Source organism: Micromonospora andamanensis, assembly GCF_016863495.1.
Lineage (GTDB): Bacteria > Actinomycetota > Actinomycetes > Mycobacteriales > Micromonosporaceae > Micromonospora > Micromonospora andamanensis.
This window is the reverse complement of the sequence record NZ_BOOZ01000004.1, coordinates 288049-344180: the sequence shown is the minus strand read 5'-3', so window position 1 is coordinate 344180 and position 56132 is coordinate 288049. Positions and strand designations below refer to the sequence as shown.

Here is a 56132-nt window from a genome sequence, read left to right as displayed (position 1 = left end):
TTGCGGTCGCGTGGGGTGGAGGATCTGGCCGGCATCACGTTGATCTCCGATGGGACGACTGTGTACGAGTGTCGTTCGCCGGAGGAGGTGGTCGACCTGTTGCAGGGCGGCCAGGGGGTGTTCGGCATCGCGATCGGTGGGGCGTTCAAGGAGATCCAGGGTTCGTTGTCGCATCTTCCGGCGGAGCCTGCGGCGGTGTCGGTGGAGCAGGGGGCGCCGGAGGTTGCCGAGGGGGGCGCGGTGGGCGACGAGTTGGCTGCGCGTCGGGCGCGCCGGCGGGCGGGTTGAGTCGTTCCACTGTGGTTTCCGGGTGAGGTCGTGTCTGCGGTGATCTGATCTGCTGTCCGCGGTGGTGTTTGCCGGTGGTGCTGGGTCGGTGACGTTCGGTGCGGTGGTGGTCGCCTCGGGGTGATCCTCCGGAGTGAGATTTGTGACTCTTCGTGTCTGGTTGTTGTCGGGAATCCGATGGGCCGGCGGTGACGGGGCGGGCGCGGCACGCTATCGTCCGACACGGTCTGCCGGGTGCTGTCGCCGTGGGGTGGTTCCGGCGTCGGCGGGTCGTCGTTGCGCGCGTTGACACCGCGCGTCCCCTCACGACGGAAGGAAACAACCGTGACGGTTACCGAAGAGACCGCTCCGGTCTCGCATTACGAGCGCATCGGCGGGGCGGCTTCGGTGAAGGCCGCTGTCGAGCTGTTCTACGACCGGGTGCTCGCTGACGCGGAGCTTGCCGGTTACTTCGCCGAGGTGGACATGGCGGGGCAGCGTCGGCACATGGCGCTGATGATGACTGTGGTGCTCGGTGGTCCGAACGAGTACACCGGTCGGGACCTGGCGTCGGCGCACCAGCCGTTGAACATCCCGGTGGCGCACTACGTCAAGGTGGGTGAGCATCTGACGGCGACGTTGACGCAGCTGGGTGTGCCGGGTGACATCATCGCTGACGTGCAGGCGGTGCTGGCGCAGGTGCAGGGCCAGGTGGTGGCCGGCGGGGACCAGGCGGGCGCCTGAGCGTGGACGTGCCCCGGCTCAAGCAGAGCTGGTCGCTGGTGGCCGCGCACGGCGACCAGGTGCCGCTCTACTTTTATTCGACGCTGTTCCTGGCGTATCCGGAGACCCGGCAAATGTTCCCGACCAACATGGCGGGTCAGCGGGATCGGCTGGTGAATGCGCTCGGTCACATCGTGTCCCAGGTGGACCAGGTGGACCGGTTGGTGGGTTTCCTGCAGGATCTTGGCGTCGACCACCGTAAGTTCGCGGTGCGTGCGGAGCATTATCCGGCGGTGGGGGAGGCGTTGCTGGCGACGCTGCGGCATTTTCTCGCCGATCAGTGGACCGACGAGTTGGCGCAGGACTGGGCGGCGGCGTACGGGCTGGTGGCGAAGGTGATGAGCGAGGCGGCGCAGGCCGCTGAGGCGACAAGTCCACCGTGGTGGGCGGCGGAGGTGGTGGGGCACGAGCGGCGGGCGTTCGACGTGGCGGTGTTGACGTTGCGTCCGCAGTATCTGTTGCCGTTCACCGCGGGCCAGTCGATCGGGGTGTCGCATCCGGCGGTGCGGTCGTGGCGGTACTACTCGCCGGCGAACGCGCCCCGCACGGACGGCACTGTGGAGCTGCATGTGCGTGCCGCGCCGGGTGGTGCGGTGTCGTCGCGGCTGGTGTACGGGTGCGCGGTGGGTGACCAGTTGCATCTGGCCGCTCCGGTGGGTGACGGTTTGACGTTGCGTCCGGCTGGTACGGCGGATCTGCTGCTGCTGGCCGGTGGTACCGGTTGGGCGCCGTTGAAGGCGTTGGTGGAGCAGGTGGCCGCGGAGGGTTCCCGGCGTCGGGTCGACGTGTATGTGGGTGCACGTTCGCGCAGCGAGTTCTACGACGCTGACGCGTTGGAGAAGTTGACCGCCTCGTACCCGTGGTTGTCGGTGACGCAGGTGGTGGGGTTGGACGTGAACCGGCCGGGGGAGTTCGTGTATCCGGTGGACCGGGCGCTGGCCGACGGTGACTGGCGGTCCCGGCATGTGTACGTGTGTGGTTCCGATGACATGGTGTCGCACACGGTGGCGATTCTGACCCGGTCCGGCTTCCATGCCGGGCAGGTGCATCACGAGGGTCTGGGTCGGCACTGGTACGGCCCCTCGTGGCGGACGGCGGCGGCAGATTCCGCTGTCTCTGACGATTCCGGAGGTGCCCGGTGAGTGAGCCTCGTGGCCGCGAGTGGCGGGCCGGTACGGTGAGCGCCGCCCCGGTCGGTAGGTACGACGGTGGGCAGGTCGCCGGTGGTGTGCAGGTGCGGATGACCGCCGACCGGGTGCGTCGGTGGGAGTTCGGGTCGTCGTCGTTCGGGCGGCGTGGTTACGACCAGAACGACGTGGATCGGTTCCGCGTGCAGGTGGCCGATGAGTTGGATCTGCTGTCGACGCAGGTGGCGAATCTGCGGGCGGAGAACGAGCGGCTCAACGACCATGTCGAGTTGCACCGGCACGGGGTGATTCCGAGTTCGGAGCCGGCGGCGAAGGTGCCGGCGGCCAAGGAGGTGAATCTGCTCTCGGCGGCGCAGCGGGAGGCCGAGCAGATCATCGCCCAGGCGCACGACTACGCGCGGCGGGTCGCCGAGTACGCCCGTACCCAGTACGAGAGTTACGTGCGGGCGGCGGTGGAGGAGGCCCGTCAGGAGGCGGAGCGGGCGGTGCAGGACTACCACGTGGCGGCGGGGCCGACGTTCGACGACGGGGTGGCCGCGCGGGAGGCGCTGCGGATCTACGGCGAGATGATGATCTCGCATATGCAGGCGGCGGCGCGGCATCTCGACGACGGCAGTGAGCAGTTGGCCCGGACGATGGATCGGATCGGTGCGCAGCCGGCGGCGGCCGGGTCGGCGTCGACCCGGTCGTTGCCTCGGCACCAGCAACGCTGACGCGGCGGCTGCCGGCGGGTTCGTCCCGGTCGAGGTGGCTGCCGCGTGGACCGCTGACACCACCGGCGGCGGCTGGGGCCGCCGCCGGTGGTGTTCGTCGTGGGCGGTGTCGCTGGGGCACGATGGGTGGGTGCAGGAGCTGATCGAGCCGCTGGCGGGCCTGGTGGCCACCGGTGGGGTGGTGGTGCTCAGCGGTGCCGGGTTGTCCACCGAGTCGGGCATTCCCGACTATCGGGGGCCGAGTGGTGTCGCACGTCGGCATACCCCGATGACGTATCAGACGTTTCTGGCGGATCCGGTGGCGCGTCGGCGGTACTGGGCGCGTAGCCACCTGGGGTGGCGGTTGATCGCCGGGGCGACGCCCAACGACGGGCATCGGGCGGTGGCCCGCCTGCAGCAGGGTGGGCTGGTCGGTGGGATCATCACGCAGAACGTCGACGGGTTGCACTCGGCGGCCGGTAGCCGGGACGTGACGGAGCTGCACGGCCGGCTCGACGTGGTGGTCTGCCTGGGGTGCCGGCGCCGTACGTCCCGGGCCGAGTTGGACGGGCGGCTGCGGGCGGCCAATCCGGGGTTCGGTGGTCAGGCCGTCGCGGTGAACCCGGACGGTGACGTGGATCTCGATGACGCTCAGGTGGCGGCGTTCCGCACCGTCGGCTGTGTGAGCTGCGGGGGGTTGCTCAAGCCCGATGTGGTGTTCTTCGGGGAGACGGTGCCGGCCGCGCGGGTGCAGTCGTGTTTCGCGATGGTGGAGCGGGCCCGGTTGCTGCTGGTGCTGGGGTCGTCGTTGACGGTGATGTCGGGGCGCCGGTTCGTGGTGCGGGCGGCGAAGCGGGGCGTGCCGGTGGTGATCGTCAACCAGGGGCCGACCCGCGGTGACGAGTACGCGTGTCTGCGGGTGGAGGCGCCGTTGGGGCGGCTGGTGCCGGCGCTCGCCGATCGGCTGCTGGGTGCCGGCTCGCCGGTGGGTCCGGTGGTGGTGCCGAGTCCTGTCGGGGGGTGACCGGCGGCAGGTCAGGGGCTTGGGTGCGGGGGGTCGGGCACGCTGGTAGCGTTGATCGCGCCGGTAGCACCGACGTGGGAGAGACCGCCTGACGACAGTCGGGCGGCGCCGAAGGGGCAAATCCTCCCCGGAACCTCTCAGGCAGAAGGACCGCGTCGGGTCAGGCACTGTGGAGCGCCCGCGGGGTGTGACAGAGGGGGAGGGCCGACCTGTCGACCCCCCGCCCGCGCAGGAGCGCCCATGACCGCAGAGCTGTTCGCCGACCGTCACATCGGTCCCGGCCCCGACGACGAACGCCGGATGTTGGACACCGTCGGGTACGCCTCGATCGACGAGCTGATGGACGCGGCGATTCCCGAGGTGATCCGCTGGCACGGCCGGTTGGACCTGCCGCCGCCGGCCAGCGAGCCTGAGGCGCTGGCAGAGCTGCGGGCGTTGGCGGCGCGTAACACGGTGGCCGTTTCCATGATCGGCCTGGGCTATCACGGCACTCACACGCCGGCGGTGATCCGCCGCAACGTGTTGGAGAGTCCGGCGTGGTACACGGCGTACACGCCGTATCAGCCGGAGATCAGCCAGGGGCGGCTGGAGGCGCTGCTGAACTTCCAGACCATGGTGTCGGATCTGACCGGTCTGGCGACCGCGAACGCGTCGATGCTCGACGAGGGGACCGCCGCGGCGGAGGCGATGACCCTGGCGCGGCGGGCGTCGAAGAGCCCCAGCCGGGTGTACGTGGTCGACGCGGACGCGCTGCCGCAGACCATCGCGGTGATCGCCGGGCGGGCTGAGCCGCTCGGTATCGAGGTGCGGGTGCTGGATCTGGACGTCGAGCCGTTGCCGGCGGAGTTCTTCGGTGTGCACCTGCAGTATCCGGGGGCGTCCGGGGCGGTGCGTGACCACGCCCCGCTGGTCGAGGCCGCGCACGGGGTTGGGGCGCTGGTGACGGTGGCGGCGGACCTGCTGGCGTTGACGTTGCTGCGGCCACCGGGGGAGATCGGTGCGGACATCGCCGCCGGCACCACCCAGCGGTTCGGGGTGCCGATGGGCTTCGGCGGGCCGCACGCCGGCTACCTGGCGGTGCGGGATGGGTTGGCGCGGATGCTGCCGGGCCGGCTGGTCGGGGTGTCCCGGGACGCGGCCGGCGCGCCCGCGTACCGGTTGGCGTTGCAGACCCGTGAGCAGCACATCCGTCGGGAGAAGGCGACGAGCAACATCTGCACCGCGCAGGTGCTGTTGGCGGTGATGGCCGGCATGTACGCCGTCTACCACGGCCCGGACGGGTTGCGGGAGATCGCGGCGCGTACCCACCGGATGGCGGCCCGGCTGGCGGTCGGGCTGCGGGCCGGTGGGGTCGATGTCGCCGATGTCGGCTTCTTCGACACGGTGACGGCGCGGGTGCCGGGTCGGGCCGCGCAGGTGGTCGACGAGGCGCGGCGGCGTGGGGTGAACCTGCGGCTGGTCGACGCGGACCGGGTGGGTGTCGCCTGCGACGAGACCACCACGGACGCGCACCTGGCCATGGTGTGGGCGGCGTTCGGTGTCGACGGCGTCGACGGTGAGGTGCCGGCGGCGATGCCGGCCGGGTTGGCGCGGACGAGCGACTTCCTCACCCATCCGGTGTTCCGGACGCACCGGTCGGAGACGGCGATGCTGCGGTACCTGCGTCGCCTGGCGGACTTCGACTACGCCTTGGACCGGGGCATGATCCCGTTGGGGTCGTGCACGATGAAGCTCAACGCCACCACGGAGATGGAGCCGGTGAGCTGGGCCGAGTTCGCCGACATCCACCCGTTGGCCCCGCGGGAGCAGACCGCCGGTTACCGGGAGTTGATCGGCCAGTTGGAGCGGTGGCTGGCGGAGGTCACCGGCTACGACGCGGTGAGTGTGCAGCCCAACGCCGGGTCGCAGGGTGAGTTGGCGGGCCTGCTGGCGATCCGTGCGTGGCAGCACAGTCGGGGTGAGCGGCACCGTGACGTGTGTCTGATCCCGTCGTCGGCGCACGGCACCAACGCGGCCAGCGCGGTGATGGCCGGGATGCGGGTGGTGGTGGTCGGTTGCGACGACGACGGCAACGTCGACCTGGTCGACCTGGACGCGAAGATCGACGCGCATCGGGACACCCTCGCGGCGATCATGGTGACGTATCCGTCGACGCACGGGGTGTACGAGACGGGTATCGCGTCGCTGTGCGCGAAGGTGCACGACGCGGGTGGTCAGGTGTACGTCGACGGGGCGAACCTCAACGCGCTTGTCGGGTTCGCCCGGCCGGGCCGGTTCGGGGCGGACGTGTCGCACCTGAACCTGCACAAGACGTTCTGCATCCCGCATGGTGGGGGTGGGCCGGGGGTGGGGCCGGTGGCGGTGCGGGCGCATCTGGCGCCGTTCCTGCCGGGTGATCCGGCCGGTGCGCCTGTCGACGGGCGGCCGGCGATCGCGGCGGCCCGGTACGGGTCGGCGGGGATCCTGCCGATCCCGTGGGCGTACCTGCGGATGATGGGTGCCGACGGTCTGGCGCGGGCGACCGGGGTGGCGGTGCTGGCGGCCAACTACGTGGCGGCACGGCTGCGGGACCACTTCCCGGTGCTGTACGCGGGCAACAAGGGTCTCGTCGCGCACGAGTGCATCCTGGATCTGCGGCCGGTGACGAAGGCGACCGGGGTGAGTGTCGACGATGTGGCCAAGCGGCTCATCGACTACGGGTTCCACGCGCCGACGATGTCGTTCCCGGTGGCGGGGACGTTGATGGTGGAGCCCACCGAGAGCGAGGACCTGGCCGAGTTGGACCGGTTCTGCGATGCGATGATCGCTATCCGGGCGGAGATCGACAAGGTGGGTTCGGGTGAGTGGCCGGCCGGGGACAATCCCCTCGCCAACGCGCCGCACACGGCGGTGATGGTCGGCGGTGACGACTGGCCGCACCCGTACCCGAGGTCGGTGGGTGCCTGGCCGGGCGGGGTGGACCGGGCGGGGAAGTACTGGCCGCCGGTGCGTCGGGTCGACGGCGGGTACGGCGACCGGAACCTGGTCTGCTCGTGCCCGTCACCGCAGGCGTACGAGAGCTGACCGGGTCCGGTACCGCGCCGACCTGGTCGTGGCGGTCCCTGACCGGGGGACTAGCCTGGGTCGGCGCGGGAAAGACGTCGTGACGGATCGTTATGTCAGGTCAGGCGGCGAGTGCGTGTCGGGCGGGGCCGCGGTGCGGTGCGATGCTGCTGCCGTCGGGTAGCAGCTCGCCGGTGTCCTCGAAGACGATGACTCCGTTGCAGAGCAGGCTCCAGCCCTGTTCACGGAAGCAGGCGATGACCCTGGCGGCTTCCCGGTCGGTGGCTTCGGCGGAGGGACAGGTGGGTTGGTGCTGGCACATCGGGTTCTCCGGACTGTGGGGGCACTGTGTCATGGTTCACATGACCAGTGACGCACAGTACCAAGCGAAAGCATGCCGCATCGAGCAGATGTGCGCGTGGTGTGCGGGAAATCCGCTGAACGGATGAGCATGAACCGCCCGGACGTCGTGGAAGCGCTCCCACGGATGGTTGTCGATCCACCCGCGGTGCCCGCGTCGTGCCGGGGCCGGCTCGTCGAACGGGCCCGCTGGCAGTGGCGGCCCGCCGACGGCGGCGACCCGGCCGCGTACGCCGAACAGTTCCTCGCCGAGCACGGCCTGCACCTGCGGGATCTGCGCCGCCCGGCCCGCCGCCACCACCCGCACGGGATCTGCGGCGCCGCCCTCTACGTCTCCGCCGCCGCCGGAGCGCTGCTCGCCGGCGGCGCACCCGGCGCAGCCAACCCCGCCGACGTGCCCGAGGTGGCCGTCGTCGTCTACGGCCACACCGAGGCGACCCACCCGCGCCCCGGCCCACCACCGCCCTGGTGGCGCGGCCCCTGGACCGAAAGCTGGAGCCCCCGTCAGCACGCCGCCGCGGTCACCGCGATCCGGGAGGCCATCGGGCGCGGCGAGGTCTACCAGGTCAACCTCGTCGGCCATGCCCGCGCCACCTACACCGGCGACCCGCTGCCCGCCCTGGCCCGCCTCGGCCGGCTGCCCGGCGCCCGCTACGGCGGCGTGCTCACCGGCCCCGGCTGGGCCATCGGCTGCGCCAGCCCGGAAACCCTGATCGAGGTCCGTGGCGGCACCCTCACCACCCGACCCATCAAGGGCACCCGCCCGGCCACCGCCGCCGGCCGCGTCGACCTGCTCGCCTCGGCCAAGGAACGCGCCGAACACATCATGATCGTCGACCTGGAACGCAACGACCTGGCCCGCGTCGCCCGCACCGGCAGCGTCCGCGTCGACGACCTGTTCGCCGTACGTCGCTGGTGCGACCTGTGGCAGGCCGAGTCCACCATCCGCGCCGACGTCGCCGACGGGCTCGGCCTGGCCGACCTGCTGCGCGCCGTCTGCCCCGGCGGCTCGGTCACCGGCGCGCCGAAGCTCGCCGCCCTGGACCACCTCGCCGCCCTGGAACCCGTCGGCCGTGGCGCCGGCATGGGCGCCCTGGGCTGGGTCGGCCCCGACCACCTCGACCTCGGCCTGACCATCCGCACCGCCGCAGTCGACGGCGACGCCGTGCACGTATGGGCCGGTGGCGGCATCACCTGGGACAGCGACCCCGCCGCCGAGGTCGCCGAAGCGGCGGCCAAAACCACGCCGGTCCGGACCGCCCTCACCTGACCGCCAGCCGGCTCAACGCCCGCCACCCACCCGAGGCCACCGACCGATAACCTTGCCGACATGACGATGCGGGACATCCGAATCATCGGCGACCCGGTGCTACGCACCCCCAGCGAACCGGTCACCAGCTTCGACGCCGAACTGCGTGCCCTGGTCACCGACCTGATGGACACGCTGCTCGGCGCACCCGGCCGCGCCGGCGTCGCCGCACCCCAGATCGGTGTCAACGCGCAGGTCTTCGTCTACAACGCCGACGGACACCGCGGCCACATGGTCAACCCGACGGTGGAACTGTCCACCGAGATGCAGGACGACGACGAGGGCTGCCTGTCCATCCCCGGGCTGTACTTCCCGACCCCCCGCGCCCTGCACGCCACCGCCCACGGCTTCGACCAGCACGGCGAACCGCTCACCATCGCCGGCAGCGGCTTCCTCGCCCGCGCCCTGCAACACGAGGCCGACCACCTCGCCGGCCGTCTCTACGTCGACACCCTGCGCGGCGAGACCCGCCGCCGCGCCCTACGAGAGATCCGCGCCGGCCGTTTCGACTCCTCCCGCCGCGGCTGAGCCAGCCACCCACTGGTCGTATCCCAGCTTCGCCACCAACGCCAGCACCACCACCAGCAGCACCACCCGCACGAACCCGGAACCGCGCCGCAACGCCATCCGCGCACCCAACGCCGCCCCGGCGATGTTGCACACCGCCATCGCCGCACCCAGCAGCCACCACACGTGCCCGGTCGCGGCGAACACCGCCAGCGCACCGGCGTTCGTGCCCGCGTTCACCACCTTCGCCATCGCCGAACCGTGCAGGAAGTCCGCACCCACGAGCGCGGTGAACGCCAGCACCAGGAACGTGCCCGTACCCGGGCCGATCAGCCCGTCATAGGCGGCGATGCCCACCCCGGCCACCAGCACCGCCACCACCACCCGCGGCCGGGTCCGCCGCTGCGGCACCGCCAGCACCCCCAACGCGGGACGCAGCACCACGAACAGCGCGACCGACACCAGCACCACAAGCACCACCGGCCGGTACGCCGACGCCGGCACCGCCCCGGCCAGCGCCGCGCCCAGACCGGCGCACACCACCGCCAGCGCCGCCGCCGGCCCCGCCACCACCCAGTCGATCTTCGTACGGCGGGCGAACGTCACCGCCGCCGTCGACGTGCCGGCGATCGCCGCCAACTTGTTCGTCCCCAACGCCGTCGCCGGAGGGATCCCCGGGGCCGCCACCAGCAACGCCGGCAACAGCAGCAACCCACCCCCACCCACCACGGCGTCCACCCACCCCGCCAGGGCGGCGGCGGTCAGCAGGGTCACCACGGTCGTCGGGTCCAACTCCACGACCAGGGATTCTTCCCACCGCCGCCCCGTCCACGCCGCCGGCTGTGGCCAGCCTCACCGGCCCCGGCGACGCCGCAGCCAGACACCCGCCCCGCCGACCGCCACGAACACCAGCACCGAACAGAACAACACCCGCACCATCGGGCAACTGTCCCACGGCGTCGCTAAGGTGACAGCGTGCGCCTGGCCACGTTCAACCTGCTGCACGGCCGGTCCCTCACCGACGGCCTGGTCGACCCGGCCCGGCTGACCGCCGCCGTGGCCACCCTCGACGCCGACGTCCTGGCCCTGCAGGAGGTCGACCGCGACCAGTCCCGTAGCGGCAACCTCGACCTCACCGCCATCGCCGCCCAGGCCCTCGGCGCACCCGCGCACCGCTTCGCCGCCGCCGTCGTCGGCACCCCCGGCGAGGCGTTCCGCCCCCTCACCCACGACGACGACGGCCACGGCGAACCCTGCTACGGCGTCGGCCTGATCTCCCGCCACCCGGTCACCAGCTGGCGCGTCACCCGGCTGCACCCCGCACCGGTACGCTCCCCGGTCTACGTGCCCGGCCCCGGCGGCGGCCTCATCCTGCTGCGCGACGAACCCCGCGTCGTCCTCGCCGCGGTGCTGGACACCCCGCACGGCCGGCTCACCGTCGCCGCCACCCACCTGTCCTTCGTCGCCGGCTGGAACGTCCGCCAGCTCCGCCAGGTCATCCGCGCCCTGCGCGCGCTGCCCGCCCCCCGCATCCTGCTCGGCGACCTGAACCTGCCCGCCTGGGCCACCCGCGCCGTCTCCGGCTGGCACCTGCTGGCCCGCCGACCCACCTACCCCGCCGCGCAACCCCGCATCCAGCTCGACCACATCCTCGCCGACCGGCACGGCTTCGACCAGCTACCCCCGGTCACCGCCGTACGCACCCCACTGTCGACCATCTCCGACCACCGACCCCTGGTCGTCGACCTCGGCCGGGGTGTCTCCTGACGGCTCGGCCGAGCGGGGGTCGACTAGAAGACCTGAAGACCGCCGGTGCGCTGGACCCGCGCCTCACCCAGGCGCAGCAACGCCGAGGCACCGCCGAACAGCCCGACGGTCAACAGCGCCAACCACCCCAACGGGACCACCAGATCACCGAGGTCCGCCCGATCCAGCAGCGCCCCACGCAGCACCACCAGGCTGCTGGTCAACGGGAAAGCCAAGCCGACCACCTTGATCCACACCGGCAGGGCGAACAGCGGCAGCCGCACCCCCGCGACGAACCACAGCGGATCGTCAAGCAACGTGTACAGGAACGCCGAATCCCGAGAAAAGATCAACAGACTGTTGAGGAACGCGCCCCAGGCCACCGCCGGCACCAACAGCGCCACCGCCGCCACCACGTACATGCCGGGGTGGGCGACGTCCAGCACGTCGGCGGCGGTCGCCGCGGCCACCGCGAAGCAGCCGAACAACCAGGCATTCTGCGTCAGCGCCGCCGCACCGTTGCCGATCACCAGCGCCATCCGGCTGGCGGGGGAGAGGAACAACGCCTCCAAGGTGCCACTGACCCGCTCGAACGAGAAGTGCCAGGCCGACTGAACAAGCGAGAAGAAGAACGTGTAGGCCAGCGCCCCGGCGGCGAGAAACGCCAGCAGCCGCCGCGGATCGGCGGCCACCGGCCACCGCTGCGGCGCCGCCGCGGACTCCATCACCGGCAGCACCGTGTAGTACGTGGCGGCTAGGGTCAGCAGCGGCCACAGCAGCATGGAGAACAGCACCAACGGCTGCCCGAACAACCGCCGGTGCTGCTTGAGCGCCTCGGCCGCGACAACCCGCAGAGCGTGGCTCACCGTGCCACCGCCGCCGGGTCGGCCAGGGCGAGGATCGCGTCCTCCAGGGTCGGCGGAGTCACCGTCAGCCCGGCGACCGCCCCGCCCTGCTGGACCACCGCCGTGACCACCGCACCCACCAGGTCCTCCGGGTGGCGCAGCGCGAACCGTGGCCGACCCTCGTCGTCCACGTCGACGGTCAGCTCCGCGTCGTGCCGCACGGCCAGCGCACGCAGCGCGGCGGTGACCGACGGGTCGGCTTCGGCGAGCACGAGCCGCACGGTGTGCCGGCGAACAGTCTGACCCGCCAACTGCGCCGGACTGCCCTGGGCCACCAACGATCCCCGGGCGATGAGGTACACGTGCCGGCACAGCTGCTCCACCTCCGCCAGGTAGTGGGAGGTCAACAGCACCCCGACCCCGTCCGCGGCCAACTGGGCGATCAGCGCCCGCAACTGGTGGGCGATCGGCGCGTCCAGACCCAGCGTCGGCTCGTCCAGCAGCAGGTACGCCGGATCGTTGATCAGGCCACGGGCGATGACCAACCTCTGACGCATGCCCCGTGAGTACCGCTCCACCGGCAGCCGCGCCGCCTCGGTCAGCCCCACCAGGTCGAGCAGCTCACCGATCCGGACCCGCAACCGGGCCCGCGGCACGTCGTACAACTGGCCGAAGTACCACAGGTTCTCCCGGGCGGTCAGCCGGTCGTACACCATCCGCTCGCCACCGGAGATCACATTGATCCGTCGGCGTACCTCACGGGCGTGCTCGACCACGTCCAACCCGTCCACGCTCACCGTGCCGCCGCTGGGCCGCAGCAGGGTGGACAGGATCCGGATGGTGGTGGTCTTGCCGGCACCGTTGAGACCCAGCAAACCGGTGACCTGACCGGGCGGAATCCGCAACGACAGCCCGTCCACGGCCGGTACCGGCGCGGCGGCCGGCCGACGGCGCCAGCCCTGCCAGCGCCGAACCGGAAACGTCTTGCGCAGGTCGGTGGTGACGATGCCAGTGCTCATGCGCGCGCACTCCGATGCAGCGCCCGCCGCTCGGCGGGCTTGAGGATGGACAGCCCGACCAGCAGATACGCCCCGCCCAGCAGGAGACAGACGGCGAAGGCGGGCCAGGGATCGACGTCGGCGCCGGGCAGGGTGGCCGCCCGCAGCACCCGCAGCGCCCAGGTGACCGGCAGCGCCTCCCCGAGCCAGCGCGCCGCCTGCGGCAGATAGCTTGTGGGGAACGTGAACCCGCACAGCAACGCCATCGCGGTGAACAGGGTGTTCTGGGTGATGTGAGCCTCACCCGCGGCAAGCATGAGCGCGCTCAACGGCACCGACATGCCGACCACCGCCACGGTCGCCGCCACCGTCGCGGCCAGCAACGTCAGCGGCTCGGGCACGCTCAGCCGCACCCCCAGGACACCGGCCACGGCGACCAGCACGGTGATCTCCACAGCTGTGGTGCTCAACGCCTGCGCGGTCACCCCCAACAGGTACGGCAGGCGCCGCGCCGGGGTGAGCAACTGGCTCTCCAGGGTCCCCTCGCGGTACTCGGTGATCTGCGCCTTGGCCACCCACAGCACCATCCGGGTGGTGAAGGTCAGCGCGGCGGCGCCGATGGTGACGTAGCCGAGATAGTCGGCGCTGCCGGTGGCCGCGGTGAAGCTCGCCCCGACGCGACCGCCCCCGATGGCCCGGTACGCCAACATCGACACCCCGATGGTCAGCACACCGGTGGCCAGGGTGCCGACGAAGTACGTCCACGGGTAGGCGCGCACCGTGATCCGCCAGTTGCGCACGAAGGTGGCCCCCATGACCGACACCGCCACACCTCCCGGTGAGTTCCCAAAGGGAACTTACTATGGGGGCGTGGGCACGTACACCCCCCACCCACCACTGAGGCAGGATCCGACCATGACCAACCGCCGCCGCGCCGACGACACCTGCGGCATCGCCCAGGCAGCCGCCGTGCTCGGCGACTGGTGGAACCTGCTCGTGCTACGCGAGATCGCCCGCGGCCACCACCGCTTCGACACCCTCGTCACCGAACTCGGCGTCTCCCGCAAAGTCCTCACCCAACGCCTGCACGACCTGGTCGACCACGACGTCCTCACCCGCCGCCCCTACCAGCAACACCCACCCCGCCACGAATACGTACTCACCGACCGCGGTCGCGCCCTGCTACCCACCCTCGTCACCATGCAGGACTGGGCCGACCGGTGGGTGCTCGGCGACGGCAACCTCACCGCCACCACCGAACCCGACGGCGCCGAAGCAACCCGCGTCCAAACCCTCGTCGGCACCCGGATACCCGCCGACGTCACCCTCACCGCCACCGACCGCACACCCACCGACCCGGTCGCCACCACCCCCACCACCGTGCTGTTCACCTATCCCGGCACCGGCCTGCCCACCCCCACACCCCCACACTGGACAGACATCCCCGGCGCCGCCGGCTGCACCCTGGAAAACCGCCTCTTCCGCCAACAGTGGAACGACTTCACCGCAGCCGGCGCCACCGTCCACGGCATCAGCACCCAACGCCCCGACGAACAGGCCGCCTTCGCCGCCGCCGAAGCCATCCCGTTCACCCTGCTCTCCGACACCGACCTGCGACTGACCGCCGCGCTGCGCCTACCCACCTTCCGCGCCGGCCAGCAGACCCGCCTCAAACGCCTCGTCCTCGTCGCCGACCACACCCGGACGATCACCGCCGCGATCTACCCGGTCACCGACATCCCCACCGCCGTCACCGACGCCCTACGACTGGTCCGCCAGACCAGCCGCTGACCGCGCCGCCCGCAACGCGTTGCGGAACAGCATCGCCACCGTCACCGGACCCACCCCACCGACCCTCGGCGTGATCGCCCCCGCCACCGCCGCACACGACTCATCCACATCCGGCAGCAACCGACGCCCCGCGTACCGCACCCCACCACCGACCACCACCGCACCCGGACGCACATGCTCCGGCCGCACGATGCCCGGCACCCCGACCGCCGCCACCAGAATGTCCGCCCGACGCGCGTACCTCGGCCAGTCCACCACCCCGGTGTGCACCACAGTCACCGCCGCGTTCGCCGTCGACCGCTTCTGCGCCAGCAGCATCGCCAACGGCCGCCCCAACGTCGCCCCACGACCCAGGATCACCACCTCACGGCCGGCCACCGGCACCCCGTGATGGGCCAACAACGCCTCGACCGCCGCCGGCGTACACGGCAGCGGCCCCGGCAACCCCAACGCCAGCCGCCCCATGTTCACCGGATGCATGCCGTCCACGTCCAGATCCGGGTCGAGAACCTGCAACGCCCGGTCGTAGTCCAGACCACCGGGGACCGGATACTGCACCAACACCCCGTGCACAGCAGGATCGGAGTTGAACCCGGCCAGCACCGCGTGCAGATCTGCCTGCGACGCCGACGCCGCCAACCGCACGTGCGGCGCGGCGAAACCCAGCTCCGCCGCCTGCCGAGACTTGATCCGGATGTAACCGGCACTGGCCTCGTCGTCACCCACCAGCACCGTCGCCAACGTCGGCGTCACCCCCGCCGCCCGCAACTCCGCCACACCCTCGGCCACCTGGGCCAGAACCGCCTGCGCCACCGGCGCGCCGGGCAACAACCGCGCGCTCGTCCTCGTCGTCGACATGGCTCACCCCGCCCGTGGCGGGCCCAGGCGGACGACCCCCACGACGAGCTTCCCGATGGTCGATCCCATCCCCGATGCCGCCAGTCGCGTCGCCGCCAGCCTGCCACACCACCGGCCGCCCCATGACCCCACACAGCACCGCGCCGCCTCAGTCAGGAGCCGAGAACAACCCCGCCAACGCCCGGTTCGTACGGTTGGCCCGCACCGCCTCCCGCTGCTGCCCCGAGGTCACCTCGATGTACGTCTGCGACGACGCCAACGACGCGTGCCCCAACAGCCGCATGATCTCCGCAGCCCCGGCACCGTCCTCGGCCAACCGCGTGGCGAACGTGTGCCGCAACGCGTGCAACCGCGCCCCACGCGGCACCCGGTCACCGATCCCGGCTCGCCGGTAGCAGGACTCCACCAGGTACTGCAGACCGCCCCGGCGCAGCGGCTCACCCCGGCGATCCACAAGCAGCGGCGACAACTGCCGCACCGTACGCGCGCCGAAGCGGCGGGCACGACTGTCCAGATAGCTCGCCAGCACCGCGTCCAGATCCGGCTCGATCGGCAGCACCCGGGGACGCCCGCCCTTGCCGGCCACCTCCAGCCGCCGCTCACCGGGGCGGCCACCGAGCGAACCGACCCGCAACGCCAGCAGCTCCGACAGTCGCAGCCCCGCGCACAGGGCCAACGCCAGCACCGCCACGTCCCGCTCCGGCCAGGGGTCCCGTTGCCGGCCCTCGGCCCGCGCGACCGAGGTGAGCAGGTGTTCCGGTGTGTCCTCGCCGCGCAGCGGCTTGGGCGTCGGCAGGGGAGTGCGGGGACGTCCCACGGCCGGCATCGGATTACCGGACACCACCTGCTCGGCGACCAGGAAGGAGAAGAAGCCGTTCCAGGTCGACCAGGCCCGACCGACGGAGTTGGCCGCCCGGCCGGCGGCGAATCGGGCGAACGCGGCCCGCATCATCCTGGGGGAGAGCGCGTCGACCGGCAGGTCGGCCAGGGGGAGGGGAGGGGTGGACAGTTCGGCGGCGAGCGCGGCGACAGCTGTCAGATCCCGCCGGTAGGCGACCTGTGTGTGGGGGGAGGGCTTCCGGGTCGCCCGGGCGGTCAGGAACTCCTCGATCAGTACGGCTACCGATTCGTCCTGTTTGTCATGCATAAGGGATATTATGCATGATTCTCGCGTTCCGTGCCCGAGGGGAGGGGAGCGTTTCTGTCAGGGGTCGTGACTACGGTGGAACACCGAATTCACCGTCACCGGAGGTGTGCCATGACGACCCTGCCCGAGCGACCCAACACGGCCCTGCTCGTCATCGACGTGCAGAACGGGGTGGTGACGGGCGCCCACAACCGCGACGGCGTCATCGCCAACATCAACACTCTGCTGGGTAAGGCCCGCGCCGAGGGCACGCCGGTCGTCTGGGTGCAGCACTCCGACGACGGCCTCCCGCAGGGCAGCGACGCCTGGCAGTACGTGCCCGAGCTGGTCCGCGAGGAGGGCGAGGCGCTTGTGCACAAGCGCTACGGCGATTCGTTCGAGGACACCGACCTGGAGGCGGTCCTGGCCGAGCGCGGCGTGGGCCGGCTGATCGTCACGGGCGCGCAGACCGACGCGTGCATCCGGTCGACCCTGCACGGCGCGTTCGTACGGGGCTACGACGCGACGCTCGTCGGCGACGCGCACACCACGGAGGACCTGACCGCCTACGGCGCGCCGCCGCCGGAGCAGGTCATCGCCCACACCAACCTGTACTGGAGCTTCCACCGGGCGCCCGGTCGTCAGGCCGGGACCGTCGAGACCAGCGAGGTCAGCTTCGGTCCGACCGACTGACCGTCGTCGACCCTCGTGGGGCCCCGACGCGGTCAGGGGCAGGGGCTCGCTTAACTTTACATAATGTACATTATCGAATCGGCGCGGATGGTCGTCGTTGAGTAGAGGAAGGGCCGCCGGCGTGCGGCTTCCCACCTCTGGCGTTCACGACGTCGACGATGCGGCGAGATGAGTACGGCGACTCATGCGTCGTCTGACTGCGGCCAGCATCCTCGCCATCATGACTCTTCGTCACCTGGTCACATCGGCGGCAGCCGCAGCTCTGGTGCTCACGCTGGCGGCCTGCGGGTCGGACGCACCCACGCGCGAGGAAGCCACCCGGGAGGCGCAATCGGCAGCGGTCCGGCAGGCAGGTGCGTCGAGCGCCGAGCAGCTCAGCATCCTGCTCTCCGACGTGGCCCGGGCGTCGCCGCTCAGGCCGGTGGCCGTGGCGACGCGGGACATCTGCCATGCCGGCGACACGAACGGTCTGTGGGCCCACGACGAGTACCGCATCAGTTGCGGTCTCACCGAGACCAGGTATCTCGGGGCCGACGGTGACTTGCTGGAGGTGCTGCGGGAGGTCGACAGGCACGCCCGAGCTGCCGGGCTGGTGCCCTCCACCGAGTCGGCCATCGAGGAGGTCGAGAGCTACTACGCGGCGAACGGTAGGACCGATGACGGATTGCTGCTGCCCCTGCCCGGGTTGGGCTACCTCGTCCCCGGGCAGGACTGGACTGTTCAGGTCGGCTGGTCGCAGGACTGGGCTGGGCAGGCCGAGTCGTCACGGCTCGGCGACCCGCTGAACAGCCAGCCCGTACCGGATCTCACCTGGCCCACGGTCTTCGTCGAGGCGCGACCGGTCGACCTCGACGCGCTACGGGACGGCCCGTTGCGGCGGCACCAGCATGTTGTCACCATCTCCTCGGGGATCACCTACCACGAGGTGCCGTGGCCGGCCTGACGGTGGACTCGCACCGACCGTCGATCGCTCAGCGGTGCTGTTCGTGGCCGGCGCGCTCGTCCACCATGTGTCGGGCGTACCAGTCCGGCCAGTCGGGGTCGGGGTGGCCGAGTTCCTTCTCGTGGCGGTCGTGGGCGGACGCCGCCCGGCGCAGCGCCGCGGCCAGGTCGTCCACCGAGTCGTAGGTGGTCTGCATGTCTGCTCCCCTCCTGCGTCGGGTGGCCGCCGGGCAGCCGGAGCGCGGTGGCGGCTTTCGTGGGGCTACCCGGGTGCCCGGCGCGCATTCCCCGCTCGGCCTGGTTCGTTGGCGTCGTGCCCGCGCACCGTCCGGAGCTGGCCGGTCGGCGGTCAGAGGCCGCCGCCGACGCGGAGGATGGCGCCTGTGGTGTAGGAGGCGTCAGGACTTAGCAGCCAGGTGACGGCGGCGGCGACCTCGTCGGGTTCGCCGGGGCGGCCGAGTGGGATGCGGCTGGCGGCGCGGTCGGGTCGGTCGGGTTGGCCGGAGAGGGCGTGGATGTCGGTGCGGATGATGCCGGGTGCGACGGCGTTGACGCGGATGCCACGGGGCGCGAGTTCCTTGGCCAGGCCGATGGTGAGTGCGTCGGTGGCGGCTTTGACGGCGGCGTAGTGGACGTACTCCCCTGGGCTGCCGAGGGTGGCGGCGACTGAGGAGAGGTTGACGATGGCGGCGCCGTCGGTCATCCGGCGGGCGGCCTGTTGGGCGCAGAGGACGTAGCCGAGGAGGTTGACGTCGATGACGCGGCGCAGGTCGTCGGGGTCGAGGTCGGTGAAGGGGCCGATCGGGCTGGTGATGCCGGCGTTGTTGACCAGGCCGGTGAGGGTGCCGAGTTCGGCGGCGGCGTCGAACAGGGCGGTGACCTGGTCGGGGTCGCGGGTGTCGGCGGGGACGGCGATGGCGCGTACGCCTGTGGCGCGCAGGTCGGCCACGACGGTGTCGGCGGCGGTGTGGTCGCGGCGGTAGCCGATTGCGATGTGCTGGCCGGTGTGGGCGAGGCGGCGGGCGGTGGCGGCGCCGATGCCGCGGCTACCGCCGGTGATGACTGTGACGTTCGTCAATTGGCCTCTCCCCTGCCCTGAGCCGGTGTCGGGGACGTTACCGGGGTGGTCGCGGTGGTGGGTAGCGCGGTGTGGTCGGGCGCACTGCCGGTGGTGGTCGATGGCATACGCTCGCGGCCTCAGTGTCGGTGGGGAGGTTCGCGTGGCTGGTGTCGGTGTCGGGGATCTGGTCGAGGATTTCGAGTTGCCGGACGAGACGGGTCGGCCGCGGCGGTTGACGGAGTTGCTGGCGTCGGGGCCTGTGGTGTTGTTCTTCTATCCGGCGGCGATGACGCGGGGCTGCACGGCGGAGAGTTGCCACTTCCGGGACCTGGCTGCGGAGTTCGCGGCGGTGGGTGCGCAGCGGGTGGGTATCAGCCGGGATTCGGTGCAGCGGCAGGCGGAGTTCTCGCGGCTGCACGGGTTCGACTATCCGTTGCTGTCGGATCCGGATGGTGTGGTGGCGGACCGGTTCGGGGTGCGGCGGAGGTTGCCGTTGGGTCCGTTGAGTACGCGTCGGATGACGTTCGTGATCGGGGTGGATCGGCGGGTGATCGAGGTGGTGCACAGTGAGTTGGGCATGAATGATCACGCCGATCGGGCGTTGCGGGCGTTGGGGGGCTGATCTTCGGGTTGTCGCTGGTGGCTGGTATCAAGGCAGGCGTCTGAACAGGTGTACGAGGAATGAGGTTGGGCGATGGGTGCCGCTGGTCAGGGACTGTCCGAGGACGAGGTGCGCGGCATCCGGGAGGCGTTGGCCGCGGGGCGTAAGCCGAAGGTGGTGTTCACGGCGGCGGCTGGTCAGATCGCCGGTCAGCTGGGTCAGGTGGTGGGGTTGACCGATCCGGCGGAGTCCGACGAGTTCGTGGTGGTGCGGTTCGGGCGTGACGAGTTGCCCTTCTCCCCCACCGATGTGGCGGTGGCGCCTCGGGGTGCGGGTCGGCGACCGGTGGAGTCGAAGCCGGAGCCGGAGCCGGTCGAGCCGGCGGTGGTGGAGCCGGAGTTCGTGTTGGACCGGGTGCCGCAGCAGCGCGGTGACGAGGTGCCGCGCCGGGAGGAGCAGTCGCGTGGAGAGGAGCCGAGGGTGGAGGCCGTGGAGTCGAAGGTGGAGGCGAAGCCGGCCCGGCGGGCGGTGAAGGCGGCGAAGCCCAAGGGACCGGCGGGGTTGACTGTCACGTTGGCCTATGCCGAGGGTGAGTGGACGGTGGCGGCTCAGCAGGGTGGCAAGGTGTTGGCCAAGCCGTACGTGCTCAAGCCGGCGGAGGCGCTGCGGATGGTGGCGTTGGTGGATGTGCCGGGGGTGCATGAGGCGGTGGAGCAGATCCTGGCCGCGGAGCGGTCCGAGGCGGAGCGGCAGGCGGAGAAGTTGCGGGCGGAGTTGGCGGAGATCGAGGCCCGGTTGGCGGAGTTGCGCGAGGCGGGTTGAGCGACGCCGTTGGTCTTAACCGACCTGTGGCCCGGCCGCGCACACCCCACGTGCCCGGCCGGGCCGCCGCCGTTTGTCAGAAGTAGTCGATGAGGTGGGCGGTCGGTCCGGCGGCGAGCAGGTCCAGGGGGCTCGGGTCGGGTGTGCTGTGGTGCAGCAGTCCGGTTTCGGTGAGGGTGCGGGCGGTGGCGGTGCCGGTGTAGAGGCGGGCGAAGCCGCGTACGGTCAGGTGCAGGTCGGCGTCGGTGCTGCTGCGGCGTAGCTCGGCGTGGCCGTCGGCGACGGTGAGGTGCCAGGTGCCGGTGTTCCAGTCGGCGAGGTCGTCGGTGAGGGTGAAGGTGACCTGGCCGCGGGTGTGGGTGGGCCAGCCGCGGGCGGCGACGGCGCGGGCGATGTCGACGGGTCGGTGCATCCAGGCATGGCGTTCGTGTTCGCGGGCCTGTTCCAGGGGCAGGTGGGTGCTGATGGTGTCGCCGGGCAGTGGGGTCAGGCGCAGGGTCGGGGTGACGCTGTACCAGCTGGCGAGGACGCCGACGAGGGTGCGGGCGGCCTCTGCGGTGGTGGCGAGGATGTCTTCGACGGTGAGGACGGCGTCGGGACCGTAGCCGCGACCTCGGTCCCAGCCGGCGTAGCCGACGAGGTGTCCGTCGTGTTCGACGACTGTGAGTCCGTCGTAGGGCAGGGTGTCGGTGGCGGTGAATCGGCGGTGGGTGCGGGTGAGCAGGCCGTTGCGGTGGTGTGCGACGCGTCGGTAGAGCTCGGTGGTGGCGGGCAGGTCGGCGGTGGTGCCGGTGCGGACGGTCAGCCGTGGGTCGGTGCGGTGTCGGGGCAGGGTCGCGGTGGGCAGGTCGAGGGTGCGTAGCTGTCCGGTGATTTCCCAGCCGCAGGCTCGGTAGGGGGCGGCGGTGGTGGGGAACAGCGTGCTGATGGCGGCGCCGCGGTCGCGGGCGTTGCGGAGCAGGGTGGTCAGTAGGGCTCGGGCGACTCCGGTGCCGCGGGCCTCGGCTGCGACGGCGACGCCTGCGATGTCTGCGGCGGGTACGCAGTGTCCGGTCCACCACTGTTCGTCGTGCAGGTCGACGGCCTTGCCGATGAGGTGTCCGGTGGGGTCGAAGGCGCCGTAGGCGGTGCGGCCGGTGGCGGCTGGTGGTGGGGGTGGTTGCGGGTCGGAGCCGAAGGCGAGCCGGCCGAGTTGCCAGGCGTCGTTCAGGTCGTCGGGGGTGAGTTCACGCACGTCGGGCACGGGCCGACGATAGCGGTAGTGGTGGTGGGGTCGATCGATTTTGTGGGTCGGGTGGTCAGCTGGTGGTGACGGGGTGGTGGCGGACCGGGAAGTTGACCGAGTTGGCGATGAAGCAGGTGTGGTGGGCGTCGTCGTGCAGTGCGGTGGCGAGGTCGGCGGTGGTGGGGTCGGCGAGGGTGACGTGGGGGCGCAGGAGCACCTCGGTGAAGTGGCCGTTTCCGGTGTTGTCGGTGGTCATGGTGCCGGTGGCGTGGTCGACGTAGTCGGTGACGATGATGCCTTTGTCGGCGCACAGGTGCAGGTAGGCGAGCATGTGGCACTGGGACAGGGCGGCGAGCAGGAGTTGTTCGGGGTTCCAGCGGGTGCGGTCGCCGTGGAAGGTGGGGTCGGAGCTGCCGGGGATGGGTGGGCGGCCGTCGGTAGTGATGTCGTGCTCGCGTCGGTAGTCGCGGTAGCCGCTGGTGCCGGTGCCGAGGTTGCCGGTCCAGGTGACGGTGGTGGCGTAGTGGTGGGTGCGGGCCATGGTCAGCCTTCCGGTTGGGTGTGGTGGGTGAGCAGGAGGTCGAGCAGGCGGACGAGTTCGCGGCGGTCGGCGGGGTTCAGGGGGGCGAGGAGGGTGTCCTGGGCGGTGTCGAGGGCGTGTTGGAGGTTACTGAGTTCGCGTCGGCCGGTGGGTGTGATGTGGACGATGTTGCGGCGCCGGTCGGTGGGGTCGGGTTGGCGGCGTACGAGGTGGCGGTCGGCGAGGTCGTTGAGGGTGGCGACGATGTCGCTGCGGTCGATGCCGCTGTGTCGGCCGAGGTCGGCCTGGCTGGCGGGGCCGGTTTCGGCGAGGGTGGCCAGTAGCCGGTAGTGGTAGCCGCGGGCGTGGTGGGGGCTGAGTGCGGCGGTGACGAGGCGTCCGGCGTGGGCGGCGGTCTGGGTGAGCAGCCAGCTGGGGGTGGTACGCAGGCGGCCGGGCGTGGGGGTGCTGGGGTGCTCCATGTGGTGACTGTACGCGTTTTGTTGGCGGCACCCACGACCCGTGTTATGTTGGTTGTGCCAACGTTGGTTGTGCCAACGTTGGTTGTGCCAATGTAAAGGGGTTGCCATGTCCACCACCCTCAACGGGCAGATCCTCGGCCGGACCCACTACGCCACCCGGGCGGTGCTGGAGCGGGAGCTGAGCCGGCTCGGGTTGAGTTTCGCGCAGGCGCTGCTGCTCAACGCGCTGGCCGCCGCCGACGCTCCGCTCCCCCGGGCCGAGGCCGCCCGCCGGCTGGTCGAGGCGGTGAAGGTGCCGACCGCGACGGCGCACGGCACGCTTGCCGAGCTGATCGCGGCGACAATTGTGGCGCCGCTGCCCACCGACGCCTCCCGGGTCGCGCTGACCCCGACCGGACGGCACACGCAGCAGCTGGTCGCGGCGGCTTCCGCCGAGATCGGCGCCCGGCTGTGGGCCGATCTTTCCGCCGACGACCTGGTGGCGGCGGCGCGGGTGCTGGAGGTGGTGCGCCGCCGCGCCGAGCAGGCCCTGGCGGCGGCCTGACCGGGCCTACGGACCCGGTCCGGGCCGACGCTCAGTGCTGCGGGATGTGGGCCACGCCGATCCGCTTGCGGAACACCCAGTACGTCCAGCCCTGGTAGGCCAGCACGATCGGGGTGAAGAACACCGCCACCCAGGTCATGATCGTGAGGGTGTAGGGGGTGGAGGCGGCGTTGGTGGCGGTGAGCGTGCCGGCGGGGTCCAGCGTGGAGGGCAGCACGTTCGGGAACAGCGCGGCGAACAGGGTCGCCACGGCCAGACCGATGGCGGCGGCGGTGCCGGTGAACGCCCAGCCCTCGCGGCGTACCGTGGCGGCCGCGAGACCGCCGAGCAGGGCGAGCGCGGCGCCGACGGCGAGCACGACGGCGGCGGTGCTGGAGCGGATGGTCAGGGTCCAGCTCAGGAAGGCCACCGCGAGGACGGCCGCGGCCACGCCCAGGCGCACGGCGAGCGCGGCGGCCCGGGCGCGGATGTCGCCGACGGTCTTGAGGGCGACGAAGACGGCGCCGTGGGTGGCGAACAGCGCCGCCGTGGTGGCGCCACCGAGCAGGGCGTACGGGTTGAGCAGGTTGAGCAGTCCGCCGACGTACTCGTGTTCCGCGTCCAGCGGTACGCCGCGCAGGATGTTGGCGAACGCGACGCCCCACAGGATCGCCGGGACGAGGGAGCCGACGAAGATGGCGTTGTCCCAGCGCCGTTTCCAGGTCGCCTCGGGTCGCTTGTGGCGGTACTCGAAGGCGACGCCCCGGGCGATCAGGGCCAGCAGGATGAGCAGCAGGGGCAGGTAGAAGCCGGAGAAGAGGGTGGCGTACCACTCGGGGAAGGCGGCGAACATGGCGCCGCCGGCGGTGATCAGCCAGACCTCGTTGCCGTCCCAGACCGGCCCGATGGTGTTGATCATCACGCGGCGTTCCTTGTCGTCGCGGCCGAGGACGGGCAGCAGCATGCCGACACCGAAGTCGAAGCCTTCGAGGATGAAGTAGCCGGTGAACAGCACGGCGACGAGGAGAAACCAGATGGTGGTCAGTTCCACTGTGGGGCTCCGGGTCAGTAGGCGAAGGCGAGCGGGCGCTCGGCGTCGTCGGTGTCGTCGGGTTCGGGGGTCGGGGTGACGTCGGGTACGCCGGCCTTGGCGTAGCGGATCAGCAGTTTCACCTCGATGACGGCGAGGACGGCGTAGATGAGGGTGAAGGCGGTGAAGGAGGTGAGGACCTCGGTCAGGGAGACGCTGCGGGACACGCCGTCGCGGGTGAGCATCTCGCCGAAGACGATCCAGGGCTGGCGGCCCATCTCGGTGAAGATCCAGCCGAAGGAGTTGGCCAGCAGCGGCAGGATCGGCATGACCAGGCCGGCGCGCAGCAGCCACCTGCTGGTGGGGGTGCGGCCCTTACGTTGGCTCCAGAGCACCAGCAGGGCGATGGCGGCGGCGGCGAGCCCGAATCCGATCATGAGCCGGAAGCTCCAGTAGGTGACCGGGATGATCGGGGTGTAGCTGCCGGCGCCGTACTGGGCGCTGTAGAGGGCCTGGAGGTCGTTGATGCCCTGCACCGTGCCGTTGGGGTCGCCGGTGCCGAGGTAGGACAGCAGGTACGGGATCTTGATGGCGAACAGTTCCCGGCTGCCGTCGAGGCTGCCGATGGTCAGGACGGAGAACGACGCGGGGCTCTCGGTGGAGTAGAGCCCTTCGGCGGCGGCCATCTTCATCGGCTGCACCTGCGTCATGATCTTGCCTTGGATGTCGCCGGTGATGACGACGACTGTGGCGGCGACCAGGGTGACCCAGGATCCGAAGCGGGCGGCGAAGCGGTAGGCCGGGGTGTCGGCGCTGTCGCGGTTGCGGATGAGGTGCCACAGGGCGACGGCCACCAGCAGTGACCCGGCGACCAGGAAGGCGCCGGCGATGGTGTGCGGGAAGGTGATCAGGGCGACCTTGTTCGTCAGCACGGCGACGAAGTCGGTCAGTTCGGCCCGGCCGGTGTCCGGGTTGTAGCGGTAGCCGACCGGATTCTGCATGAACGAGTTGGCGGCGAGGATGAAGTACGCCGACAGGTTGGTGCCGATGGCGGCGGCCCAGATGCTGGCCAGGTGCAGGCGGGCGGGCAACCGGTCCCAGCCGAAGATCCACAGGCCGATGAATGTGGATTCGAGGAAGAAGGCGACGAGGGCCTCGATGGCCAGAGGGGCGCCGAAGATGTCGCCGACGAAGCGGGAGTAGTCGCTCCAGTTCATGCCGAACTGGAATTCCTGCACGATGCCGGTGACCACGCCCATCGCGAAGTTGATCAGGAAGAGCTTGCCGTAGAACTTGGTGAGTTTGAGGTACTTCTCGTCTCCGGTGCGGTGCCAGAGGGTCTGCAGGATGGCGACCAGCACGGACAGGCCGATGGTCAGCGGCACGAAGAGAAAGTGGTAGACGGTGGTGACACCGAACTGCCAGCGGGCGACGTCCAACGCGTCCACCTGCTACCCCCCAGGCTATTCATACTACAAGACGTAGTAAATACTACAGCGCGTCGTACGTGGGTGGGCAGAGGCGGGCGGCCCGAACTGGACCGGGACCAATGACCCTGCTCACCTCTGCCGTACGGCCCGCCCTGGCCGCCACGGTCGGCGCCCGCCGTGCGACCATGTCCCGCTGATGGAAGCAGCCCACTCCCCCTGGCGTCCGCCGCTGATCTGGCGCGTCGCACTGCTGCTGGCCCGCGTCGTCGTCGGGATGCTGGCCCGGCTGGAGGTCACCGGCGACATCCCGGCCCGGCTGCGCGACGGGCCGCTCATCCTGGCCGCCAACCACATCAGCCCGTTCGACCCGATCGTGCTCGCCGCGGCCTGCCGGGCCCGCCGGGTGGCACCCAGGATCATGGCCACCGGCGGACTGTTCCGCGCCCCGCTGATCGGCACCGCGATGCGCAGCGCCGGGCACATCCGCGTCGACCGGGGCACCAGCGGCGTACACCGGGCCCTGGACGACGCCGCCGCCGCGGTCGGTGCCGGCGCGCCGATCCTGGTGTACCCGGAGGGGCGTATCGGCCTCGATCCGGGCATGTGGCCCGAACGCGGCAAGACCGGTGCCGCCCGGCTCGCCCTGGCCTGCGGCGCGCCGGTCATCCCGGTCGCCCAGTGGGGCTCACACGAGGTGCTGCCCTACAGCGCGCCCAGGGGGATGCTGCGTGGCATCGCCCGGGCGCTGCGCCACCGCCCCACCGTACGGGTGCACTTCGGTGACCCGGTCGACCTGGCCGAGGTGCCCCGCGCCGTGCCCGGTGCGGCTCGGCTGGCCACCGACCGGATCATCGACGCGCTCACCGACACCCTCGCGCCGCTGCGACCGGACGAACCCGACCGGCCCCGCCACGTCGACCCGAGCCGGCCTGTCGACACCACCCGCGCGCATCGACGCCGTCCCGCCGCCGGCTGAGCTCAGGTCGCCTGCTGCACCGCCCGCAGCACCTCGGTCACCGCCGAGGCGACAGGTGCCACCGGGGCGGCCAGCGCCGCCAGACGCTGCAGCAGGGCTGTCACCCGGGCCGGTTCCGGATCCGGGCGGGCCAGCTGGACCCGCAGTTCGGCGGCCACCGCTCGGGCCGACTCCGGCAACTCGTCACGGTGCTTGTCGAGCGTCTGCACCAGTTGGGCGACCAGAGCCGGCACGTCCACTCCCGGTGCCGTGGCCCACAGCGTCCCGCCGACCGCGTGTGCTCCCGGACCCACCGCCTGGTTGCCGACCTGACTCACCCCGCCCGACTGCTGGATGCCGAAGTTGATCGAGTTGTCGGACGTGGTCATGACGGCCTCCCGGTGCCGGCTCGGCGGGCCGTGCCCTGCGGCGACGGCTGCTCTGTGGTGGTCTGCTGCTCCGCCCGGGCCCCGGCACCCACCGCCTGGTTGCCGACGACGCTGAGGCCACCGGTCTGGATCACGCCCTGGTTCAGGATCATCGTCTGCCGGGTACGGAACTCGGCGGTGTCCACGCCCCGGTCCTCCAGGAAGTCGACGATGGCCGCCAGCACGTGCCGCTCGACCACCTTGAGATGCTTCGCGGCGTCGAGCACCTGGAAGTAGTTGTGGTAGGTGGTCCCGGTGGCCATCTCCCGCACCCCGGCGCGGGCACCGTAGTCGTAGCCGAGATCCTCACGGGCCATCCGACGGAACCGCGACTGCCGGATCTGGTGACGCAACACCTGGACGCCGTCGCGTACCAGGCGCAGCGGCGCGCCGAAGGCGGTGGGTACCAACTGCTCGGCGGCGCCGGTGAACAACTGGACGAACTGGCGCACCGGGATCCACTCGGTCAACCGGTCCACGTCGTGGTACTCGAAGCGGGGCGGTTCCAGCAAGGTCCGGGCGCACTCCAGGTAGAGCACCCGACCGTCGGTGGAGAAGTGCAGGAACGTGCAGGCCACCACCTCACCGCCCCAGGACGGCACCAGGGCGCACAGGAAATGCCGGGCGGCGCCCTGCGGCCGGCTGGCCACCGCCCGCAGCCGCTCGTCGGTCCAGCGTTGTCGGGGCATCTGGCTGCGCTCGGGCAGCAGCTGCGCATCGTCGGTCAGCAGACCGCCGTGGACGAAGACCCGGTCCTCCAGCACCAGCCCCGCGAGCCGTTCCGGATTCAGCTCCGGATCGCCGGCCGGGTCGAGCCGGATCGCCGCCAACCGGTGCCGTACATGGTCGATCAGGTCCACCACGGCGAACCGTACGTCGGCGTCGGCGCTCGGCGATCCGGACAGCTGCGGCTCGGCCCGGTGGATCGGCAGGGCGAACGACCAGCCGGCCACCGGGGCGCCATGCCCGACGAACGGGGTGTACCCGCTGTAGATCGTCACGTTGCCGTGCTGCGCGGTGTCGACAGCCGCCAGGCGTGCGGCGTGGCGCTGCGGCGCCGGGGTGGTGCCGGACGCCGGGGGCTGGAAGTGGCCACGGCGCAGCCGCTCCACGAGCAGCTGCCGGGTGCCCAACAGGTGCATCACGAGGATGAGGTACGCGACCAGGCCGGCCACCAGCGCCAGCCACGGCAGGCCGACCGTCCAGCTGAGCGTGCCGTCGTCGGAGTCGATCCCGGCGAACTGGATCAGCAGCCACAGCGACACCACGGTGGCCGCCACGAGGGCAAGCACCGAGGCGAGCGGACCGAGCGGGCCCTGCCGGTTCGTCCGGGACAGCGACATGCTGATCGCCAGCACCGCCGCGGCCAACAGCGTCCACAGCGGCGCCAGCATCAGGGCCATGCCTCCGGCGATCAGCAGGCCGGCGTCGCGGCGGATGCGTCGCTGGCGTGCCTCGAAGCAGTGCCGCAGCACGGTGGTCAGGTCGAACCCGACCGAGGGCGCCACCGCACGCAGCTCGTCGTCGAAGACCTCGGCCAGGACCGAGTCGGCGAACGTGTCGTCGGTGTGTGCCGCCACGCACAGGTAACGGGTCGCCTCGCTTGTGACGTCCGCCGGGTTCGCCGTCGCCACCTCGGGAGTGACCTGTCGGATCACCATGTCAGTTGCCTCCCAGGCCGGGGACGGTCGGTCGGGACCGGGGCCGTCGGGTCGACACCGCCGCCAGCAGCAGACCGACGACGAGGCCGCACAGCAGCGCCCGGATCAGTTCGTTGAACAGTTCCCCGCGCATGGCCGACCCGACGTAGATGCCGGTGTCGACGGCCAGGTGCACCAGGACGCCACCGACCGTGGCGAGCAGCGCCGCCACCACAGTGGCGCCGAGCGTGCCGAAGAACCGGTACGCCCGTGACGGCGGGGCCCCGGCGGTCAGCCTGCGCAGCACCACCAACACGATCAGGAGGAACAGCGCCACCTGGGCGTTCTGCGCGAGTTGATAGCCGGACAGCGTCTCCGGACCGTCGGCGCTGCCCCACCGCAGCCACGACAGACCCAGCAACATCGCGTCGAGCATGGTCGTGACGATCCCGGCCGGGCCGTCGGCCCGGGGCAGACGGATGCTCAGCTCCCGGATCGCCTCGTATCCCCAGGGGCTGCCGACGACAAGCGTCGTCGCCAGCAACGCCCCGAAGCCGGACGGGATCTGCCTGGTCCTCGTGCGGCGCGGCGACGGAACCCGCCCGGGCAGCGCGTGCACGGGACGGATGGTCAACGCCGCCGGCGCCGGGGACGTGTCGTCACGTCGCTGTGCGGGATCCGTCCACGCCATCACCGGGGCATTCTCGCCAGCGTCGGCCGAGCGGGGAAGATTACTGTCCGGCATCTGGCAGTCACCAGCGGGTACGAGTGGGTGCGTGGACGACCTGACGAATCCGGCTCGCCGCCAGGCCGCCACCGGACGGTCACCGGGGCCAGGCATACTGCGCCGCGTGCCCACGACCGCGCACCCCTACCTCGACGCGCCCGCCCCGCTGGCCTTCGCGCACCGCGGCGGCGCCGCCGACGGCGACGAGAACACCGCAGCCGCCTTCGCCCGGGCGGTGGAGCTGGGCTACCGGTACGTCGAGACCGACGTGCACGGCACCGTCGACGGGGTGGCCGTGGTGTTCCACGACGACACCCTGGAGCGGGTCACCGGGCAACGTGGCCGGGTGGGTGCGATGCGCTGGGCCGACCTGGCCACGGTGCGCGTCGGCGGCTCCGCCGTGGTGCCGCGCCTGGACGAGGTGCTCGACGCGTGGCCCCAGGTGCGCTTCAACATCGACGTCAAGTCCGATGCCGGCGTGACGCCCACGGTGACCACCGTCCACCGGGCCGGTGCCGGCGACCGGGTGCTGCTGGCCTCGTTCAGCGACGCCCGGCTGACCCGGTTGCGGGCGTTGACCGGCGGTCGGGTCGCCACCAGTCTCGGGGTACGCGGGGTGGCCCGGCTGCGGTGGGCCTCGTGGACCGGGCGGCCACTGCGGTTACCGCCGTCGGTGGTGGCCGCGCAGGTGCCGGTGCGTTACGGCCGGGTGCCGGTGGTCGACGGTCGCTTCCTGCGGACGGCCCACCGGCTCGGCCTGCAGGTGCACGTCTGGACGATCGACGAACCTGCCGAGATGCACGAGTTACTTGATCTTGGTGTTGATGGCATCATGACCGACCACGTCGACGTGCTGCGCGACGTCTACCGCAGCCGCGGCCACTGGGCCGCCTGAACACCTGGGCGGAGGACCCCCATGGCCGAGACGGTCACCCCGGCGGCGCAGGACATCCCGCCACCGCGCAGCACCAGGCGCGAGCGCACCGGCTGGTACTTCTACGACTGGGCGAACTCGGCCTTCCAGACCACGGTCATCACGGTCTTCCTCGGGCCGTTCCTGACAAGCGTGGCCGAGGTGGCCGCCGGGTGTGAACTCGGCGCGGACGAGTGCGCCGGGTACGTGTACCCGCTCGGCGTCAAGGTGGCCGCCGGGTCGTACTACCCGTACCTGATCTCCCTGTCGGTGCTGCTGACGGTCTTCGTGCTGCCGGTGATCGGCGCGATCGCCGACCGGTCGCTGCACAAGAAGCGGCTGCTGGCCGCCACGGCGTACACCGGTGCCGCCGCGACAGTCGGGATGCTCTTCGTCACCGGCGACCGGTACCTGCTCGGTGGCGGGCTGTTCGTGGTCGCCAACATCAGCTTCGGCGCGGCGATCGTGGTGTACAACTCGTTCCTGCCGCAACTGGGCGGGCCGGACGAGCGCGACGCGATCTCCAGCCGGGGCTGGGCGCTCGGCTACCTGGGCGGCGGTCTGCTGCTGGCGTTGAACCTCGTCGCGGTGCAGTCGTTCGACAACGGCACCGCCGAGCGCACCCTGGATCTGGCCCGCTGGTCGATCGTCTCGGCCGGGCTGTGGTGGGCGGCGTTCACCCTGGTGCCGCTGCGCTGGCTGCGGGAGCACCCCACCGCCGCCGCGCTGGCCGCCGGTGGCCGCAGCAACGTGCTCACCGACGGGTTCCGGCAGCTCGGCCGCACTCTGCGGGAGATCAAGGCGTACCCGCTGACGCTGTTCTTCCTGCTGGCGTTCCTGGTCTACAACGACGGCATCCAGACGGTGATCACCCTGGCCAGCCAGTACGGCACCGAGGAGCTGCGGCTGGGGCAGAGCACTCTGATCGTGACGATCCTGCTTGTGCAGTTCCTGGCCTTCGGCGGTGCGCTGGGGCTGGGTGCCCTGGCGGGGCGGATCGGGGCCTGGAAGACGGTGCTGCTCAGCCTGGTGCTGTGGACGGCGGTGATCATCGCGGCGTTCCGGTTGCCGGCCGAGGCGCCGCTGCCGTTCATGGTGCTCGGCGCGGCCATCGGCCTGGTCCTGGGCGGCAGTCAGGCACTGAGCCGGTCCCTGTTCAGTCAGCTGATCCCGGCCGGCAAGGAGGGCGAGTACTACGGCTTCTACGAGATCAGCGACAAGGGCACCAGTTGGCTCGGCCCACTCGCGTTCGGCCTGGTGTTCCAGCTCACCAACTCCTACCGGGTCGGTCTGGTCTCGCTGCTGATCTTCTTCGTGGTGGGCTTCCTGCTGCTGCTGGCGGTGCCGATCCGGCGGGCCATCGTCGCCGCCGGCAACACCCCGCCCCGGGTGCTCTGACCCGGCGGGCGTCGCTGCGATGATCGACACCGTCGGCCGACCACCCGCGCGTGTCGGGTGCCTGCCGCACTAGGCTGCCGGTCCGTGACGACCGACGATGCCGTACCGACCTGCCTGGCCCGCCCACCGCTGCCCGGTGAGGACGACAACCCGGCCGGGTGTGTCGCCGCCCGCGGTGTCGACGGGCGGCCGGCGCACGCCGCCGCGCTGCGGTTCTACTGGGGGCCGATGGACTGCGGCAAGTCCACGATGGCGCTGCAGATGAACTACAACCATGCCCGGCAGGGACGCCGGGGACTTGTCACCACCCGCATCGACCGTTCGCTCGGGCCGCAGGTGACCACCCGCATCGGACTGGCCCACGAGGCCATCGAGGTGACCGACGCGCTCGACCTGCGCACCCTGGTGCGCGACGCCTGGGCCGACGGCGTACGGGTGGACTACCTGATCTGTGACGAGGCCAGCTTCTACTCGGTCGAGCACGTGGAGCAGATGGCCGACCTGGTCGACAGCTACGACGTCGACGTGTACGCCTTCGGTCTGGCCACCGACTTCCGCTCCAGCCTGTTCCCGGCGGCGCAGCGGTTGTTCGAACTGGCCGACTCGGTCGCCCGGATCCAGGTCGAGGTGCTCTGCTGGTGCGGTCGCGAGGGCCTGCTCAACGCCCGCGTCGCCGACGGGCAGGTGGCCCGCGAGGGCGCCCAGGTCGTGATCGGCGACACGGTCGACACCGCCGACGTGCGCTACCAGGTGCTCTGTCGGCGGCACCACCGCGCCGGTGACCTGGGCCCCGGCAGCGGAGCGCCCGGCACCTGAGGCCGCGTCCTGCATAACGAAATGATCACCGCTGCGAACCTTTCCCGGGACTCGGCCCCTTCTGGTACACGACGGCAGTAACCAGGGGCCACCTCGGCCCGCGAACTGACGGGGGTACAGGAACATGAGGTTCGCGTTGCGGCGTGCCCGGGCCACGAGGGGCCTGCTGCTGGCAGCCGCCGGGGCGGCGTTGGTGGCCACCGTCGCGCTCACCGGTCTGGCGGCGTACAACCGGGACGTCGTCGACTCCGGCACCCGCAACGTGCTGACCGCGGCCACCGCCGAGGAACGCTCGATCCTGGTACGCGCCTCCGCCGGCCGCACCGGGGAGGCGCTGCGGGACCGTGACGACGCGTTGCGGAAGCAGGTCGCCGCCGACCTGGCCGGGCTGCCTGCCCGGGTCAGCACCGCCGGGTACGCGGCCGGTCGACAGCTGCGCGGCGACACCGGCGACGCCGTCGCCGACCGCAGCGGGGCCACCTACGCGTCGGTGATGTTCCTCGACGATCTGCCCGCGCACGCCCGGTTGAGCGCCGGGTCGTGGCCGCAGACCGGGGCCGACCCGGTGCAGACCGCGATCGCCGAGGTGGCGGCGACGACGCTGCGGGTGGGCGTCGGCGACCGCATCCCGATCACCGACGGGCTCAGCGGACAGGTCACCGAGGTAGTCGTGACGGGTGTGTTCACCCCGGTCGACCCGGACGCCGCGTACTGGCGGTTGGCGCCGGAGACGACGACCGGTTCGCTGCCGCAGGCGGCCACCTACGGCCCGATGACGGTGTCCCGGGACGACTTTGTCACCAATTTTCTGGCCAACGCCTCCGCCGGCTGGCTGGTCGAGCCCGATCTGGCCGGGGTCGGCCCGACCGCCCTGGACCGGCTCGCCGACGCCGCCGGCAGGATCACCACGAGCAGCCCGGCCGAGGCCGGTCTCGGTGAATCGGCGGTGGTCAGCGGTGACCTGGTGGACCTGGTGCAGCGGCTGCGCCAGACCACCCTCGTCGGCCGGTCCGCCCTGGTCACCCCGATGCTGCTGGTGGTGGTGCTCGGCGGCTACGCGCTCCTGCTCGTGGCGATCCTGCTCACCGAGCACCGGCGGGGTGAGACGGCACTGCTGCGCGCCCGAGGTGCCGCCCGCTGGCAGGTGGCCGGGCTGACCGCCCGGGAGGCCGCCCTGGTCGTCCTGCCGGCCGTGGTCCTCGCCCCGCCTCTGGTGATGGAGCTGCTGGGGCTGGCCGACCGGCTGCCCGGGCTCGCCGCCGTCTCGCTACGGCCGGACTGGGCCGACCCGACGGTGTGGCTGGTGGCCGGGCTCGCGGCCGCCGGCTGCGCGGCCGCGATGATCGGTCCGAGTCTGCGTCGGGGCGACAGTTACGTCGCGGACCTGGCCAGCCGCTCCCGCCCGAGCCGGCGGGGCATGGTGCAGCGAGCTGGGCTGGACGTCCTGCTCGTCGGCCTGGCCCTGCTCAGCTGGTACCAACTGAGCAGGTACTCGTCCCCAGTGTCCCGGTCCCGCGGCGGTGAACTGGGCGTCGATCCACTGCTGGCGGCCGCGCCGACGCTCGGTGTGCTGGCCGGGGCGGTGCTCGCGTTGCGGCTGCTGCCGCCGCTGGTGCGGCTTACGGAACGCTGGGTGGACCGCCGGCCGTGGACCGCCGTGATGCTCGGTACCTGGCAGACCGGCCGGCGTCCGCACGCCGGCCCGGTGCTGCTGCTCGCCCTCGCCGTGGCGGTCGGCACCCTGGCCTGGTCCCTCGCCGGGACCTCGCAACGTTCCCTCGACGACCAGGCCGCCCACCGGGTCGGTGCCGACCTGCGCCTGACCGAGGCCAAGGGTGCCGCCTCCGACGGCCGCGCGGACCAGCTCGCCGCCCTCCCGGGGGCCCGGGCGGTCCTGCCCGCCTGGCGGGAGCCGGCACGTCTCGGGTCCGGCACCGAACCGGCCACCATGGTGGCGGTGGACGCCGATGCCGCCGACGGGGTGCTGCGGCTACGTTCGGACCTGGCCGGTGGGTCCACCGAACGGCTGCTCGGCGGCCTCGCCGACGCGCGGGTGCAGGCGCCGCAGACGGTGTTGCCGGTGGGTACCCGGCGGCTGACCGGCCAACTACGTACTCGCGGTGACGTCGACAGTGGCGTGCCCATCCGCCACGAGATGGTGCTCAGCGACGCCCGCGGCGAGCACCGTCGGGTGACCCTGGGCTCCACCGGCTGGGGTGGTGAGCCGCTGCGGTTCTCCGCCGAGTTGCCGGCCAGCGACGAACCGTGGCGGTTGGCCGGCTTCACCGCCGATACCCTCGGTGCCCCGCGGCTGAGCCTCGACTGGCGGTTGTCGGACCTACGGGCCAGCCCGGACTCCACCGCTGGCACGCCTGTGGACCTGGCCACGGACGGGGCGTGGCACCTTGTCGACCGCGCGGGCGCGACGACTGCGGGGACGGTTTCCGGCACCACGCTGGCCGGCCGCTACGAACGGGACATACCGGCGGGCTGGTTCGCCCGGAACACCCCTGTGCAGATGGCCGTCACCCGGACCGCCGGGCCGGGCCGGGTGCCGCTGGTCGCCACCGGTGCGGCGCTGGACATGCTGCACGTCGACGTCGGGGCACAGACCCGGCTGTTCCTGGGTGGCGCCGAGGTCGACGTCGTGGTGGTGGACCGGGTCGCGGCGCTGCCCGGCGACGTGCGGGACGCCGCGTTGCTTGTCGACCTGCCGTCGTTGCGGACCCGGCTGTTTCACGAGCGCGGCATCGTCCGCGCGCCCCAGGAGTGGTGGGTCGCCGTCCGGCCGGGTGCGGCGGCACAGGTCGCCGGGGCGGCCGCCGCGCTCGACGACCTGACCGTGCTGGATCGTCAGGACGTCGCCGACGAGCTGGCTCGCGACCCGTTCGGCGTGGGTGCCCGTGGCGCGCTCTTCGTCGCCGCCCTGGCCGCGGTGCTGCTGGCCACGGTGGGCGTGGCCGTGGACGTCAGCGCCACGGCACGGCGCCGGGCCAGGGAACTGGCGGTGCTGCACACCCTCGGCGCGGGTCACCGCCTGGTGGCCCGGTCGTTGCTGGCCGAGCAGGCGTTCCTCGCCGGCATGGGTGTGCTGGTGGGGTTGGCCGTGGGCGTCGGGGTGGCGGCGACGATGGCCCCGCTGGTGATCCTGACCCCGTCGGCGGACCGCCCCGATCCTCCGCCATTACTCACTGTCGACTGGCCGCCGGTGCTGGGTACCGGCGTCGGACTGCTGGCGCTGGCCCTGGCATTCAGCGCCGCAGTGTCGGTCAGTGTGCGGCGACGGCTCACCGCCGCGCACCTACGCGCCGGGGAGGACCAGTGAGTGCGAGGAGTGAGCTGGCGAGCCCCGCAGTCGCAAACGAAAGGCTGGCCCAGTGAGCGCGAGGAGTGAGCTGGCGAGCCCCGCAGTCGCGAGTCGAAAGGTCGGCCCCGTGAGCGTGAGGCGGATCAGAGCGTACGGCGGGCAGGTGGGCCTGCTGGCGGTGCTCGGGTTGGTCGCGGCGCTGCTGCTGACCGCCGCACCCCGGTTGACAGGCGAGTACGCCGATCGGGGGTTGCGCGCGGACGTGGCCCGGCTGCCGCACCTGGTTCGGGACGTCTCGCTCGCCGTGGAGCGGCCCGCGCCGGCCGCGGCCGGGCAGGCCGACCTGGAGCGCTACGCCGCCGCGCTGCCGTCACCGCTGCCCAACCTGGTGAACAGCCGGTGGTACGCGGCGTCGTTGGACGAGGAGCAACTGCTCGCCTCCGGCGACGCCCCGCCGATGGACGGCGGCGCCCGGAAGATGTTCGGCCTGCGCGCGCAGACGGGTGTCCCGGAGGCGGCCGAGCTGACCGCCGGGCGGTGGCCGCGTACCCGCCCGGGTGGTCCAGCGGAGGTGGTCGTGTCCGGGGCGGTGGCCGAGACGCTGTCGTTGCGTGCCGGCCAGCAGTTGCGGTTCGCCGGTCGGGACGGTCAGGCATCCGCGCGGATCGTCGGGGTGTTCGAGCCGCGCGACGCCGGTGACCCGGTCTGGGACGACCTGGGGAACGCGCTGGAGCCGGTGATCCCGGTGCTCGACGGTGAGCCGTACATTGTGGCCGGGGTGACCGACTGGGTAGGTGTGGACGTCGTCTCCGCCGGCAGTGGCGTACCCGCGGTCAGTGGGTGGCGCTACCGCCTCGACGAGCGGCGGTTGAACGCGGCGACGCTGGAGTCGGTGACCGCGGCGGTGGCCGAGGCCCGCCGCATGTCGTGGACCTCGGGTGCGACCGTGCAGACGTCAATGGACAGCGCGCTGTCACGGTTCGCCGGGCAGTTGCACGCCGTGCAGGCGTTGCTCGCCGTCGTGCAGGCGGGTCTGGTCGCCAGCCTGCTCGGGCTGATCCTGCTGGCCGCCCGGTTGGCGGTGCTGCGGCGACGCGACGAGTTCGCGTTGCTGCGGGCCCGGGGCGCGGCGCTTTCCGCCATCGGGCTGCGTACCCTGGCCGAGTCCGCGCCCGTGCAGCCGCTCGCCGTGTTTGTCGGTTGGCTTGTCGGCACCCGGGTGCCGGGGCGTGACGGGGCGTTTCCGTGGCTGGTGGTGGCGCTGGCGGTGCTCACCACAGCGGTTGTTCCGGCGCTGGCGATGCACTCGCAGCGGCGGGTTGCGGTGGTCACCGGACGCGCCGATGTCGCCTGGCGGCGTCCGTCGGCGCGGCGGCTGACCGTCGAGGCGGGCGTGCTGGTGCTGGCCGGGCTCGGTGTGGTGCTGCTGCGCCGACGTGGTCTCGACCCGGGTGCCGGTGTCGACGCGTACCTCAGTTCGGTGCCGGTGCTCGTCGCGGTCGCCGCCGCGCTGGTGGCGGTGCGGCTGTTGCCATGGCCGCTGCGGGCGGCCGGTCGCCTGGCCGCGAGGGCCCGGGGTGCAGTGCTGTTCCTCGGTGTCGCCCGCGCCGGACGGGGTGCGCCGGTGGCGTTGGGTCCGCTGGCGGTGCTGATCGTCGCGGTCAGCACCGGGGTCTTCGGCGGCGTGGTCACCACCACCGTCGCGGCGGCCCGGGACCGGGCGGCCACGTTGACGGTGCCGGCGGACGCCTGGCTGACCGGTTACACCTTCTCCCCCGACGCTCAGGACGCGTTGTCCGGGGTGTCCGGGGTGACGGCGGTCGCCCGGGCGTGGGTGGACTCGAATCGTCGGCTGGTGCCGGACGCCGACACCCCGTCGCGGCAGCTCGGCACGGCCCGGGTGCTGGTGGTGGACGGACCGGCGTTCGCGGAGGTGGTGGCGCGCAGCGGCGTCGACGTGGATGTGCCGGCCGCGCTGCGGGCTGCCGCCCGGGGCGACGGACCGGTGCCGGCGGTGGTGTCGCCGCCGGTGGCCGGCGATGTCGGTGACCGGGCTGCCGTCGACGTACAGGGCAGGTTGTACGACTTCCGGGTCGCCGGGGTGGCCGACGTGTTCCCGGGCGTGGGGTTGGGCACCGAGCGGTTCGTGGTGCTGCCATGGCAGGCGTTGCCCGAGTACGAGTACACGCCGATCATTCCGAACCGGTACCTGGTCGCCGGTGACGACATCGATCAGGCGCAGCTGTTGGGAGTGGCCGACGACGCGCAACGGCGACGGCAGTCGGCGGTGCTCGGGGTGGAGGTGACGCGGACGCAGGTGCCGGCGGCCCTGGAGACCTGGCGGGCGTACCGCGAGGACCTGGACCGGACCGGGGCCAACGACGTCCTGACCTTGGCGTTCACCGCCGGCGCGGCCGGGGGTACCGCGCTGGCGGTGTTCGCCGTCGGGTTCGCGGTGGTCGCCGACGCGGCCGGGCGGGGGCGGATGGTGTCCCGGCTGCGCACGCTGGGCCTGTCCGCCGGCCGTGGCCGGCGGCTGCTGGTGTACGAGCTGGTGCCGTTGGTCCTGGTCGCGGCGTTGACCGGGGCGGCGGTGGGTGCGGCCCTGCCCCGGATCCTGGGACCGACGCTCGGCCTGTCGGAGTTCGTGCCCGGCGTGCCGGTCCGCGATCACCTGGATTCGTTGGTGCTGGCCTCGGTGTTGGGGCTGGTGGTCCTGGGCCTGGTGACCGGGCTGGCGGTGGAGAACCTGATGAGCCGACGGATGCGCCTCGGTGAGGCGCTGCGTCTGGGAGAGGAGAAATGATGACTGTGGTGTCGGATGTGCCGGACCTGGCGACGTTGCAACGGCGGGCTGCGGAACGAGCCGCCGCCCGGGCCGGTGGCGCCGACCGACTGCGCGGTCACATCGTCTGCGACGGGCTGGTACGCATCTTCACCAGCGAGGGGGTGGAGGTCGTCGCGTTGCAGGGCCTCGACCTGGTGGTGGACCGTGGTGAGCTGCTGGCCATCGTGGGCGCGTCAGGTTCCGGGAAGTCGACGGTGCTGAACATCCTGTCCGGGCTGGACACCCCGACCGCGGGCATCGCCCGGGTGGCCGGCTACGACCTGCTGACCATGTCGGCCGCGAAGCGGTTGGCGTACCGGCGGCACACTGTCGGGTTCGTGTGGCAGCAGACCGGGCGCAACCTGTTGCCGTACCTGACGGCCCGGGAGAACGTGGAGCTGCCGATGCGGCTGTCGCGCCGGGGTGGTCGGGCCGCTCGGCGGCGGGCGGCGGAGTTGCTGGAGATGGTCGGTGTCGGCTACTGCGCGGACCGTCGGCCGGGGCAGATGAGCGGCGGCGAGCAGCAGCGCTGCGCCGTCGCCGTGGCGGTGGCCAACGACCCGGAGGTGCTCTTCGCCGACGAGCCGACAGGTGAGCTGGACGAGGTGACGGCCGGGGACGTCTTCGCCGCGCTGCGCACCATCAACGCCGAGCTGGGGGTGACCGTGGTGGTGGTGACCCATGACCTGCAGGTCGCCTCGCAGGTGCGCCGTACCGTGTCTATCCGCGACGGCCGCACGGCCTCGGAGGTGCACCGCATCGCGCGGCTCGGCGCCGACGGCGTCGAGGAGTTGGTCACCGAGGAGTACGCGGTGCTGGACCGGGCCGGGCGGATGCAGTTTCCGGCGGGCTTCGTCGACGCGTTGGCGCTGCGGGACCGGGTGAGGCTGACCCTGGAGACGGACCACGTCCAGGTCCGCTCCGGCGACGAGAGGAGTGCGCGGTGAGCGAGCAGGATCTGATCCGGGTCGACGGGCTCAGCCGCGACTACGGCGGCGGCGACCGGGTGGTCCACGCGGTGCGGGACGTCTCATTGCGTGCTGGTCGCGGTGAGCTGGTCGCGGTGCGGGGCCGTTCCGGGGCGGGCAAGACCACCCTGCTGAACCTCATAGGTGGCCTGGACCGGCCCACCTCGGGGCGGGTGTGGGTGGCCGGTCAGGAGGTCACCGCGGCCGGCGAGAAGGATCTGCTGCGGCTGCGCCGGGACACCATCGGGTTCGTGTTCCAGTCCTTCGGGCTGATTCCGATCCTGTCGGCGGCGGAGAACGTGGGGGTGCCGATGCGGCTTGCGAAGGTGCCGGCCGCGGACCGTGAGCAGCGGGTGTCGGTGCTGCTGGAGATGGTCGGGTTGGGTGGGCACGCCGCGCAGCGGCCGTACGAGATGTCCGGTGGGCAGCAGCAGCGGGTGGCGATTGCCCGGGCGTTGGCGAACGACCCCGCGTTGCTGATCGCCGACGAGCCGACCGGCCAGTTGGACTCGGAGACCGGTCGGGCGGTGATGGACCTGCTGCGGGCCCTGGTGCATGCCCGGGGGATGACGGCGCTTGTCGCCACGCACGACCCGACGTTGGTGGAGCTGGCCGACCGGGTGCTGGTGCTGCGGGACGGTCGGCTGGTCGAGGCGGCGGAGCCGGTCGGGGTGTGACAGGTCAGTACGGGTCGCCGCAGACCCGCCAGCCGCCGTCCTCCCGTACCACCGCCAGGTCCCGCTGTTCGGTGCCGCCGGTGTCGCGGGTCAGCAGCACGGTGACCTTGCCGTGCGGCCGGCCACCGCGGGTGGCCACGGACACGTCCACGATCTCGTAGTCGCGCACCACCGGCGGGGTGCGTACCCAGCTGGTGAAGCCGAGTTCGCTCCATCGGGTCCGCGCGTCGGCGCAGAGCCGCTCGTACGCGCTGCCGGTGTCACCCGCGGTGACCTCGCGCAGGAACCCCTCGGCGGTTTCCCGGACCGGGGTGGCGGCCTGGGTGACAAGTTGCAGGTTCCAGGCGCCCAGCCCGGCGACCCCGACGCAGCACAGCGCGATCCCCGCTGCGGCGACGGCGAGGCCGGTCCGCATCGGATGGCGTCGTCGGGCCGGTCTGCTCCACGGCTGCGCAGCCCCCACAACCCTCGACGGTAGAGAATCGGCAGCCGTGGCGGGCGGAAAGTGGGTGTGGCCGGGCGGGACCGCACCGCGTCCCGTCCGGCCACACCGGTGGTCAGGCCTTGATCTCCTTGCGGCCGTTGCCTGTCGCGCTGATGGTGACCCGGCGGGGCTTGGCCCGCTCGGCCACCGGGATCCGCAGCGTCAACACACCGTTGTCGTAGCCGGCCTCAAGCTTGTCGGTGTCGAGGGTGTCGCCGAGGAAGAGCTGGCGGCTGAAGACGCCCATCGGGCGCTCGGCGGCGACCAGTTCGACGTTGTCGCCGGCGGGGCGGCGACGTTCGGCGCGCACGGTCAGCACGTTGCGCTGCACCGTGCAGTCGATGCTCTCCGGGTCGACGCCGGGCAGGTCGAAGGCGGCGTAGAAGTGGTCACCATCGCGGTAGGCGTCCATGTGCATGACGGCGGGACGGCTGGTGCTGCCGAAGAACTGCTCGGCGAGCCTGTCGATCTCACGGAACGGGTCGGTGCGCATCAACATCGGGGTACCTCCTCGGTTCTCCTGGCCGAAGGTCCTTAGTTGAGTCCGTACGACTCAACTTCCGCTTCCTTATTTAGCGCGCCAGCAGGCGCGTCGTCAAGTCGGCCGGCGACACCCAGATGAGCACTAGCGCCAATTGGTTTGTTATGGAAACCTATTGGCATGACCACTGCTTCGGTGTCCGCCGACGGGGATCCCCGCCGGCTGCTGTCCGACGTACGCGCCCTCACCCGGCAGGTACGTCTCGACCAGCGGGTGACCTGGCTCGCCCTGCTGGTGCTGGCCACTGTGACGCTCGTCGGGATCCCGTTCGACTGGTACGGCATGTCGGTGCGCTGCCTGCCCGACGGCAGCTGTGAGTTCTCCCGCCGAGGCGTGCTGTACTACTGGCCCGCCGCGCTGCTGTTGGCGTACACGACGATCGCCGTCTGCTACGTGCGAGCCGCCCGGGCCCGAGGGCTGGGGTCCAGGGTGCTGCCGTACGCGATCACCGGTGCCGTGACGACAGTCGTGTTCACCGCCGCGTGGGTGGCCGCGGCCCTCTACTTCCCGAGCCATCCGCTGCCGCAGCAGCCATTGCCGTACTGGTGGCTGCTGCTGGACCGGCTGCTCACCCCGTGGAGCATGATCGGCATTGCGCTGCTGGTGCTGGCGCGGTTGGAGCGCAACCTCGCGCTCGGGCTGTTCACCGTCGGCTACCTGGCGACGGTGCTGCTCGTCCTGCCGATGAACGACGGCTGGGGACCACCCCACTGGGGCATCCGGGCAGGACTGGCGGTGCCGCAACTCGTCACCGGCGTCGTGCTGCTGCTGGGCGCGGTCGGCTTCGCGGCAGCGCGCCGCCGGCACCGGTGACGGCCATGACCGGCGCTCCGGACCCGAGTGACACGCACCCGGCCACCGGGCTGGACGACGTGGTGCACCAGCGAGTCCGGCTCGGCATCCTCGCCATCACCCACGAGGCGCGGCGGGTCGAGTTCGGCTACCTCCGTACCCAGCTCGACCTGACCGCCGGCAATCTCTCCAAGCACCTGAGCGTGCTCGCAGAGGCAGGCCTGATCGACATGGAGAAGGGCTACGAGGGCCGGCGCGGACGTACCTGGATCACCCTGACCGCCGCCGGTGACACCGCCCTCACCGAGGAGGTGCAACGACTCAAACTGCTCATCGCGCGAGTCGAGACCACCGGCACCCCGCAGCATCGGTGACCTCGACGGGGCTACCGGTCACACGGGGTGAACGGCAGCCCCGCGGACCGCCACGGCGCGCACGCCGGGCGAGTTAAGGTGCTGCGATGGGTACCCATTCCGCCGCGGTCGAGGCGCTCAAGACCGACCCGCGCACCGCCTCGCTGCGCCGCTCGCTTGAGGTCTACTACGGCAACCCCGACCGGGACGCGGCGATGGACGCCTTCTACGCCCGCTTCGTCCGCCCCGGCGACCTGGTCTTCGACATCGGGTCACACGTGGGCGACCACATCGGCAGCTTCCGCCGGCTCGGCGCCCGGGTCATCGCCGTCGAACCGCAACCCCTGTGCCTGCGGGCGTTGCGGACCATCTACGCCGACGACGACCAGGTCACGCTGATCGAGGCCGCCTGCGGTGCCCAACCCGGCCGGATCGGCTTCCTGGTCAACTCGGCCAACCCCACAGTCTCCACCGCCTCCACCGACTTCGTCGCTGCCGCCGCCGGCGCGGGCGGCTGGGAGGACCAGGTCTGGGACGGTCAGATCGAGGTACCGGTGACCACCGTCGACACGCTCATCGCCGAGCACGGCACGCCGGCCTTCGTCAAGATCGACGTGGAGGGCTTCGAGGACGCAGTGCTCGCCGGACTGAGCCACCCACTGCCCGCGCTGTCGTTCGAGTTCACCACGATCGGACGGGCTGTCGCGTTGCGCTGCCTGGACCGGCTCGCCGCGCTCGGATTCGGCGGATTCGACGTGGCCCTCGGCGACGACAAGTCGTTGGCCCTGGGGCGCTGGGTCGACGCCGAGGAGATGGCCGCGTACCTGCTCGCGCTGCCGCACGAGGCCAACTCCGGCGACGTGTACTGCGTCCGCACCACGGACGGCTGACCGGGGGCCGACCCGGTCAGCCGCGGCGACGGGCCCGGGCCGCCCAGATGGCGTACGCGGGATCACGGTCCAGGTTGTGCCGGTCCCGGTCGTAGCGGCGGGTGGTGCGCGGGTCGGCGTGACCCATCGCGTCCTGCACGTCCTCCAACGGCACCCCTTCGGATCGCGCGGTGGTGGCGAAGGCGTGGCGCAGCGAGTGCGGGGACAGCCGGGCCCACGCGGGGATCCCGGCACTGCGGGCAAGCCGCCGGACCAGCCGGAACACCGAATGCCTGTCGAGTCGGGCACCGCTGGCGGTGACCAGCAGCGGACCGGTCAGCTCCGCCACGTCCACCCGCTGCGCGGCGGCCCGCTCGGTCAGGTAGGCGTCCACTGCGTACGCCGTGCCCGGGGTCAGGGCCCGGCGGCGGACCTTTCCGCCCTTGCCGACGAAGCGCACGCTGCGGTGCCCCCGCTCGGCGCCCAGGTCGTCCAGGTTCAGCGAGACCAGCTCCCCCACCCGCAGCCCCAGGTCAGCGAGCAGGGCGATGGCGGCGCGGTTGCGGGCGGCGGTCGGCCCGTTCTCGGCCTCGGCGGCCGCGAGCAGCGCGTCCACCTCGTCGGGGGTCAGACCGACGGTGACCGAGTGGTCCCGATCGACGCGCGGACGGTCGGCTCCGGAGACCGGGTTGGCCTCGACCGCCCGCAGCTTGACCAGGAAGTCGTACCAGCTCGACAGCGCGGACAGCTTCCGGGCCACTGTCGCCGGGGTCAGCGGGCGGCCGGTCCGGGCGGCCAGGCTGCTCTCCAGTTCCCGCCCGTACTGGTTGACATGCAGGAAGTTCGCGCGCAGCGGGTCCAGTTCACGGGTGGCGCACCAGGCCAGCCAGCCGGCGACGTCGCGGCGGTACGCGTCGCGGGTGTGCTCACTGAGCCGCCGGTTACGCAACCACGCGTCGGTGACGGCCATCGGCCCGTCGGGTAGGGCCGGGTAGGCCGACGGGCGGTACTGCACCGGATCGTTCTGCGGACGCATGTGAAAAATGCTCTCAGTCCCGCTGTGGGTTGACGATCAGGCGCGCCGACATTTCATGATCGCCCACCGGTGCGAGGGCCTCGACGTCGCACCCCGCCCCTACGCTGACCCGGTGCTGTCACAGGTCAACGGGCTGTCCCGACATTTCACCGAGGACACACTGCGGGCATATCTGCTCGCCCGCTCGGCACGAGCCGACAACGGATGCCTCATCGTGCGCGGCTACGGCAGCCAGCGCGGCGTGCACCAGAAGCTCGCGGGGCGGGCGTGGGCACACATCGCGGCGTACGTGGTCTTCGTCGGCGGTTACGACCCCACCCTCGAAGTCCACCACGACTGTGGCGCGCCGGACTGCATCGAGCCGACCCATCTGCGCCAGCTCAGCCACGCGGACAACTGCCGGGAACGGACCCAACGTCCACGCTGCCGCAACGGGCACGAGCGGGAGGTCGAGCCGGCAACGGGCCGGCTGCGACGGGTCTGCCGGACCTGCAACCGGCTGGCACAGAAACGCTGGCGGGAGCGCCAGGCGGCGGAGGTGGCCAAAGCCCGCGCGACGTACGGCCGAGCGTCCTCCTGACCTTCCCCGCCGTGCGTCGCGTGGCCGGGGCGTACCGATCGGCCCACCCCGGCCACGTTCCGGTCAGCGGTTCCGGCCGTCGTCCGGATCCGCCGGCAGGACCGTGAAGGTGAACGCCACGCTTGTCGGACGGCGCAGCGAGATGCCGCACTTGATCCGACGCATGACCTCGTTTCTGCTGAGGCCGAGCCCGTGCGCGATGAGCTTCGCCGGGCGTACCGGAACCGGGTCGTCGAAGGCGACGTCCACCTGGACGGGCCACGCGACGTCCAGCACTGCCGGCGGGGCCACCAGCCGCCAAGCCCCGGTCCAGTCGAGGGTGACCCGGTTACGCCTGGCGAACTGCGGATCGAGCAGCGTGGAAGCCACCAGTTCCGCGTCGTTGACCCGGTAACCGGTCAACTCGACCGGATCGAACGAGCTGACCGCAGTCCGCTCATACACGGTCAGTTTGCTGGTCCGATCGCAGGACACGCAGCGGACCAGCAGCCACACGTCCAGCAGCTTGTGGTTGGCGTTGACGCGGAACCTGCCGGGGCCGGTGGTGGCCGACTCCGACCGGCAGTCCACACACCGCAGCGACAGCAGCGGCAGCCTGGTCCGACGGACGAACCAGGGCAGCACGATATGAGGTTGGGAAGACACGATTGCTCCGAAGACCTGACACGAGGCCGATTGCGCGCGGCCTCAAGCGCTGTACGACCGGGCGCGCGAGGGCAGCCCGGCGAGGCCGACGGGGACGTCGGCTACCAGAGCGGAAAAGATGTCAGGTTCAGAGAGCAGGCGGGGTCACGCGGATTGTGTCCTCTGTCTTCACTGCGACGGGTCGTCGGCAACCTACGGCAACGCCCAGGCGAGGCTCAACCGGTTTCCGTCCGGATCAGCTGTCCGCGAGCCGGCTGCGGCTCGGCCGCCGGATGCTCGGCGTCAGCCTGGGCTGAGGACGCAGAAATCGTTGCCCTCGGGGTCGGTTAGGCACCGCCACGACACGTCGCCCTGACCGACGTCGACGACTCTGGCGCCGAGCGCCTCCAGTCGCGCCACCTCCGCCGCCTGATCATCACCGGGGTACGGCTTCAGGTCGAGGTGGACCCGGCTCCACCACCTCCTCGGCCCCGGCTTGCGCAGGAACTCCAGGTACGGTCCGACGTCCTGGGCCGACCGTAACCGCGCATGGTCATCGGTCACCTCGTGCACCGTCCAGTCGGTTGCCTCACCCCAGAATCGGGCCATGGCGCGCGGATCCGCGCAGTCGACCACCACGGCGGCGATCGGCCCGGTGTCCCGGTAGATCTCCCGAGGCTCCAGCACGCAGAACACGTTGCCCTCCGGGTCGGCGAGCACCGTCCACGGGACGTCGCCCTGACCGATGTCCGCAGGCGTCGCGCCGAGGTCCACCAGGCGGCTCACCATCTCCGCCTGGTGGGCCGCAGAGGTGGTGGCGAGGTCGAGGTGCGCGCGGTACCGCACCGTCTCCGGATCCGGGACGACGACGACGTCGATGCAGACGGCTGTCGGGTCCGGCCAGGCGAAGCCCACCGGTTCGACGTTGACCACGCCGGGCTCCTCGATGGAGACACCCCAGCCGAGCGCGTCCGCCCAGAACCGGCCGAGGGCTGATTCGTCCCGCGCCTTGACGTTCACCTGGACAAGCCGCAGCGACATGCCGCCCACCCTATGCCCGAGTGAGGTGGGCGAGCGCGACGTCCGGTCAGTCCATCACTTACACCAGCGTAAGTCCTTACGCACATTAACTGTCATTATGATGTGCGTACGTTATGTCCGATTGCTTGGCACTAGTTACTGGATTGCCATAACCGGTAATCCGATAATTCGCGAGCGTGAGTGCCTGTCGTCGGCGGCCAGCCGATCCGCCAATCGGGTGCCCGTCTTCGACGTCGTCGCGGCGGTCCGCGAGCTGGTCACCAACGCGGTGCGCCACGCGGTGGCCTCGGCCGGCTCGAACCGCCTGTTGTACCCCAAACATCTGCGGACGTGGGAGCTGCTACGGGTCACCTGTGCTAAGGTCCGTCCTGTTGCAGTTTTGATTTCCGTAGACGTTGCCGGCGCCTGATGGGTTATCTGAAACCTGTCCAGGCGCTTTTTCGTTTGTCGTGTCGGTTCGCGGCGCGGGCGATCAACGCGGCGGCGTACGAGTCCGCACACCGCGGTCTCCACCAGCCTGCGAAGGAGCAGACATGGCTACAGGTACCGTGAAGTGGTTCAACGCCGACAAGGGCTTCGGCTTCATCGCCCAGGACGGCGGCGGCGCCGATGTTTTCGCCCACTTCTCCGCGATCTCGGCGAGCGGCTTCCGCAGCCTCGACGAGAACCAGCGGGTGGAGTTCGACATCACCCAGGGCCAGAAGGGCCCGCAGGCGGAGAACATCCGCCCGCTCTGATCCCATTCTGCGAACGGCGGCCCGACTGGTTCAGCGGGCCGCCGTTCGGCATTTCCAGACACCTCACCGGCGAGCCGGCACCCCGTCCGCTGATGGCTCACGCCGGCCCGTCACGCGCCGCGGCGGCGGAACCAGGAGCGCCGTCGCGGCACCGACGGTGCGGCGGCCGGTGCGGGCGGGGCCGTGTTCCGCCGCTCCGCGCGCCACCGCGCAACCACCGCGTCGGCGTCGGCCGGACGCACCGCGACCCGTGGGCCGGACGGGTTCCGCAGCCAGGCCAGCACCTCGGCGTTGAGTTCGGCCACGACCGCCCGCACAGCCTCCTCGCTGGGCAGGTCACGGACCTCGTCGGAGAGTTTCTCGATGCGGCGACGCAGCAACAGCGGAGTGGGCAGCAACAGGTCGGTGGGTACCTGTTCGCGTTCCAGAAAACTCTTGATCCACCAGGACTCGTCGTACGGCAGGCCACGGCCGGCGATCGGCTTGCCCGCACCCGGCAGGTTGTCGAACTCGCCGCGTTCCTGAGCCGACCTGATCTGCGCCTCGACCGATGCCTCCCACCGCATCTCCAACCTCGCCACCTCCCCGGGAACAACCGTAACGTGACCACCGTCTCCCGATTGCGCAGCGTCACGGACCCGAGCCCTCATTCCCGGTGCCCTAGGCTCAGGCAGAAGGTGGGACGGGGGTCACGAACATGGTGAGTGCAGCGGGAATCGTCGGAATCGGGTTGGTCGCGCTGGGGATGGTGCTCACGCCGGGCCCGAACATGGTCTACCTGGTGTCGCGGTCGGTCACCCAGGGCCGGCGGGCCGGCCTGATCTCACTGCTCGGGGTGGCCGCCGGGTTCGCGGTCTACCTGGCTGCGGCGGTGGCCGGCATCGCCACCGTGTTCGTGCTGGTGCCGGCGCTGTACACGGCGGTCAAGCTGGCCGGCGCGGCGTACCTGCTGTGGCTGGCGTGGCAGGCGTTGCGCCCGGGCGGGCAGTCGCCGTTCAACCCGGCACCGCTGCCACCGGATCCGGCCCGGCGGCTGTTCACCATGGGACTGGTCACCAACCTGCTCAACCCGAAGATCGCCATCCTGTACGTGTCGCTGCTGCCGCAGTTCATCGACCCGACGCGCGGCAACGTGGCCGGGCAGAGTCTGCTGCTGGGGCTGACCCAGATCGCCGTGGCGCTGACGGTGAACGCGCTCATCGTGCTGACCGCCGGTGGCATCGCCGGGTTCCTCAGCCGGCGACCGCTGTGGCTGCGGATCCAGCGGATGGTGATGGGCACGGTGCTGGCGGCGATGGCGGTGCGGATCGCCGCCGACCGTTCCCGCGCCGCCGTCGCCACCGGCTGAGCCGGTCGTCCCGCACCGCCACCGGCTCAGCCGGCCGGTCGACGTCAGCGGCGTACCGCTCCGACGGCCGCGTCCAGCAGTTGCTCCAGGACCACGCGGGTGGGCAGGTGCGACAGCAGGTGCGCGACACTGCGGTCGGCGTACCGCCGCTCCTGCTCGTCGGCGGCGTCCAGCGCGTCGCGCACCTGGCCGAAGACGTAGTTGGCCAGGCTGGTGACCGCACCACGGAACGCGGACAGATCCAGCGGCGGCACGGTGCCGGCTGTCGCGCGGTACCCGTCGAGCAACGCACGCGCACCCGCCGCGTTCACCGCCCCACCGGGGACCACGGCCCAGTCCAGCAGCGCGTTTGCCAGCTCCCAGCGCGGTGGTTGACCGCCGGCGTGTTCCCAGCCGACGACCACCAGGCGGCCGTTGGTGGCCAGCCGGGTGCTCGCCGGGCCCAGGGTGTTGTGGCAGAGCACAGGTTCCGGCGTCCCGGTGTCGCTGCCGATGCCGTCGAGGTCGGTCAGGTTGGCCACCGCGGCGCTGAGCGCGGCAGCCCAGCCGGCGTGGCGGGCCGCGGCGTCGGCTGCGAGATCTGACCAGCTCTCGGTGGCCAGCCGGGAACCGTGCCACGGGCTGACCCGATCCACCGGCAGGCCGAGCCCGTGGATCGTGGCGAGCACACCGCCCACCGCACGGGTGACCGACGAACGGGCCGGAGCGAGCAGTGGCGGCCCGGAATGCAGTCCTTCGTAGACCCGCCAGGGTTGCCCGCCGATCGTCTCCACGATCCGGCCCGCGCGGCTGCGCACCGGGGCGGGCAGCAGCACACCGGCGGCTGCGGCGGCCTGCTGCAACGCCACGTCGGTCTCGGCGTCGACGATGGGCCACCAGGTGTCCATCGTCCGAACCGCCCAGCGACCGCGGTCCGTCACCAGTGACCATCGGCGGCCCATGTCGTCGGCGCGGGCCACCGTGCGCATCTCGCCGACGACGTCACCGAGGCCGTAGCAGTCGGCGATCGCACGGGCCAGGGACACCTCGGCGATCCCGGCTCGACCGCGCATCCGGTCGACCTCGGTCTTCAGGGCTGTCCAGCTGGGGAACCCGTACTGCTCGGCAAGTCGGGCCTGTGCGCTTGTCAGCGTCGTGGCCGGGTCGATGTCGCGCAGACCGGCCAGCAGGTTCTTGGCCTGCTGACGCAGGTGGTCGAGGCTGGGGTTGTCGGGCAGAACCTTCACACGGCACCTCGCTTCTCGCCCGGACTCGCACGGGCGGAACTGAGCTTCGGTGTCCGTCGCTCGAAGGAGGTGGTGGGGTGGCTTCAAGCCTACCGGCGAGTCTCGGCGCGTTCCCGACGCGCTGCCTCGACAGTAGCCAGCCGTGGCCGTCCGTTCAACCCTTGTGTTCGCGCAGCACCGCGACGCCGCCGGGCGGCAGGGTCACCGCCCGCTCGACAGGTGTCGCGGTGAGCAGTTCCACCCCCCGCGCCGGTACGTGCTGCTCGTGGTCGGTGTGGTTGAGCAGGAACAGCCAGCTCGCGTCGCCGTCGCGGCGGCGTACCGTCTCGACTCCCTCGGGTGCGCCGGGGCAGACGGGGGTGACGCCGGCGGCCCGGGCGGCGGTGTCGAGCAGCCGTCGGTAGGTGGCGTCGTCGGGTCGGGTGGACAGGTACCAGGCGGTGCCGGCACCCACCCGGTGCCGGGTGACCGCGGGCATCGCGTCGAGTACGCCCCCGGTGTAGGAGACGACGGTCTCGGCGCCGGACAGGCGTAGCGTCTCGGCCCAGATCCGCCCGGTGCCGCCGTCGTCGAGTCGGACGTGGTCGTCCTCGGCCAGCGGGTGGAACTCCTCGGCGCGTACCCCGAGCAGCTCCCGCAGCGCTGCGGGGTAGCCGCCGAGGCGTACCCGGGCGTGTTCGTCGGCGACGCCGCTGAGGTAGGTGGCCACCAGGTGGCCCCCGGCGTGGACGTACCCCCGCAGCCAGTCGGCGGTGGCGTCGTCGACAAGGTAGACGGCGGGCAGCACGAGCATCCGGTAACCGTCGAGCGGGTCGCCTGGGGTGACCGTGTCGCAGGTGTGACCGGCGTGCCAGAGGACACGATGCGCGGCGGCGAGTTCGTCGTGGTGGTCCGGCAGCGTCGACGGCATGCCCGGATGGCGTAGCGCCCAGGCGCTTGCCGCGTCGACCACGAGCGCCACGGACGCCTCGACGTCGCCCCGGACCTCGGTGAGGCGCCGCAGCGCGGCACCGAGCGCGACGGTCTCCCGGAACACCCGGCTGTCCGGGCCGGCGTGTGGCACCAGGGCGGAGTGGAAGCGTTCAGCGCCGCCGACAGGTGCCCGCCACTGGAAGAACAGCGCACCGTGCGAGCCTCGGGCGACGTGGGCGAGGCTGTGCCGCATCATCCGCCCCGGTTCCTTCGTGTGCATCCGGCCGGCGGTGTGGATCTGGTTGGGTGCGCTCTCCATCAGCAGCCACGTGGCCGCGGCGGCGCCGGCTGGCGGGCCACCGGCCCGCGGTGCGGCGGAGCGGCGGTGGACGGCGGCGTGTCGGGCCCAGCCACGGGCCAGATCGGCGGCCAGCGCGGTCTGTTCCTCGGCACCCTGGTCGACGGCGGCCGGGTAGTGGTCGACGGCGACCAGGTCGACCTCGGTGGCCCAGCGGGCGTGGTCGACAGGCACCCAGTCGCCGAGCACGTAGTTGGTGGTCACCGGAAGTGCCGGGTTCGCCGCCCGTAGCCTGTCGCGTTGCTCGGTGTACGCGGTGAGCAGGGTGTCCGACCAGAAGCGGCGGAAGTCCAGCAGTTGGCCGGGGTTGGGCAGGTACTGGGTGGCCCGGGGAGTGCTGATCTGCGCCCAGTCGGAGTAGTGCTGGCTCCAGAAGCTGGTGACCCAGGCGTCGTTGAGGGCGCTCAGGTCACCGTGACGGGCGGCCAGCCAGCGGCGGAAGGCCCGGGCGGTGTGCTCGCAGTGGCAGGTGGTGCCGTACTCGTTGTGCACGTGCCAGCCGGCCAGCGCCGGATGGTGGGCGTACCTGTCGGCCAGGGCGTCGGTCACGCGCAGCGCGGCCTCGCGGTAGGCGGGGGTGGCGGCGCAGTAGGTGTCCCGGCTGCCGTGGTGCAGGCGGATCCCGTCGGCGGTGACCGGTAGCGCACCCGGGTGAGCCAGGGAGAACCAGGGTGGTGGCGAGGCCGTGGGAGTGGCCAGGGCGACCCGTACGCCACCGTCGTGCAGCAGATCGAGCACCCGGTCGAGCCAGTCGAAGGTGTACCGGCCGGGCGCCGGTTCGAGCCGGGACCAGGCGAACACCCCCACGGTGACGAGGTTGACCCCGGCCTGGCGCATCAGCGCGACGTCCTCGGACCAGACCTGCTCCGGCCACTGCTCGGGGTTGTAGTCACCGCCGTAGCAGAGCGGGCCGTCGGTCCACATCAGCATCACCAGCCCGCCGCTTTAGTTGTGAATGCATCCAAACTATGGATCACCTCCACGCATGTCAACCGCCCGACATCCGGCCACATCCGCGATCATCGTTGACAGTTCGTTGGGTAGTTAAAGAAACTGACGGCACCGCTGCGAAGCCATCGAGGAGAGCTGATGCCGTACCGCCCGCCGTTGGTGCCCTACGAGACCTTCGTCGCCGACCCACCCGACCTGCCGGTGCGCGCCCCCGGCGAGGGCGGCCCCGCCGTGGTGAGCCGGGCCGAGGTCGCCGGCACCGACGCGCACGGCGCGACAGTCAAGGCGGTCCTGGCCGACGGGGTGACGGCTGTGGTGCGCGTCGACGCGGCCGGCGACGGGATGATCCGGGTACGTCTGGCCGAGGATCACCAGGCCCGCAGCCGATCGGCCCGGCTGATGCCGCTGGTGCACCCCCGTACGCACCCGGCCACCGTCACCGTCGACGACCTGCGGGTGCGGGTCGACGCGGGCGCGGTGATCGCCGAGATCCGGCTCGACCCGTGGCACATCCGGTTCCTGCGCCCCGACGGTTCGCTGCTGCTGGAGCAGGACCCGGGCACTGTCGACATCAGCGGCCGGCAACGTACCCTCCCGTTCGGACACTCCACCGCCGACGGGGTCCGGGTCGCCTGGCACGAGAGCTTCGTCGCCCCCGGCGACGAGCGGTTCGTCGGCTTCGGCGAGAAGTTCACAGCACTTGACAAACGCGGCCAGCGGGCCCTGATGTGGAACTTCGACGCCTTCGGCAGCGAGTCCGACCGGGCGCACAAGAACATCCCGTTCTACCTGTCCAACCGTGGCTACGGGGTCCTGGTCGACAGCGGACTGCCTGTGCAGTTCGACATCTGCCAGTCCACCCACAGCGCGGTGCAGATCCTGGTCCCCGACGACCTGCTCGACTACTACGTACTGGCCGGGCCGACCCCCGCCGTGGTGCTGGACCGCCTGCGGCAGCTGACCGGGTCGCCGTACCTGCCGCCACGCTGGGCCTTCGGCACCTGGGTCTCCTCGGGCTTCTACCCGGACAGCCAGGAGCGGGTGCTGGAGCGGGCCCGGCGCCTGCGCGAGCGCGACATCCCCTGCGACGTGCTGCACCTGGACTGCTACTGGCAGGTCGCCGGCAACTGGTCGGACCTGCGCTGGGACGCCGAGGCATTCCCCGACCCGGCCGGGATGCTGCGGACCCTGGCCGAGCAGGGCTTCAAGGTCTGCCTCTGGATGAACCCCTACCTGATGACGGGCAGCCCGCTGTACGCCGAGGCCGAGGCGGCCGGGTACTTCCTGCGCCGGCCCGACGGCAGCACGTACGTCGCCGACGTGTGGCACGGCAGCTACCCGGCCTCGGCCATCGTGGACCTGACCAACCCGGCGGCTGTCGACTGGTTCACCGGGCTGCTGCGCCCCCTGCTGCGGCAGGGCGTGGCGGTTTTCAAGACCGACTTCGCCGAGGGGGTGCCCGCCGACGCGGTGGCCCACAACGGGATGAGCGGCGTCGACCTGCACAACGTGTACGCCCTGCTGTTCAACGACGTGGTCGCCGGCGTGACCGAGGAGGTGGCCGGCCACCGGGCGGTGTGGGCACGCTCGTCGTACCTGGGTGGACAGCGGCACAGCGCGCAGTGGAGCGGTGACGTCAACGCCACCTGGCCGGCGTTGGCCAGCACGCTGCGCGGTGGCCTGTCGCACGGCCTGTCCGGGGTGCCGTTCTGGAGCCACGACACCGGCGGTTTCCACGGCACCCCCGAGCCGGACCTGTACGTACGCTGGTCGCAGTTCGGTGCGCTGTCGCCGTTGGTCCGGCTGCACGGCACCACCAGCCGGCTGCCGTGGGACTTCCCCGCCGAGGCGGAACGACTCGCGGTGGCCGCGTTGCGGCTGCGCTACCGGTTGATGCCGTACCTCTGGTCGGCGGCGATGGACGCGGCCCGCACCGGCGTACCGATGATGCGGGCCCTGCTCGTCGACACCCCGCAGGATCCGACGGCCTGGACGACCGACCTGCAGTATCGCCTCGGCACGGACCTGCTGGTCGCGCCGGTTCTCGACGCGTCCGGGGAGCGGGACGTGTACCTGCCCGTCGGCGACGACTGGTTCGACGCCGCCACCGGCGAGTCGCATCCGGGCGGCCGGCACCTGCGGGTGCGGGTGCCGCTGGCCCGGATGCCGTTGTACGTGCGCCGGGGCGCGCTGCTGCCGCTGGCCGCGCCGGGAGTCACTGTCGACGACGGGCCGTTCCGGGAGGTCACCCTGGTCTGCTGGGGCGCCGGGGACGGGCGCACCGTGGTGCACGACGTGGACGGCGACACGATCATCGAATCGGTCCGCGATGGCGACGAGTTGCGGATCACGACCCGGGGGCCGCTGCTGGTGGGGCAGCTGGCGCTCGCGGGGGTCGGCGACGCCGACCGACCGGCCCGGTCACTGCTCAACGGTGCGGCGGTGACCGTCGTGCCCTTCGCGGGGCTCTTCCCCGCGAAGGGCTGACAGTTGCGCGCGGTGCCCGACTGCACGGAGTCAGGCACCGCGCGCGACGGGGTCACCCGCTCGGCGCGCCCGGTCAGCCCTTCACCGCGCCGGTGATCACACCCTTGGTGAAGTGACGCTGCACGAACGGATAGATGATCACCGCGGGGATGACCGTCACGACCACCACTGCCATCTTGACCGCCAGCGTCGGTGGGTACGCGGTCACCCCGGGCAGGTTCACCGACGTGCCCGAGACGTTCGGCGACTGCCCGGCCAGGATGTAGCTCTGCAACACCCGCTGGATCGGGAACTTGTCGTTGGAGTCGATGTAGAGCACCGCGTTGAAGTACACGTTCCAGTAGCCGACCGCGTAGAAGAGCCCGACCACGGCGATCACCGCCTTGGACAACGGCAGCACGATCCGGGTGAGGATGCGCAACTCCCCCGCGCCGTCGATGCGGGCGCTGTCGAGCAGCTCGGCCGGCACGTTCATGAAGAACGCGCGGATCACCACCAGGTTGAACACGCTTATCGCGCTGGGCAGGATCAGTGACCAGAGGCTGTCCTTGAGGCCCAGCCCGGTCACCACCAGGTAGCTCGGCACCAGCCCCGGGAAGATCAGGAACGTCAGCAGGAAGTAGAACAGCAGACCACGGTGGGCCACCGAGCCCGGCCGGGACAGCCCGTACGCGGCCAGCACGGTGAGCACCAGGCTGACCGTGGTGCCGGCCACGGTGACCAGGGTGCTGACCCACACCGCCCGGGTGACGTCGCCGCCGCTGAAGATGGTGATGTACGCCGACGGGTCGAACTCCCGGGGGATCATCACCATGCCGCCCGCGTCGTCGATGGTGCCGCGTGAGGCGAGGCTGGTGACCAGTACCGCCCACAGCGGCACCAGCACCGCCGCCACCAGCAGGGTGAGCACGACCCCCTTGCCGATGGTCAGCGACGTCGACGGGCGGCCCGCCCACACCGGACGACCGGGGTGACGTCGCCGTGGCGGTGGCGCGGGTGGCCCCGCTGTGGCCGGTGCCGCCGGCACCGGGCCGGCCCCACTGAGCTGTGCGGTCATGACTTGGAGTACACCCCCTGCTCACCGAGCCGATGTGCGATCTTGTTGGCGGTGAGGATCAGCACCAGCCCGACCACCGCCTTGAACAGGCCCGCCGCGGCGCCGAGCCCCCACTGTTGGGTGCTGATCGCCTGGTAGTAGACGAACGTGTCGAGCACCTCGGCCGCCTGCCGGCCGACCGCCTCCCGTTGCAGGATGAACTGCTCGAAACCGACCGAGAGCGCGTCGCCGAGCCGCATGATGAGCAGCAGCACGA

Annotated in this window: 57 protein-coding genes and 2 riboswitches (2 of these 59 only partly in view); of the genes, 30 read left to right on the top strand and 27 right to left on the bottom strand. The window is 71.5% G+C overall.

What is annotated here, in order from left to right; translation table 11 throughout:
* The 6 genes from Van01_RS06435 to gcvP form a co-directional block, all read left to right on the top strand.
* A protein-coding gene (locus tag Van01_RS06435; protein WP_204001829.1) for a MerR family transcriptional regulator crosses the window boundary here: on the top strand, positions 1–288 show its final stretch. The gene continues 309 nt to the left of window position 1, outside the view; the window shows 288 of its 597 coding nt (coding positions 310–597); the start codon falls outside the window, past its left edge; its stop codon occupies positions 286–288.
* A gap of 324 nt (positions 289–612) precedes the next feature.
* Entirely contained in the window at positions 613–1011 is a 399-nt protein-coding gene (locus tag Van01_RS06430) for a group I truncated hemoglobin (protein WP_204001826.1), read from the top strand.
* A 2-nt stretch (positions 1012–1013) separates the two neighbouring features.
* Positions 1014–2192: a globin domain-containing protein gene (locus Van01_RS33450; protein ID WP_204001823.1), complete on the top strand. Its 1179-nt coding sequence runs from the start codon at positions 1014–1016 to the stop codon at positions 2190–2192.
* Positions 2189–2911 carry a DivIVA domain-containing protein gene (locus Van01_RS33445; protein ID WP_275410265.1) on the top strand — a complete coding sequence of 241 codons (723 nt, stop codon included), beginning with the start codon at positions 2189–2191 and terminating at the stop codon, positions 2909–2911. The genes Van01_RS33450 and Van01_RS33445 overlap by 4 nt, the downstream gene beginning before the upstream one ends.
* 130 nt (positions 2912–3041) lie before the next feature.
* The gene (locus tag Van01_RS06415; RefSeq protein WP_239098892.1) at positions 3042–3914 is read left to right on the top strand and encodes an NAD-dependent protein deacetylase; all 873 of its coding nucleotides are present in this window, start codon (positions 3042–3044) and stop codon (positions 3912–3914) included.
* A 65-nt stretch (positions 3915–3979) separates the two neighbouring features.
* A riboswitch (glycine riboswitch) is annotated at positions 3980–4077 on the top strand.
* Between the two features lie 77 nt (positions 4078–4154).
* The gene (gene gcvP / locus Van01_RS06410) at positions 4155–6977 is read left to right on the top strand and encodes an aminomethyl-transferring glycine dehydrogenase (protein ID WP_204001820.1); all 2823 of its coding nucleotides are present in this window, start codon (positions 4155–4157) and stop codon (positions 6975–6977) included.
* Between the two features lie 100 nt (positions 6978–7077).
* Here gcvP and Van01_RS06405 read toward each other — a convergent pair whose 3' ends face one another.
* Complete coding sequence (locus tag Van01_RS06405) at positions 7078–7278, bottom strand: DUF5999 family protein (protein WP_093402410.1); 201 nt, start codon at positions 7276–7278, stop codon at positions 7078–7080.
* 123 nt (positions 7279–7401) lie between these two features.
* On the opposite strand from Van01_RS06405, the gene Van01_RS06400 reads away from it, so the two are divergent.
* Complete coding sequence (locus Van01_RS06400) at positions 7402–8586, top strand: chorismate-binding protein (RefSeq protein WP_373306212.1); 1185 nt, start codon at positions 7402–7404, stop codon at positions 8584–8586.
* Between the two features lie 60 nt (positions 8587–8646).
* Entirely contained in the window at positions 8647–9153 is a 507-nt protein-coding gene (def, locus tag Van01_RS06395) for a peptide deformylase (RefSeq protein ID WP_204001806.1), read from the top strand.
* Here def and Van01_RS06390 read toward each other — a convergent pair.
* Positions 9106–9930: a sulfite exporter TauE/SafE family protein gene (locus Van01_RS06390; protein WP_275410264.1), complete on the bottom strand. Its 825-nt coding sequence runs from the start codon at positions 9928–9930 to the stop codon at positions 9106–9108. The two genes, def and Van01_RS06390, sit on opposite strands and share 48 nt — an antisense overlap.
* Positions 9931–10107: 177 nt before the next feature.
* Here Van01_RS06390 and Van01_RS06385 point away from each other — a divergent pair, with 177 nt between their 5' ends.
* Positions 10108–10899: an endonuclease/exonuclease/phosphatase family protein gene (locus Van01_RS06385; protein WP_204001802.1), complete on the top strand. Its 792-nt coding sequence runs from the start codon at positions 10108–10110 to the stop codon at positions 10897–10899.
* Positions 10900–10922: 23 nt separating this feature from the next.
* On the opposite strand, the gene Van01_RS06380 is transcribed toward Van01_RS06385, so the two are convergent.
* Genes Van01_RS06380 through Van01_RS06370 form a run of 3 tightly spaced genes read right to left on the bottom strand, consistent with a single transcriptional unit; the run spans position 10923 to position 13536 of the window.
* Positions 10923–11744 (bottom strand): ABC transporter permease, encoded by an 822-nt coding sequence (locus tag Van01_RS06380; RefSeq protein ID WP_204001798.1) that lies wholly within the window; start codon positions 11742–11744, stop codon positions 10923–10925.
* A complete protein-coding gene (locus Van01_RS06375; RefSeq protein ID WP_204001795.1) occupies positions 11741–12742 on the bottom strand; it encodes an ABC transporter ATP-binding protein in 1002 nt (333 codons plus the stop codon). The genes Van01_RS06380 and Van01_RS06375 overlap by 4 nt, the downstream gene beginning before the upstream one ends.
* Positions 12739–13536 carry an ABC transporter permease gene (locus tag Van01_RS06370; protein ID WP_239098898.1) on the bottom strand — a complete coding sequence of 266 codons (798 nt, stop codon included), beginning with the start codon at positions 13534–13536 and terminating at the stop codon, positions 12739–12741. The genes Van01_RS06375 and Van01_RS06370 overlap by 4 nt, the downstream gene beginning before the upstream one ends.
* A 100-nt stretch (positions 13537–13636) precedes the next feature.
* On the opposite strand from Van01_RS06370, the gene Van01_RS06365 reads away from it, so the two are divergent.
* The gene (locus Van01_RS06365; protein ID WP_204001788.1) at positions 13637–14512 is read left to right on the top strand and encodes a winged helix-turn-helix transcriptional regulator; all 876 of its coding nucleotides are present in this window, start codon (positions 13637–13639) and stop codon (positions 14510–14512) included.
* Here the strand turns inward: Van01_RS06365 and Van01_RS06360 are convergent.
* Together Van01_RS06360 and Van01_RS06355 are read right to left on the bottom strand one after the other, a co-directional pair.
* Entirely contained in the window at positions 14483–15370 is an 888-nt protein-coding gene (locus Van01_RS06360) for a bifunctional 5,10-methylenetetrahydrofolate dehydrogenase/5,10-methenyltetrahydrofolate cyclohydrolase (RefSeq protein WP_204001785.1), read from the bottom strand. The two genes, Van01_RS06365 and Van01_RS06360, sit on opposite strands and share 30 nt — an antisense overlap.
* A gap of 14 nt (positions 15371–15384) precedes the next feature.
* A riboswitch (ZMP/ZTP riboswitch) is annotated at positions 15385–15468 on the bottom strand.
* 50 nt (positions 15469–15518) lie between these two features.
* Complete coding sequence (locus Van01_RS06355) at positions 15519–16517, bottom strand: tyrosine-type recombinase/integrase (RefSeq protein WP_204001782.1); 999 nt, start codon at positions 16515–16517, stop codon at positions 15519–15521.
* A gap of 111 nt (positions 16518–16628) precedes the next feature.
* On the opposite strand from Van01_RS06355, the gene Van01_RS06350 reads away from it, so the two are divergent.
* Together Van01_RS06350 and Van01_RS06345 are read left to right on the top strand one after the other, a co-directional pair.
* Complete coding sequence (locus tag Van01_RS06350) at positions 16629–17189, top strand: cysteine hydrolase family protein (protein WP_204001775.1); 561 nt, start codon at positions 16629–16631, stop codon at positions 17187–17189.
* A gap of 220 nt (positions 17190–17409) precedes the next feature.
* Positions 17410–18132 carry a hypothetical protein gene (locus Van01_RS06345; RefSeq protein ID WP_204001770.1) on the top strand — a complete coding sequence of 241 codons (723 nt, stop codon included), beginning with the start codon at positions 17410–17412 and terminating at the stop codon, positions 18130–18132.
* A gap of 28 nt (positions 18133–18160) precedes the next feature.
* On the opposite strand, the gene Van01_RS06340 is transcribed toward Van01_RS06345, so the two are convergent.
* Both Van01_RS06340 and Van01_RS06335 read right to left on the bottom strand, forming a co-directional pair.
* Positions 18161–18328 (bottom strand): hypothetical protein, encoded by a 168-nt coding sequence (locus tag Van01_RS06340; RefSeq protein WP_204001767.1) that lies wholly within the window; start codon positions 18326–18328, stop codon positions 18161–18163.
* Positions 18329–18480: 152 nt separating this feature from the next.
* Positions 18481–19209: an SDR family oxidoreductase gene (locus Van01_RS06335; protein WP_204001764.1), complete on the bottom strand. Its 729-nt coding sequence runs from the start codon at positions 19207–19209 to the stop codon at positions 18481–18483.
* Positions 19210–19351: 142 nt separating this feature from the next.
* On the opposite strand from Van01_RS06335, the gene Van01_RS06330 reads away from it, so the two are divergent.
* Together Van01_RS06330 and Van01_RS06325 are read left to right on the top strand one after the other, a co-directional pair.
* Complete coding sequence (locus tag Van01_RS06330) at positions 19352–19813, top strand: peroxiredoxin (RefSeq protein WP_239098891.1); 462 nt, start codon at positions 19352–19354, stop codon at positions 19811–19813.
* 72 nt (positions 19814–19885) lie between these two features.
* Positions 19886–20614 carry a hypothetical protein gene (locus Van01_RS06325; protein ID WP_204001758.1) on the top strand — a complete coding sequence of 243 codons (729 nt, stop codon included), beginning with the start codon at positions 19886–19888 and terminating at the stop codon, positions 20612–20614.
* A 76-nt stretch (positions 20615–20690) separates the two neighbouring features.
* Here the strand turns inward: Van01_RS06325 and Van01_RS06320 are convergent, their stop codons facing one another.
* The 3 genes from Van01_RS06320 to Van01_RS06310 are packed head-to-tail and all read right to left on the bottom strand — an operon-like array spanning position 20691 to position 22841.
* Complete coding sequence (locus Van01_RS06320; RefSeq protein ID WP_204001748.1) at positions 20691–21857, bottom strand: GNAT family N-acetyltransferase; 1167 nt, start codon at positions 21855–21857, stop codon at positions 20691–20693.
* A 55-nt stretch (positions 21858–21912) separates the two neighbouring features.
* The gene (locus Van01_RS06315) at positions 21913–22380 is read right to left on the bottom strand and encodes an OsmC family protein (protein WP_204001746.1); all 468 of its coding nucleotides are present in this window, start codon (positions 22378–22380) and stop codon (positions 21913–21915) included.
* A gap of 2 nt (positions 22381–22382) precedes the next feature.
* Positions 22383–22841 (bottom strand): MarR family winged helix-turn-helix transcriptional regulator, encoded by a 459-nt coding sequence (locus Van01_RS06310; RefSeq protein WP_204001744.1) that lies wholly within the window; start codon positions 22839–22841, stop codon positions 22383–22385.
* A gap of 106 nt (positions 22842–22947) precedes the next feature.
* Here Van01_RS06310 and Van01_RS06305 point away from each other — a divergent pair, with 106 nt between their 5' ends.
* Complete coding sequence (locus Van01_RS06305) at positions 22948–23385, top strand: hypothetical protein (RefSeq protein ID WP_204001733.1); 438 nt, start codon at positions 22948–22950, stop codon at positions 23383–23385.
* A gap of 31 nt (positions 23386–23416) precedes the next feature.
* On the opposite strand, the gene cydB is transcribed toward Van01_RS06305, so the two are convergent.
* Both cydB and Van01_RS06295 read right to left on the bottom strand, forming a co-directional pair.
* Entirely contained in the window at positions 23417–24415 is a 999-nt protein-coding gene (gene cydB, locus Van01_RS06300; RefSeq protein ID WP_204001731.1) for a cytochrome d ubiquinol oxidase subunit II, read from the bottom strand.
* Positions 24416–24429: 14 nt separating this feature from the next.
* Positions 24430–25842 carry a cytochrome ubiquinol oxidase subunit I gene (locus Van01_RS06295; protein WP_204001729.1) on the bottom strand — a complete coding sequence of 471 codons (1413 nt, stop codon included), beginning with the start codon at positions 25840–25842 and terminating at the stop codon, positions 24430–24432.
* Between the two features lie 178 nt (positions 25843–26020).
* Between Van01_RS06295 and Van01_RS06290 the strand changes: the two genes are divergently transcribed.
* Complete coding sequence (locus Van01_RS06290; RefSeq protein WP_204001702.1) at positions 26021–26800, top strand: lysophospholipid acyltransferase family protein; 780 nt, start codon at positions 26021–26023, stop codon at positions 26798–26800.
* A 2-nt stretch (positions 26801–26802) separates the two neighbouring features.
* Here the strand turns inward: Van01_RS06290 and Van01_RS06285 are convergent, their stop codons facing one another.
* From Van01_RS06285 to Van01_RS06275, 3 genes are read right to left on the bottom strand one after another with little or no spacing between them, the layout of a single operon-like run.
* On the bottom strand, positions 26803–27168 hold the full coding sequence (locus Van01_RS06285; protein WP_204001698.1) for a hypothetical protein: 366 nt from the start codon (positions 27166–27168) through the stop codon (positions 26803–26805).
* Positions 27165–28868, bottom strand: a complete 1704-nt coding sequence (locus Van01_RS06280) for an AbeC-like domain-containing protein (protein WP_204001696.1) — start codon at positions 28866–28868, stop codon at positions 27165–27167. Before Van01_RS06280 ends, Van01_RS06285 begins: the two co-directional genes overlap by 4 nt.
* A 1-nt stretch (position 28869) precedes the next feature.
* Positions 28870–29541, bottom strand: coding sequence for a hypothetical protein (locus Van01_RS06275; RefSeq protein ID WP_204001693.1), 672 nt, complete (start codon positions 29539–29541; stop codon positions 28870–28872).
* A gap of 157 nt (positions 29542–29698) precedes the next feature.
* On the opposite strand from Van01_RS06275, the gene Van01_RS06270 reads away from it, so the two are divergent.
* The 7 genes from Van01_RS06270 (at position 29699) to Van01_RS06240 (ending at position 40480) form a co-directional block, all read left to right on the top strand.
* Positions 29699–30469, top strand: coding sequence for a glycerophosphodiester phosphodiesterase family protein (locus Van01_RS06270; protein WP_204001690.1), 771 nt, complete (start codon positions 29699–29701; stop codon positions 30467–30469).
* A 21-nt stretch (positions 30470–30490) separates the two neighbouring features.
* Entirely contained in the window at positions 30491–31885 is a 1395-nt protein-coding gene (locus Van01_RS06265) for an MFS transporter (protein ID WP_204001689.1), read from the top strand.
* 114 nt (positions 31886–31999) lie between these two features.
* Positions 32000–32701 carry a thymidine kinase gene (locus tag Van01_RS06260; RefSeq protein WP_373306215.1) on the top strand — a complete coding sequence of 234 codons (702 nt, stop codon included), beginning with the start codon at positions 32000–32002 and terminating at the stop codon, positions 32699–32701.
* Between the two features lie 124 nt (positions 32702–32825).
* The gene (locus Van01_RS06255) at positions 32826–36026 is read left to right on the top strand and encodes an FtsX-like permease family protein (RefSeq protein ID WP_204001687.1); all 3201 of its coding nucleotides are present in this window, start codon (positions 32826–32828) and stop codon (positions 36024–36026) included.
* Positions 36027–36135: 109 nt separating this feature from the next.
* Positions 36136–38814, top strand: coding sequence for an FtsX-like permease family protein (locus Van01_RS06250; RefSeq protein ID WP_204001685.1), 2679 nt, complete (start codon positions 36136–36138; stop codon positions 38812–38814).
* The gene (locus Van01_RS06245) at positions 38814–39782 is read left to right on the top strand and encodes an ABC transporter ATP-binding protein (protein WP_204001683.1); all 969 of its coding nucleotides are present in this window, start codon (positions 38814–38816) and stop codon (positions 39780–39782) included. The genes Van01_RS06250 and Van01_RS06245 overlap by 1 nt, the downstream gene beginning before the upstream one ends.
* Positions 39779–40480, top strand: a complete 702-nt coding sequence (locus tag Van01_RS06240; RefSeq protein WP_204001681.1) for an ABC transporter ATP-binding protein — start codon at positions 39779–39781, stop codon at positions 40478–40480. Before Van01_RS06245 ends, Van01_RS06240 begins: the two co-directional genes overlap by 4 nt.
* A 4-nt stretch (positions 40481–40484) precedes the next feature.
* Here the strand turns inward: Van01_RS06240 and Van01_RS06235 are convergent, their stop codons facing one another.
* Both Van01_RS06235 and Van01_RS06230 read right to left on the bottom strand, forming a co-directional pair.
* Positions 40485–40943: an Rv0361 family membrane protein gene (locus Van01_RS06235; protein ID WP_204001678.1), complete on the bottom strand. Its 459-nt coding sequence runs from the start codon at positions 40941–40943 to the stop codon at positions 40485–40487.
* A gap of 94 nt (positions 40944–41037) precedes the next feature.
* Positions 41038–41463 carry an Hsp20/alpha crystallin family protein gene (locus Van01_RS06230; protein ID WP_099845817.1) on the bottom strand — a complete coding sequence of 142 codons (426 nt, stop codon included), beginning with the start codon at positions 41461–41463 and terminating at the stop codon, positions 41038–41040.
* A gap of 162 nt (positions 41464–41625) precedes the next feature.
* Here Van01_RS06230 and Van01_RS06225 point away from each other — a divergent pair, with 162 nt between their 5' ends.
* The 3 genes from Van01_RS06225 to Van01_RS06215 all read left to right on the top strand — a co-directional run bounded on the left by Van01_RS06225 (position 41626) and on the right by Van01_RS06215 (position 43540).
* Positions 41626–42318 (top strand): hypothetical protein, encoded by a 693-nt coding sequence (locus Van01_RS06225; RefSeq protein WP_204001675.1) that lies wholly within the window; start codon positions 41626–41628, stop codon positions 42316–42318.
* A 5-nt stretch (positions 42319–42323) separates the two neighbouring features.
* Entirely contained in the window at positions 42324–42671 is a 348-nt protein-coding gene (locus Van01_RS06220; protein WP_204001672.1) for a transcriptional regulator, read from the top strand.
* A gap of 86 nt (positions 42672–42757) precedes the next feature.
* Positions 42758–43540 (top strand): FkbM family methyltransferase, encoded by a 783-nt coding sequence (locus Van01_RS06215; protein WP_204001669.1) that lies wholly within the window; start codon positions 42758–42760, stop codon positions 43538–43540.
* Between the two features lie 16 nt (positions 43541–43556).
* On the opposite strand, the gene Van01_RS06210 is transcribed toward Van01_RS06215, so the two are convergent.
* On the bottom strand, positions 43557–44555 hold the full coding sequence (locus Van01_RS06210) for a tyrosine-type recombinase/integrase (protein WP_204001666.1): 999 nt from the start codon (positions 44553–44555) through the stop codon (positions 43557–43559).
* A gap of 112 nt (positions 44556–44667) precedes the next feature.
* Between Van01_RS06210 and Van01_RS06205 the strand changes: the two genes are divergently transcribed.
* The gene (locus tag Van01_RS06205) at positions 44668–45135 is read left to right on the top strand and encodes an HNH endonuclease (RefSeq protein ID WP_204001652.1); all 468 of its coding nucleotides are present in this window, start codon (positions 44668–44670) and stop codon (positions 45133–45135) included.
* Between the two features lie 63 nt (positions 45136–45198).
* On the opposite strand, the gene Van01_RS06200 is transcribed toward Van01_RS06205, so the two are convergent.
* Both Van01_RS06200 and Van01_RS06195 read right to left on the bottom strand, forming a co-directional pair.
* Positions 45199–45759, bottom strand: coding sequence for a DUF1062 domain-containing protein (locus Van01_RS06200; protein WP_239098890.1), 561 nt, complete (start codon positions 45757–45759; stop codon positions 45199–45201).
* Positions 45760–46062: 303 nt separating this feature from the next.
* A complete protein-coding gene (locus tag Van01_RS06195; RefSeq protein ID WP_204001646.1) occupies positions 46063–46800 on the bottom strand; it encodes a VOC family protein in 738 nt (245 codons plus the stop codon).
* Positions 46801–47333: 533 nt separating this feature from the next.
* On the opposite strand from Van01_RS06195, the gene Van01_RS06190 reads away from it, so the two are divergent.
* Entirely contained in the window at positions 47334–47537 is a 204-nt protein-coding gene (locus Van01_RS06190; RefSeq protein ID WP_204001643.1) for a cold-shock protein, read from the top strand.
* A 110-nt stretch (positions 47538–47647) separates the two neighbouring features.
* On the opposite strand, the gene Van01_RS06185 is transcribed toward Van01_RS06190, so the two are convergent.
* The gene (locus tag Van01_RS06185) at positions 47648–48103 is read right to left on the bottom strand and encodes a DnaJ family domain-containing protein (protein ID WP_204002052.1); all 456 of its coding nucleotides are present in this window, start codon (positions 48101–48103) and stop codon (positions 47648–47650) included.
* Positions 48104–48234: 131 nt separating this feature from the next.
* Between Van01_RS06185 and Van01_RS06180 the strand changes: the two genes are divergently transcribed.
* A complete protein-coding gene (locus tag Van01_RS06180) occupies positions 48235–48885 on the top strand; it encodes a LysE family translocator (RefSeq protein WP_204001640.1) in 651 nt (216 codons plus the stop codon).
* A 44-nt stretch (positions 48886–48929) separates the two neighbouring features.
* On the opposite strand, the gene Van01_RS06175 is transcribed toward Van01_RS06180, so the two are convergent.
* Positions 48930–50111 (bottom strand): phosphotransferase, encoded by a 1182-nt coding sequence (locus Van01_RS06175; protein ID WP_204001637.1) that lies wholly within the window; start codon positions 50109–50111, stop codon positions 48930–48932.
* 154 nt (positions 50112–50265) lie between these two features.
* Positions 50266–52311, bottom strand: a complete 2046-nt coding sequence (locus tag Van01_RS06170) for a beta-galactosidase (protein ID WP_373306211.1) — start codon at positions 52309–52311, stop codon at positions 50266–50268.
* 159 nt (positions 52312–52470) lie between these two features.
* On the opposite strand from Van01_RS06170, the gene Van01_RS06165 reads away from it, so the two are divergent.
* The gene (locus Van01_RS06165) at positions 52471–54819 is read left to right on the top strand and encodes a TIM-barrel domain-containing protein (protein WP_204001616.1); all 2349 of its coding nucleotides are present in this window, start codon (positions 52471–52473) and stop codon (positions 54817–54819) included.
* Positions 54820–54892: 73 nt separating this feature from the next.
* On the opposite strand, the gene Van01_RS06160 is transcribed toward Van01_RS06165, so the two are convergent.
* Both Van01_RS06160 and Van01_RS06155 read right to left on the bottom strand, forming a co-directional pair.
* Positions 54893–55876 carry a carbohydrate ABC transporter permease gene (locus tag Van01_RS06160; protein ID WP_204001613.1) on the bottom strand — a complete coding sequence of 328 codons (984 nt, stop codon included), beginning with the start codon at positions 55874–55876 and terminating at the stop codon, positions 54893–54895.
* On the bottom strand, positions 55873–56132 hold the end of the coding sequence (locus tag Van01_RS06155; RefSeq protein ID WP_204001611.1) for an ABC transporter permease. 748 nt of this gene lie beyond the right edge of the window; only the last 260 of its 1008 coding nucleotides appear in the window; its start codon lies off the right edge, out of view — the gene reads right to left on this strand; its stop codon occupies positions 55873–55875. Before Van01_RS06155 ends, Van01_RS06160 begins: the two co-directional genes overlap by 4 nt.

Bases quoted from the DNA above. Each gene is read 5' to 3' on its own strand.
- gcvP (WP_204001820.1), top strand. From the start codon at position 4,155: ATGACCGCAGAGCTGTTCGCCGACCGTCACATCGGTCCCGGCCCCGAC.
- Van01_RS06405 (WP_093402410.1), bottom strand. From the start codon at position 7,278: ATGTGCCAGCACCAACCCACCTGTCCCTCCGCCGAAGCCACCGACCGG.
- Van01_RS06400 (WP_373306212.1), top strand. From the start codon at position 7,402: ATGAGCATGAACCGCCCGGACGTCGTGGAAGCGCTCCCACGGATGGTT.
- def (WP_204001806.1), top strand. From the start codon at position 8,647: ATGACGATGCGGGACATCCGAATCATCGGCGACCCGGTGCTACGCACC.
- Van01_RS06375 (WP_204001795.1), bottom strand. From the start codon at position 12,742: ATGAGCACTGGCATCGTCACCACCGACCTGCGCAAGACGTTTCCGGTT.
- Van01_RS06370 (WP_239098898.1), bottom strand. From the start codon at position 13,536: ATGGGGGCCACCTTCGTGCGCAACTGGCGGATCACGGTGCGCGCCTAC.
- Van01_RS06365 (WP_204001788.1), top strand. From the start codon at position 13,637: ATGACCAACCGCCGCCGCGCCGACGACACCTGCGGCATCGCCCAGGCA.
- Van01_RS06360 (WP_204001785.1), bottom strand. From the start codon at position 15,370: ATGTCGACGACGAGGACGAGCGCGCGGTTGTTGCCCGGCGCGCCGGTG.
- Van01_RS06355 (WP_204001782.1), bottom strand. From the start codon at position 16,517: ATGCATGACAAACAGGACGAATCGGTAGCCGTACTGATCGAGGAGTTC.
- Van01_RS06350 (WP_204001775.1), top strand. From the start codon at position 16,629: ATGACGACCCTGCCCGAGCGACCCAACACGGCCCTGCTCGTCATCGAC.
- Van01_RS06345 (WP_204001770.1), top strand. From the start codon at position 17,410: ATGACTCTTCGTCACCTGGTCACATCGGCGGCAGCCGCAGCTCTGGTG.
- Van01_RS06340 (WP_204001767.1), bottom strand. From the start codon at position 18,328: ATGCAGACCACCTACGACTCGGTGGACGACCTGGCCGCGGCGCTGCGC.
- Van01_RS06325 (WP_204001758.1), top strand. From the start codon at position 19,886: ATGGGTGCCGCTGGTCAGGGACTGTCCGAGGACGAGGTGCGCGGCATC.
- Van01_RS06315 (WP_204001746.1), bottom strand. From the start codon at position 22,380: ATGGCCCGCACCCACCACTACGCCACCACCGTCACCTGGACCGGCAAC.
- Van01_RS06310 (WP_204001744.1), bottom strand. From the start codon at position 22,841: ATGGAGCACCCCAGCACCCCCACGCCCGGCCGCCTGCGTACCACCCCC.
- Van01_RS06305 (WP_204001733.1), top strand. From the start codon at position 22,948: ATGTCCACCACCCTCAACGGGCAGATCCTCGGCCGGACCCACTACGCC.
- Van01_RS06290 (WP_204001702.1), top strand. From the start codon at position 26,021: ATGGAAGCAGCCCACTCCCCCTGGCGTCCGCCGCTGATCTGGCGCGTC.
- Van01_RS06285 (WP_204001698.1), bottom strand. From the start codon at position 27,168: ATGACCACGTCCGACAACTCGATCAACTTCGGCATCCAGCAGTCGGGC.
- Van01_RS06280 (WP_204001696.1), bottom strand. From the start codon at position 28,868: ATGGTGATCCGACAGGTCACTCCCGAGGTGGCGACGGCGAACCCGGCG.
- Van01_RS06265 (WP_204001689.1), top strand. From the start codon at position 30,491: ATGGCCGAGACGGTCACCCCGGCGGCGCAGGACATCCCGCCACCGCGC.
- Van01_RS06255 (WP_204001687.1), top strand. From the start codon at position 32,826: ATGAGGTTCGCGTTGCGGCGTGCCCGGGCCACGAGGGGCCTGCTGCTG.
- Van01_RS06245 (WP_204001683.1), top strand. From the start codon at position 38,814: ATGACTGTGGTGTCGGATGTGCCGGACCTGGCGACGTTGCAACGGCGG.
- Van01_RS06230 (WP_099845817.1), bottom strand. From the start codon at position 41,463: ATGTTGATGCGCACCGACCCGTTCCGTGAGATCGACAGGCTCGCCGAG.
- Van01_RS06225 (WP_204001675.1), top strand. From the start codon at position 41,626: ATGACCACTGCTTCGGTGTCCGCCGACGGGGATCCCCGCCGGCTGCTG.
- Van01_RS06220 (WP_204001672.1), top strand. From the start codon at position 42,324: ATGACCGGCGCTCCGGACCCGAGTGACACGCACCCGGCCACCGGGCTG.
- Van01_RS06215 (WP_204001669.1), top strand. From the start codon at position 42,758: ATGGGTACCCATTCCGCCGCGGTCGAGGCGCTCAAGACCGACCCGCGC.
- Van01_RS06210 (WP_204001666.1), bottom strand. From the start codon at position 44,555: ATGCGTCCGCAGAACGATCCGGTGCAGTACCGCCCGTCGGCCTACCCG.
- Van01_RS06195 (WP_204001646.1), bottom strand. From the start codon at position 46,800: ATGTCGCTGCGGCTTGTCCAGGTGAACGTCAAGGCGCGGGACGAATCA.
- Van01_RS06190 (WP_204001643.1), top strand. From the start codon at position 47,334: ATGGCTACAGGTACCGTGAAGTGGTTCAACGCCGACAAGGGCTTCGGC.
- Van01_RS06185 (WP_204002052.1), bottom strand. From the start codon at position 48,103: ATGCGGTGGGAGGCATCGGTCGAGGCGCAGATCAGGTCGGCTCAGGAA.
- Van01_RS06180 (WP_204001640.1), top strand. From the start codon at position 48,235: ATGGTGAGTGCAGCGGGAATCGTCGGAATCGGGTTGGTCGCGCTGGGG.
- Van01_RS06170 (WP_373306211.1), bottom strand. From the start codon at position 52,311: ATGCTGATGTGGACCGACGGCCCGCTCTGCTACGGCGGTGACTACAAC.
- Van01_RS06165 (WP_204001616.1), top strand. From the start codon at position 52,471: ATGCCGTACCGCCCGCCGTTGGTGCCCTACGAGACCTTCGTCGCCGAC.
- Van01_RS06160 (WP_204001613.1), bottom strand. From the start codon at position 55,876: ATGACCGCACAGCTCAGTGGGGCCGGCCCGGTGCCGGCGGCACCGGCC.